Annotated in this window: 58 protein-coding genes (1 of these 58 running past the window's edge); 28 read left to right on the forward strand and 30 right to left on the reverse strand. The window is 69.1% G+C overall.

Annotation, left to right across the window (positions count from 1 at the left end; all coding sequences use genetic code 11):
• Window positions 1-40: 40 nt before the first annotated feature.
• On the reverse strand, window positions 41-1,174 hold the full coding sequence (locus HOV77_RS10060) for a sensor histidine kinase (RefSeq protein ID WP_290860633.1): 1,134 nt from the start codon (window positions 1,172-1,174) through the stop codon (window positions 41-43).
• A 100-nt stretch (window positions 1,175-1,274) separates the two neighbouring features.
• Between HOV77_RS10060 and HOV77_RS10065 the strand changes: the two genes are divergently transcribed.
• Together HOV77_RS10065 and HOV77_RS10070 are read left to right on the forward strand one after the other, a co-directional pair.
• Complete coding sequence (locus HOV77_RS10065; protein ID WP_290860635.1) at window positions 1,275-1,724, forward strand: GNAT family N-acetyltransferase; 450 nt, start codon at window positions 1,275-1,277, stop codon at window positions 1,722-1,724.
• Window positions 1,725-1,769: 45 nt separating this feature from the next.
• On the forward strand, window positions 1,770-2,468 hold the full coding sequence (locus tag HOV77_RS10070; RefSeq protein WP_290860637.1) for a DUF998 domain-containing protein: 699 nt from the start codon (window positions 1,770-1,772) through the stop codon (window positions 2,466-2,468).
• Here HOV77_RS10070 and HOV77_RS10075 read toward each other — a convergent pair.
• From HOV77_RS10075 to HOV77_RS10090, 4 genes are all read right to left on the reverse strand, one after another.
• Complete coding sequence (locus HOV77_RS10075) at window positions 2,422-3,381, reverse strand: serine hydrolase domain-containing protein (protein ID WP_290860639.1); 960 nt, start codon at window positions 3,379-3,381, stop codon at window positions 2,422-2,424. The genes HOV77_RS10070 and HOV77_RS10075 overlap by 47 nt on opposite strands.
• Window positions 3,381-5,903: a DUF4132 domain-containing protein gene (locus HOV77_RS10080; protein WP_290860641.1), complete on the reverse strand. Its 2,523-nt coding sequence runs from the start codon at window positions 5,901-5,903 to the stop codon at window positions 3,381-3,383. The genes HOV77_RS10075 and HOV77_RS10080 overlap by 1 nt, the downstream gene beginning before the upstream one ends.
• Window positions 5,903-6,295, reverse strand: a complete 393-nt coding sequence (locus tag HOV77_RS10085; protein WP_290860643.1) for a hypothetical protein — start codon at window positions 6,293-6,295, stop codon at window positions 5,903-5,905. Before HOV77_RS10085 ends, HOV77_RS10080 begins: the two co-directional genes overlap by 1 nt.
• A gap of 89 nt (window positions 6,296-6,384) precedes the next feature.
• On the reverse strand, window positions 6,385-7,806 hold the full coding sequence (locus HOV77_RS10090) for a glycosyl hydrolase family 18 protein (protein WP_290860645.1): 1,422 nt from the start codon (window positions 7,804-7,806) through the stop codon (window positions 6,385-6,387).
• Window positions 7,807-7,903: 97 nt separating this feature from the next.
• Between HOV77_RS10090 and HOV77_RS10095 the strand changes: the two genes are divergently transcribed.
• Window positions 7,904-8,683 (forward strand): class I SAM-dependent methyltransferase, encoded by a 780-nt coding sequence (locus HOV77_RS10095; protein WP_290860647.1) that lies wholly within the window; start codon window positions 7,904-7,906, stop codon window positions 8,681-8,683.
• 2 nt (window positions 8,684-8,685) lie between these two features.
• Window positions 8,686-9,330, forward strand: coding sequence for a class I SAM-dependent methyltransferase (locus HOV77_RS10100; RefSeq protein WP_290860649.1), 645 nt, complete (start codon window positions 8,686-8,688; stop codon window positions 9,328-9,330).
• Here the strand turns inward: HOV77_RS10100 and HOV77_RS10105 are convergent.
• Complete coding sequence (locus HOV77_RS10105; protein WP_290860651.1) at window positions 9,327-9,857, reverse strand: MarR family transcriptional regulator; 531 nt, start codon at window positions 9,855-9,857, stop codon at window positions 9,327-9,329. The two genes, HOV77_RS10100 and HOV77_RS10105, sit on opposite strands and share 4 nt — an antisense overlap.
• Window positions 9,858-9,951: 94 nt before the next feature.
• Here HOV77_RS10105 and HOV77_RS10110 point away from each other — a divergent pair, with 94 nt between their 5' ends.
• Window positions 9,952-10,803, forward strand: a complete 852-nt coding sequence (locus HOV77_RS10110; RefSeq protein WP_290860653.1) for an NAD-dependent epimerase/dehydratase family protein — start codon at window positions 9,952-9,954, stop codon at window positions 10,801-10,803.
• Between the two features lie 137 nt (window positions 10,804-10,940).
• On the opposite strand, the gene HOV77_RS10115 is transcribed toward HOV77_RS10110, so the two are convergent.
• A complete protein-coding gene (locus HOV77_RS10115) occupies window positions 10,941-12,197 on the reverse strand; it encodes an MFS transporter (RefSeq protein WP_290860655.1) in 1,257 nt (418 codons plus the stop codon).
• Between the two features lie 60 nt (window positions 12,198-12,257).
• Here HOV77_RS10115 and HOV77_RS10120 point away from each other — a divergent pair, with 60 nt between their 5' ends.
• Entirely contained in the window at window positions 12,258-12,803 is a 546-nt protein-coding gene (locus tag HOV77_RS10120; protein ID WP_290860657.1) for a hypothetical protein, read from the forward strand.
• 44 nt (window positions 12,804-12,847) lie between these two features.
• Here the strand turns inward: HOV77_RS10120 and HOV77_RS10125 are convergent, their stop codons facing one another.
• From HOV77_RS10125 to HOV77_RS10135, 3 genes are all read right to left on the reverse strand, one after another.
• Complete coding sequence (locus HOV77_RS10125; RefSeq protein ID WP_290860659.1) at window positions 12,848-13,282, reverse strand: SRPBCC domain-containing protein; 435 nt, start codon at window positions 13,280-13,282, stop codon at window positions 12,848-12,850.
• A gap of 108 nt (window positions 13,283-13,390) precedes the next feature.
• Window positions 13,391-13,720, reverse strand: a complete 330-nt coding sequence (locus tag HOV77_RS10130; protein ID WP_290860661.1) for a metalloregulator ArsR/SmtB family transcription factor — start codon at window positions 13,718-13,720, stop codon at window positions 13,391-13,393.
• On the reverse strand, window positions 13,707-14,141 hold the full coding sequence (locus HOV77_RS10135) for an SRPBCC family protein (protein ID WP_290860663.1): 435 nt from the start codon (window positions 14,139-14,141) through the stop codon (window positions 13,707-13,709). The genes HOV77_RS10130 and HOV77_RS10135 overlap by 14 nt, the downstream gene beginning before the upstream one ends.
• A gap of 226 nt (window positions 14,142-14,367) precedes the next feature.
• Between HOV77_RS10135 and HOV77_RS10140 the strand changes: the two genes are divergently transcribed.
• Window positions 14,368-15,609: a glycosyltransferase gene (locus tag HOV77_RS10140; protein ID WP_290860665.1), complete on the forward strand. Its 1,242-nt coding sequence runs from the start codon at window positions 14,368-14,370 to the stop codon at window positions 15,607-15,609.
• Window positions 15,610-15,625: 16 nt separating this feature from the next.
• On the opposite strand, the gene HOV77_RS10145 is transcribed toward HOV77_RS10140, so the two are convergent.
• Genes HOV77_RS10145 through HOV77_RS10155 form a run of 3 tightly spaced genes read right to left on the reverse strand, consistent with a single transcriptional unit; the run spans window position 15,626 to window position 20,171 of the window.
• Window positions 15,626-17,410: an ABC transporter ATP-binding protein gene (locus tag HOV77_RS10145; protein ID WP_290860667.1), complete on the reverse strand. Its 1,785-nt coding sequence runs from the start codon at window positions 17,408-17,410 to the stop codon at window positions 15,626-15,628.
• Complete coding sequence (locus tag HOV77_RS10150; RefSeq protein ID WP_290860669.1) at window positions 17,407-19,263, reverse strand: ABC transporter ATP-binding protein; 1,857 nt, start codon at window positions 19,261-19,263, stop codon at window positions 17,407-17,409. Before HOV77_RS10150 ends, HOV77_RS10145 begins: the two co-directional genes overlap by 4 nt.
• Window positions 19,260-20,171: a glycosyltransferase gene (locus HOV77_RS10155; protein WP_290860671.1), complete on the reverse strand. Its 912-nt coding sequence runs from the start codon at window positions 20,169-20,171 to the stop codon at window positions 19,260-19,262. The genes HOV77_RS10150 and HOV77_RS10155 overlap by 4 nt, the downstream gene beginning before the upstream one ends.
• A 257-nt stretch (window positions 20,172-20,428) precedes the next feature.
• On the opposite strand from HOV77_RS10155, the gene HOV77_RS10160 reads away from it, so the two are divergent.
• Window positions 20,429-20,677 (forward strand): SCO4226 family nickel-binding protein, encoded by a 249-nt coding sequence (locus HOV77_RS10160; RefSeq protein ID WP_290860673.1) that lies wholly within the window; start codon window positions 20,429-20,431, stop codon window positions 20,675-20,677.
• 119 nt (window positions 20,678-20,796) lie between these two features.
• Window positions 20,797-21,552 carry an SDR family oxidoreductase gene (locus HOV77_RS10165; protein WP_290860675.1) on the forward strand — a complete coding sequence of 252 codons (756 nt, stop codon included), beginning with the start codon at window positions 20,797-20,799 and terminating at the stop codon, window positions 21,550-21,552.
• Here the strand turns inward: HOV77_RS10165 and HOV77_RS10170 are convergent.
• A complete protein-coding gene (locus tag HOV77_RS10170; RefSeq protein ID WP_290860676.1) occupies window positions 21,549-22,178 on the reverse strand; it encodes a TetR/AcrR family transcriptional regulator in 630 nt (209 codons plus the stop codon). The genes HOV77_RS10165 and HOV77_RS10170 overlap by 4 nt on opposite strands.
• A 119-nt stretch (window positions 22,179-22,297) precedes the next feature.
• Between HOV77_RS10170 and HOV77_RS10175 the strand changes: the two genes are divergently transcribed.
• The gene (locus HOV77_RS10175) at window positions 22,298-22,930 is read left to right on the forward strand and encodes an SDR family oxidoreductase (RefSeq protein WP_290860677.1); all 633 of its coding nucleotides are present in this window, start codon (window positions 22,298-22,300) and stop codon (window positions 22,928-22,930) included.
• Between the two features lie 48 nt (window positions 22,931-22,978).
• On the opposite strand, the gene HOV77_RS10180 is transcribed toward HOV77_RS10175, so the two are convergent.
• From HOV77_RS10180 to HOV77_RS10190, 3 genes are read right to left on the reverse strand one after another with little or no spacing between them, the layout of a single operon-like run.
• The gene (locus HOV77_RS10180; RefSeq protein ID WP_290860679.1) at window positions 22,979-24,043 is read right to left on the reverse strand and encodes a hypothetical protein; all 1,065 of its coding nucleotides are present in this window, start codon (window positions 24,041-24,043) and stop codon (window positions 22,979-22,981) included.
• A gap of 51 nt (window positions 24,044-24,094) precedes the next feature.
• Entirely contained in the window at window positions 24,095-24,760 is a 666-nt protein-coding gene (locus HOV77_RS10185; RefSeq protein ID WP_290860681.1) for a lysophospholipid acyltransferase family protein, read from the reverse strand.
• 1 nt (window position 24,761) lies between these two features.
• Window positions 24,762-25,352, reverse strand: coding sequence for a TetR/AcrR family transcriptional regulator (locus HOV77_RS10190; RefSeq protein ID WP_290860683.1), 591 nt, complete (start codon window positions 25,350-25,352; stop codon window positions 24,762-24,764).
• Window positions 25,353-25,501: 149 nt separating this feature from the next.
• On the opposite strand from HOV77_RS10190, the gene HOV77_RS10195 reads away from it, so the two are divergent.
• The 5 genes from HOV77_RS10195 (at window position 25,502) to HOV77_RS10215 (ending at window position 32,063) form a co-directional block, all read left to right on the forward strand.
• Window positions 25,502-26,395 (forward strand): alpha/beta hydrolase, encoded by an 894-nt coding sequence (locus HOV77_RS10195; protein ID WP_290860685.1) that lies wholly within the window; start codon window positions 25,502-25,504, stop codon window positions 26,393-26,395.
• A gap of 381 nt (window positions 26,396-26,776) precedes the next feature.
• Window positions 26,777-27,538 carry an SDR family NAD(P)-dependent oxidoreductase gene (locus tag HOV77_RS10200; RefSeq protein ID WP_290860687.1) on the forward strand — a complete coding sequence of 254 codons (762 nt, stop codon included), beginning with the start codon at window positions 26,777-26,779 and terminating at the stop codon, window positions 27,536-27,538.
• A gap of 204 nt (window positions 27,539-27,742) precedes the next feature.
• Window positions 27,743-28,630 (forward strand): alpha/beta hydrolase, encoded by an 888-nt coding sequence (locus HOV77_RS10205; RefSeq protein ID WP_290860689.1) that lies wholly within the window; start codon window positions 27,743-27,745, stop codon window positions 28,628-28,630.
• 200 nt (window positions 28,631-28,830) lie between these two features.
• Window positions 28,831-29,550: a hypothetical protein gene (locus HOV77_RS10210; protein ID WP_290860691.1), complete on the forward strand. Its 720-nt coding sequence runs from the start codon at window positions 28,831-28,833 to the stop codon at window positions 29,548-29,550.
• On the forward strand, window positions 29,547-32,063 hold the full coding sequence (locus HOV77_RS10215; protein ID WP_290860693.1) for a hypothetical protein: 2,517 nt from the start codon (window positions 29,547-29,549) through the stop codon (window positions 32,061-32,063). The genes HOV77_RS10210 and HOV77_RS10215 overlap by 4 nt, the downstream gene beginning before the upstream one ends.
• Before the next feature lie 21 nt (window positions 32,064-32,084).
• Here HOV77_RS10215 and HOV77_RS10220 read toward each other — a convergent pair whose 3' ends face one another.
• Window positions 32,085-32,402 (reverse strand): DUF6223 family protein, encoded by a 318-nt coding sequence (locus HOV77_RS10220; RefSeq protein ID WP_290860695.1) that lies wholly within the window; start codon window positions 32,400-32,402, stop codon window positions 32,085-32,087.
• A gap of 186 nt (window positions 32,403-32,588) precedes the next feature.
• Here HOV77_RS10220 and HOV77_RS10225 point away from each other — a divergent pair, with 186 nt between their 5' ends.
• A complete protein-coding gene (locus HOV77_RS10225; protein WP_290860697.1) occupies window positions 32,589-33,710 on the forward strand; it encodes a sensor histidine kinase in 1,122 nt (373 codons plus the stop codon).
• A gap of 10 nt (window positions 33,711-33,720) precedes the next feature.
• Window positions 33,721-34,395 carry a response regulator transcription factor gene (locus tag HOV77_RS10230; RefSeq protein WP_290860699.1) on the forward strand — a complete coding sequence of 225 codons (675 nt, stop codon included), beginning with the start codon at window positions 33,721-33,723 and terminating at the stop codon, window positions 34,393-34,395.
• On the opposite strand, the gene HOV77_RS10235 is transcribed toward HOV77_RS10230, so the two are convergent.
• The 3 genes from HOV77_RS10235 to HOV77_RS10245 all read right to left on the reverse strand — a co-directional run bounded on the left by HOV77_RS10235 (window position 34,367) and on the right by HOV77_RS10245 (window position 37,474).
• Entirely contained in the window at window positions 34,367-35,488 is a 1,122-nt protein-coding gene (locus HOV77_RS10235; RefSeq protein ID WP_290860701.1) for a PrsW family glutamic-type intramembrane protease, read from the reverse strand. The two genes, HOV77_RS10230 and HOV77_RS10235, sit on opposite strands and share 29 nt — an antisense overlap.
• Before the next feature lie 73 nt (window positions 35,489-35,561).
• On the reverse strand, window positions 35,562-36,827 hold the full coding sequence (gene eno, locus HOV77_RS10240) for a phosphopyruvate hydratase (RefSeq protein WP_290860703.1): 1,266 nt from the start codon (window positions 36,825-36,827) through the stop codon (window positions 35,562-35,564).
• Between the two features lie 95 nt (window positions 36,828-36,922).
• Window positions 36,923-37,474 carry a helix-turn-helix domain-containing protein gene (locus tag HOV77_RS10245; protein ID WP_290860705.1) on the reverse strand — a complete coding sequence of 184 codons (552 nt, stop codon included), beginning with the start codon at window positions 37,472-37,474 and terminating at the stop codon, window positions 36,923-36,925.
• Between the two features lie 57 nt (window positions 37,475-37,531).
• Between HOV77_RS10245 and HOV77_RS10250 the strand changes: the two genes are divergently transcribed.
• On the forward strand, window positions 37,532-38,782 hold the full coding sequence (locus tag HOV77_RS10250) for an erythromycin esterase family protein (protein WP_290860707.1): 1,251 nt from the start codon (window positions 37,532-37,534) through the stop codon (window positions 38,780-38,782).
• Here the strand turns inward: HOV77_RS10250 and HOV77_RS10255 are convergent.
• Both HOV77_RS10255 and HOV77_RS10260 read right to left on the reverse strand, forming a co-directional pair.
• The gene (locus HOV77_RS10255; RefSeq protein ID WP_290860709.1) at window positions 38,779-40,485 is read right to left on the reverse strand and encodes a sodium:proton antiporter; all 1,707 of its coding nucleotides are present in this window, start codon (window positions 40,483-40,485) and stop codon (window positions 38,779-38,781) included. The two genes, HOV77_RS10250 and HOV77_RS10255, sit on opposite strands and share 4 nt — an antisense overlap.
• 115 nt (window positions 40,486-40,600) lie before the next feature.
• Window positions 40,601-40,897: a hypothetical protein gene (locus HOV77_RS10260; RefSeq protein ID WP_290860711.1), complete on the reverse strand. Its 297-nt coding sequence runs from the start codon at window positions 40,895-40,897 to the stop codon at window positions 40,601-40,603.
• Window positions 40,898-40,988: 91 nt separating this feature from the next.
• Between HOV77_RS10260 and HOV77_RS10265 the strand changes: the two genes are divergently transcribed.
• Window positions 40,989-42,176: a low temperature requirement protein A gene (locus HOV77_RS10265; RefSeq protein WP_363259978.1), complete on the forward strand. Its 1,188-nt coding sequence runs from the start codon at window positions 40,989-40,991 to the stop codon at window positions 42,174-42,176.
• Here the strand turns inward: HOV77_RS10265 and infC are convergent.
• The 3 genes from infC to HOV77_RS10280 all read right to left on the reverse strand — a co-directional run bounded on the left by infC (window position 42,145) and on the right by HOV77_RS10280 (window position 44,764).
• Entirely contained in the window at window positions 42,145-42,666 is a 522-nt protein-coding gene (gene infC, locus HOV77_RS10270; RefSeq protein WP_363259980.1) for a translation initiation factor IF-3, read from the reverse strand. The genes HOV77_RS10265 and infC overlap by 32 nt on opposite strands.
• A gap of 221 nt (window positions 42,667-42,887) precedes the next feature.
• A complete protein-coding gene (locus tag HOV77_RS10275; RefSeq protein ID WP_290860714.1) occupies window positions 42,888-43,685 on the reverse strand; it encodes a family 1 encapsulin nanocompartment shell protein in 798 nt (265 codons plus the stop codon).
• Window positions 43,682-44,764, reverse strand: a complete 1,083-nt coding sequence (locus HOV77_RS10280; RefSeq protein WP_290860716.1) for a Dyp-type peroxidase — start codon at window positions 44,762-44,764, stop codon at window positions 43,682-43,684. Before HOV77_RS10280 ends, HOV77_RS10275 begins: the two co-directional genes overlap by 4 nt.
• Window positions 44,765-44,916: 152 nt before the next feature.
• Between HOV77_RS10280 and HOV77_RS10285 the strand changes: the two genes are divergently transcribed.
• The gene (locus HOV77_RS10285) at window positions 44,917-45,564 is read left to right on the forward strand and encodes a metallophosphoesterase (RefSeq protein ID WP_290860718.1); all 648 of its coding nucleotides are present in this window, start codon (window positions 44,917-44,919) and stop codon (window positions 45,562-45,564) included.
• Window positions 45,565-45,705: 141 nt separating this feature from the next.
• Here HOV77_RS10285 and HOV77_RS10290 read toward each other — a convergent pair whose 3' ends face one another.
• Window positions 45,706-46,020, reverse strand: coding sequence for a hypothetical protein (locus tag HOV77_RS10290; RefSeq protein ID WP_290860720.1), 315 nt, complete (start codon window positions 46,018-46,020; stop codon window positions 45,706-45,708).
• Between the two features lie 167 nt (window positions 46,021-46,187).
• On the opposite strand from HOV77_RS10290, the gene HOV77_RS10295 reads away from it, so the two are divergent.
• Window positions 46,188-47,525 carry a helix-turn-helix domain-containing protein gene (locus HOV77_RS10295; protein ID WP_290860722.1) on the forward strand — a complete coding sequence of 446 codons (1,338 nt, stop codon included), beginning with the start codon at window positions 46,188-46,190 and terminating at the stop codon, window positions 47,523-47,525.
• Complete coding sequence (gene def, locus HOV77_RS10300; RefSeq protein ID WP_290860724.1) at window positions 47,522-48,097, forward strand: peptide deformylase; 576 nt, start codon at window positions 47,522-47,524, stop codon at window positions 48,095-48,097. Before HOV77_RS10295 ends, def begins: the two co-directional genes overlap by 4 nt.
• An 89-nt stretch (window positions 48,098-48,186) precedes the next feature.
• Here def and HOV77_RS10305 read toward each other — a convergent pair whose 3' ends face one another.
• Entirely contained in the window at window positions 48,187-48,717 is a 531-nt protein-coding gene (locus tag HOV77_RS10305) for a heme-binding protein (RefSeq protein ID WP_290860726.1), read from the reverse strand.
• Window positions 48,718-48,857: 140 nt separating this feature from the next.
• Here HOV77_RS10305 and HOV77_RS10310 point away from each other — a divergent pair, with 140 nt between their 5' ends.
• From HOV77_RS10310 to HOV77_RS10320, 3 genes are read left to right on the forward strand one after another with little or no spacing between them, the layout of a single operon-like run.
• Window positions 48,858-49,916, forward strand: coding sequence for a sensor histidine kinase (locus tag HOV77_RS10310; protein WP_290860728.1), 1,059 nt, complete (start codon window positions 48,858-48,860; stop codon window positions 49,914-49,916).
• Complete coding sequence (locus tag HOV77_RS10315) at window positions 49,913-50,545, forward strand: response regulator transcription factor (RefSeq protein WP_290860730.1); 633 nt, start codon at window positions 49,913-49,915, stop codon at window positions 50,543-50,545. The genes HOV77_RS10310 and HOV77_RS10315 overlap by 4 nt, the downstream gene beginning before the upstream one ends.
• Entirely contained in the window at window positions 50,542-51,210 is a 669-nt protein-coding gene (locus tag HOV77_RS10320; protein ID WP_290860732.1) for an ankyrin repeat domain-containing protein, read from the forward strand. Before HOV77_RS10315 ends, HOV77_RS10320 begins: the two co-directional genes overlap by 4 nt.
• Before the next feature lie 4 nt (window positions 51,211-51,214).
• Here the strand turns inward: HOV77_RS10320 and HOV77_RS10325 are convergent, their stop codons facing one another.
• On the reverse strand, window positions 51,215-51,799 hold the full coding sequence (locus HOV77_RS10325; protein WP_290860734.1) for a hypothetical protein: 585 nt from the start codon (window positions 51,797-51,799) through the stop codon (window positions 51,215-51,217).
• Window positions 51,800-51,889: 90 nt separating this feature from the next.
• On the reverse strand, window positions 51,890-52,300 hold the full coding sequence (locus HOV77_RS10330; RefSeq protein ID WP_290860736.1) for a MarR family transcriptional regulator: 411 nt from the start codon (window positions 52,298-52,300) through the stop codon (window positions 51,890-51,892).
• A 78-nt stretch (window positions 52,301-52,378) separates the two neighbouring features.
• Between HOV77_RS10330 and HOV77_RS10335 the strand changes: the two genes are divergently transcribed.
• The 3 genes from HOV77_RS10335 to HOV77_RS10345 all read left to right on the forward strand — a co-directional run.
• Window positions 52,379-52,729 carry a multidrug efflux SMR transporter gene (locus HOV77_RS10335; RefSeq protein WP_290860738.1) on the forward strand — a complete coding sequence of 117 codons (351 nt, stop codon included), beginning with the start codon at window positions 52,379-52,381 and terminating at the stop codon, window positions 52,727-52,729.
• Between the two features lie 14 nt (window positions 52,730-52,743).
• Entirely contained in the window at window positions 52,744-53,064 is a 321-nt protein-coding gene (locus tag HOV77_RS10340) for a multidrug efflux SMR transporter (protein ID WP_290860740.1), read from the forward strand.
• Between the two features lie 67 nt (window positions 53,065-53,131).
• A protein-coding gene (locus HOV77_RS10345) for a hypothetical protein (RefSeq protein WP_290860742.1) crosses the window boundary here: on the forward strand, window positions 53,132-53,432 show its 5' portion. The gene runs 257 nt beyond the window's last position; 301 of the gene's 558 nt are visible here — the first part of the coding sequence; its start codon is at window positions 53,132-53,134; the stop codon falls past the right edge of the window.

Genomic DNA, 53,432 nt, shown 5'->3' on the forward strand with positions numbered 1-53,432 from the left:
CGTACGAGGCCCTCGCGGAGCAGCACGGAGTCCTCGCCGATCACGACTCGCACGGCAACTCCACCTCGATCACGGTCGGGCCGCCGGCCGGGCTGCTCAGTCGCAGAGTGCCGTCGACCGAGCCGACGCGCTGGGCGAGGCCGCGCAGGCCGGTGCCGTGGGCGGGATCGGCCCCGCCCCGACCGTCGTCGGCGATCACCACCGACAGCCGGTCGCCGGCTCGGCCGATCGTGACGGTGATCGAGGACGCGTCGGCGTGCTTGGCCACGTTGGCCAGCGCCTCCGCCACCACGAAGTACGCCACCGCCTCGATCGTCCGGGATGGACGGTTGGGGACGGCGACGGTCAGGCGTACGGGGACGGGGGAGCGCGCGGCGATTCCGGACAGCGCCGCGTCCAGCCCTCGGTCGTCGAGCACTGCGGGATGCAGTCCGCGCACGAGCTGCCGGAGTTCGGTGAGCGCGAGTTTGGCCTCGTCATGGGCGTCGGTGAGGGCCTGGGTCACCCGGGGATCGGCGTCGGTCAGCGTCGCCCGGGCCAGTCCGAGGTTCATCGCCAGCGAGACGAGCCGCTGCTGCGCGCCGTCATGCAAGTCTCGTTCGATCCGGCGTCGTTCCGCGTCGGCGGCGTCGACGACTTCCGCGCGGCTCTCGGCCAGCGCGTCTACGCGTACCGAGAGGGTTTCGGCCCGGCTCGCCTGGAGCATCACCTCGGCCAGCCGGAGTTCCAGCCGGGCGAACTGGCGCGCGACGACGAGTCCGAGAATCAGCAGCAGGCTGGCGGCGACAGCCACCGACGTCGTCACGAACGAGTCGTCGTACTGCAGCCAACCGGTCGAGCCGCGGGGCACGACCCATCCGAAACTCAGCCAGATCGCGCCGAGCATCGCCACCGACCAGCACAGGATCACCGCCGCCGCCGAGATCACCGACAGCGGCGCGACGATCAGCCCGAAGACGATTTGGCGGCGCACTCCTTGGCCCGGCGCGGGCGGCACCAGGCGTACGCCGAGCAGGGCCGCATAGCGCTGCCGATGCCAACTCGCCACCAGCGAGCCGATCGCGCGCGGCCAGAACGCCCCCGCGACCGCGATCACCAGCAGCCCGGCCAGGCTGATCGGGGGCCCGGTGACGGCGAGGACGGCCGACCGCCAAGCCCTCAGGAGTGCGCGCATGCGACCACGGTAGAGATCGGGTGCTTCGGGCGCGATGGCGTAGACCACCGCTCGGGGGGTGAGGACAACCCCACCCCGGTAGCGGCTTAGCGTGACAGCCATGACCGATGTCGAGATCCGGACGGCTCAGGAAGACGACGTGCCTGCCGTGGTGGCGGCCTACGAATGGCTGTTCGCCCCGCCCGGATCGCCGCCGCCGAGCTGGAATCCCGAGATTGCGGCCGACCGCGTACGGCATGCGATCGCTTCGGACGACAGCACCGTCCTGATCGCCGTCGACTCGGAGGTCGTCGGACTCTGCACTGCGTACTTGGACATCCTGTCGGTCCGGTTCGGCCGGCGCTGCTGGGTCGAAGACCTCGCCACGCATCCAGACCGGCGATCGCAGGGGCTGGGGACGCTGTTGCTGGACGCCGCCTGCTCCTTTGCGCGTACTCGTGGGGCGACTCATATCGAGCTGGACTCCGGCGATGCGCGAGTGCGCGCGCATCGTTTCTACGAAGCGCGGACACCGAGTTGGACGGCCCGGAGCTTCGGCTGGGTGCTGTAGTCAACTTTGGTTGACGGTCGAACATGTGTCAACTACGGTTGACACATGACGACGACCCTCACGCTCGTCGGCGCGGCCACCCCGGAACGCCCGCCCGTGCCGCCGAACCGTCTGCTGATCCTCGGCCTGGTCACCGGCCCGCTGTTCATCGTCGCCTTCCTACTCGAAGGCTGGTTCCGCGACGGCTACGACCCGATGCGGCATCCGGTCAGCTCGCTCGCCCTCGGGCCGGGCGGCTGGCAGCAAACCCTTAACTTCCTGATCTGCGGCTTTTTGACGCTGCTGTTCGCGGTCGGTCTGCGGCGCAGCCTCCGCCCGGGTCCCGGTGCGCTCGCCGGCCCACTGCTCGTCGGACTCTGGGGACTCGGGCTGATCGGCGCGGGACTCTTCACGACCGACCCGGTCAGCGGCTACCCCACGGCCGCGAGCCCCCACACCTGGCACGGAACACTCCACGACGTGCTCTCGGTCGCGGCCTTCGCCGGCCTCGCGTTCGCCATGCTCTTCTTCGGGTACGCCTATTGGCGCCGTCGATCCCGTGCGTTGGCCGTCTACTCCGTGCTCAGCGGAGTGGCCTTCATGGTGCTGTTCTTCGTGTCCGGTGCGGGATTCGGGCAAGATCCGTCGCTTGTGGATACCGCCGGGTCGTGGCAGCGGTTGTCGATCGGAGTCGGCTGGCTCTGGGTGTTCCTGCTGGCTAAGCGTTGCTCAGGTATGCGAGCACCTCGTCGCACCACGCGTTGAACGCCGGCCGCGTGTCCCGACGCGGGTGGATCCGGTTGCTGAGGATGACCACCCCATACCCGTACGCGGGCTCGAACCAGATGCGGTGACCGACGAACCCAGAACAGCCGTAGGAGCCGGGGCCCGGGCGCGGTCCGCCGAGTCCCCGCGTCGGGGGCAGCCACCAGCCGAGCCCGAACCGTTCGCCGGCGGCATTCGTCCCCCAGGGGTGGCGGACGGCGTAATGCAGTTCCGGATTCACGACGGCGTCGGCGAACCAGGCCCGGGCGGCTGCCGTCACGAGGTCGATCGTGCCGAAGGCGCCAGCGTGCCCGGCCACCCCGCCCATCGCGTACGCGTTCTCGTCGTGCACTTCGCCCACGATGATCCGCTGCCGCCACGGGCAGTCTTCGGTGGCTACCGCCGGTTCGCCTCCACTGACAGGCCCGAATCGCAGTCCGGATCGGGCGGCCGCCATTGCCGGTAGGTCGGGTCCGAGGGCTGCGCCGAGCAGCAGGAAACCCAGGTCGCTGTAGACCGCCTCCGTCCCAGGTGGACGGTCGAGCGGAGCCGCCAGCGCCTGTGCCACGACGTCGGAGTCGGTGCGGTAGAAGGGAACGGTGGCTGGCAGTCCCGCTGTGTGGCACAGCAATTGGCGTACGCTCGCCGCCCCCACCGGAGAGCCGACCGCCCGCGGCCACACCGACGACAGCGGTGCGTCGAGATCGAAGCGCGCGAGCACCTCCGGCAAGGTGACCAGCGTCTTCGTCAGGCTGGCCAGATCCCACCACGTGTCGGCGGTGACCGGGCGGCCGGTGGTCAGATCGGCCACTCCGCGTACGCGCCGGTAGCGCACGGAATCGGCGTCGAAGACCGTCATCGCCACGGCCGGCATCGGGGCCGCCGCCAGCAGGCGGTCGAGCTGTTCGTCCATCAGCGCAACGCGAGCTGACGAGTGATGGTGGGATCGGTGATCTTGGTGTCCTTGGCGAGCATCAGCGCCTTGCTGAGGATGACCGCGAGCACCCGATCGCCCTCGAACGGCAGGAACACGTCGGTCGGACCGCCCGCCGCCTGTTTCGGCACGATGCAGAGGTACTGATCGTTCGGCGTCATCAGGATGTTTCCGGAACCGAGGTGGATCTTGTAGCTGCGCAGGTCGCCGCGTACCACCAGGAAGCGGCCGTCGACATGGGCGCGGTCGGCGATCGCCAGCCGGGGCACGAGGCGTTCGAGCATGTCTCGGCGGGTCTGCGCGGTGCCACTCAGCTCGCCGAAGCTGTAGGACTCCCAGTACTCCCGGAACCGCCCTTCGGGGCCGCCGTCGGACCAGGTCGGGTCGTTGCCGACGCTCGCGACACCGACGAACAGGTCGACGTCGCGCAACACCTCGCTCAGCACGAGCGGCGGAATGTCAGCCAGCGGCAGCGGCTCGGTCGGCCGCGCGTCCTGATGAACCCACTGTTCGTAGCCGCCGCCACCGGCGTGCGCGTGGTTCGCCGGCGCGCCCGTCGGATAGAACCGCACCTGATCGGTGGCCAGCCGCAAGTACGCGCCCGCCTCGGTGGTGTCGGTCTCCCAGTTCTCCCCGGCGCCCTCGACCCAGAACTCCGCGCGCAGACCCCAGTGCGGCAGCTCGCGACGAGCGGGTTCGTAGGTGTCGTCGACCATCATGCGCAGCTGGTTGCGCCAGCCCCGCGCCGCGGTCAACGCGTGGAACTGGTGCTGCCGCAGGATGTGCGCGGCGAATCGGTTGGAGTAGACCCGCGTGTTCTCCTCAGCCGCGGTCAGCAGATAGACCTCGCGGTGCGCCTGCTTGAACGGCTGGGTCACCCGCCGCGCCTCCAGCCAGGCGCGCCACGCCAGCACCTCGTCCACGTCACGGCCGATCGGATGCCACAGCCGCACCTGCTCACCGGTGGTCACTGTCTTGTCTTCAAGCGTACGCAGAGAGCCGTCCGCGAATCCGCAGGGCACGTCGTCGACCACCCAGATCAGGCGACGGGCCAGCGTTCCGACGAGGGGATGGTCGAGATAACGTTCGCGCCATGCCTCGAACGGCCACACCCGCCGGGCGAGGAACTGACGATCCAGCCGCTCGGCTTGGGCCGACAGCATCTTGTCGACGTCCTTGACGGCCGCCTTGAATTCGGCCAGCTCCTCGGGGTACTCCGCCTTCACGGTGGCCGGCGGGGACTTCACCGGCTTCCCGGCGGCGTTGAGCCAGGTCACCGTGCCGGTGGCAGCGTCCAATGTGGCCGATGCGTCGCCGAACTTCTCGACGCGTACGCCGACGTCGGTGAGGCCGTAGGTCGGCACGGCCAGCTCCTCGACCTCTTCGCGGGTCAGGTTCAACGCCTTGGCGCGGTTGTCCAACGCGGCGTTGAGCTCCTTGAGCGTGCCCTTGTAGGTGACCCGCGACGCCAGCCGGGCGATCTGGGCGAGGGTGGCCTCGGACGGGATGCGGGACAATGCGTACACCGCGGCGTTGGCGACCTTCGGATTACGCGGGCCGATGCCAGGTGCCTTCTTCAACGCCGTCTCGACCAGAGCGGCGAGCACGCGGGCGGTCTCCGCCTCTCCGGCGTCGGCGTCGAGAGCGACGAACCAGATGAGGCCGCGCAGAACGTTCGCGTTGTACGGGTCGAACGCTTCGTTGACGTCGGGATCCCACTGCGAACGGGCGAGCCGGATCGTACGCGCCCGGCCCACCAAGGCCAGCCAGGTCCGCAGCTGCCGACCGGGGTGGTCGAGAGCGCTCAGTAGCTTGTGGGCCGCCGTCTCCCACTTCGCGGAGGGCTTGGCGCTCGTCGCGGCGGCCGCGTGACGGAACAAGGCGTACCAGTGGTCCGCTTCGGCTGCTGGGAGCGCGGCGACGTCGGCCAGTGCCCGGTCGGCCCACGGTTCGCCGACGTTCAACGCCGGGAGCTCGGTGAGCTGCTTCAGGAGGGGAGCCAACTCCTGGGCGGAGTTCCAGTAGCCGTGCACCGTCGAGCGCCGGATGACCGCGAGAGCGTCCGGCGCGAGGGGCCGTCCGGCGGCGAGCACTCGCTCGGCCAGCTCCCGCAGCTCACCGCCGCCGAAATAGGTCAGGTGCTTCGCGCCGAAGCGGAGGGCGATCTCGGCGTCGTCGGGATCGTTGCTGACCGTGTACGGCTTGACCAGCTCGTGGAGAAGCGTGGCGAGGATGCCGCGTTGACCGCCGTCGGACACCTCGACCGACCGATCTAGCAGCGTCATCAACAGAGTCGGCACCTGCTCCGGGGCGAGCCGCCGTAACGACTGCCGGGCGTCGGCTTGGCGCTGTGCCCGGTGCTTGCCTCGGCGGTCGTCGTCGGCCTCGGCGAGGCGCGCCGACCAGGCCATCGTCTCGTCGGCGAGCGCGTCCACGTCGCCTCCGCGGGCCAGTTCCCGCAGCCGCTCTACGTGGGCGACGAGATCAACCACGGCCGACATCAGCCACCGACCAGCGGCACGAGCTTGAGAAAGGTGATCTGCGTGCCCCGCGACAGCTCGACCATCGCGTCCTGGTCCTCGACATGGCGGTCGTCGACCAGAACGACGAAACCGTTGCGGGAGAACGCCTCCAGCGCCTTGGCGGCCTGCTCCTCCGGGTCGACCCGGCGCGGCTGCTTGAGCTTGAAGCCGTTGAGCGTCTGCTCGGCGCCGGTCGGCTGGACGAGGCCTCGGAAGACGTCGCCGCCCTTGGCGTTGTGCTCGGCCACCTCCTGGAACACCCGGCGGCGGATGACTTCGCGCAGCGGCAACCGCTCCTCGAAGATCTCCAGGTGCCACGCCGTGCTGCGGTCGCCCGCGGTCGTCTCGTCGACGAAACTCACCATCGCCATGGGCCCGAAGTGTAGAAGGCCCCACCGACAAAAGGCCGGAGACCCTCCACTTCGGAGGATCCCCGGCTCGTGGATCAGCGGATCAGCAATCAGCGGCCTTGCAGCGACTTCACGTTGTCGCCGAAGGTCCAGCCCTTCGAACCGTCCCAGTTGATAGACCAGGTCATCAGGCCCTTGAGCCCGCTGACGCTGTTCCAGCACTGGGAGACCGAGGACGGCGCCATGTAGCCGCCGCCCGCGCCGGACTGAGCCGGCAGACCTGGCACCTGCTTGTCATAGGGCACCCGAATGGTCGTGCCCTGGATGACGAGGCCGGTGTTGAGGCACTGCGTCTGCACGGTGAAGCCCTGCACGGTCCCGGCCGAGTAGGAGTCGCCGGAGCAGCCGTACATGCTGCCGTTGTAGTACTGCATGTTCAGCCACCACAGGCGGCCGTTGTCGACATACTTCTTGATGATCGGCAGGTACGCCCCCCAGATGGAGCCGTAGGTGACGCTGCCGCCGGTCACGTACGCCGTCTCGGGCGCCATGGTGAGCCCGAAGTTGGCCGGCATCGCGGCCAGTACGCCGTCGATGATGCGGATGAGGTTGGCCTGCGACGTCGACAACGTGGCGATGCTGCCGCTGCCGGTCAGCCCGGTCTCGATGTCGATGTCGATCCCGTCGAAGTTGTACGCCTTGAGGATCGGCACGATCGTCGCGATGAACCGGTCGGCGACCGTGGAGGAGCTGAGATCGATGCCGGCGGCCGCGCCACCGATCGACAGCAGCAGGGTGGCACCGGCGGCCTTGGCGGCGCACATCTCGGCCGGGGTCGACACCTTGACCCCGGCGTCCATGCCGTCCTCCCACAGCGCGGTGCCGTCCGACCGGATCACCGGGAACGCCGCGTTGATGACGTTGTAGCCGTGGGCGGCGATTCGCGAGTCGGTGATGGGAATCCAGCCCATCCCGGGATGTACGCCGTTCGAAGCGCCGTCCCAGTTCTCCCAGTACCCCTGGAGCACCTTGCCTGCGGGGCGGGATTTCACCGCGCACGTCGATCCGGTCGACGACGGCGTGGGGCTGGGGGAGGTGCTCTTCGTCGGCGAAGCGCTGGGCGACGCCGTACGCGAAGGAGAAGCCGATGGAGAAGCCGACGGCGAGGTGGTCCGCGAGGGTGACGCCGAGGCCGACGGGCTGGTGGTCGAACCGGAGCAGGTGCCGAGGTCCTTCCACAGCGACGGAGTCGCCGCCGGGTTCCACCCCGCGCCGACGTACGCCGTGTGCCCGACAAGTGCTTCGTATAGGTGGCCGGAGTAGGTGACCTTGTCACCGGTCTTGTACGTGGTGCCCTCGGCCCACGCGGCGTACCCGGCGCAGGAGACCGAAGTGGTCTCGGCCGCCTGGCCGGTGGGGACGATGACCACTGCGGTGACCAGGGTGGTCGCCAGGGAGATGGCGAGAGCGAGCAACAGCCGCCCCCGGGGGGAGCGCACCGAGCGGCGCGCGGGAAGCGAGTCGTTCCACATCCCGTAATTATTAAGAAAGCTTACTTTAAATGTCTATCTCTTCGAGAGTGCCAATATCGCTGGCGTTCCGAGTGGGCGCTCGGGCAAGCTCTCCGGCATGTCCAAGACAACGGGGATCGTGGACCTGTTCGACCGGTTGGCGGGGGAGTACGACGAGGTCGTGCCGTTCTTCGCCACCTTCGCCGGGCAGCTGCTGGACTGGGTCGGCGTACGCCCCGGTGACCGGGTGCTCGACCTCGGCTGCGGCCGCGGCGCGCTCGCTCTCGAGGCCCAGCGCCGGGGAGCCGAGGTCATGGCGGTCGACGCCGCTCCGGGCATGGTGCGAGAGCTGACCACCCGCCACCCGGAGATCGACGCCCAGGTGATGGACGCGCATCGGCTGGACTTCGCCGACGCCTCGTTCGATCTGGTCGTGAGTGGATTCGTGGTGCACCTGCTCGCCGACTCCGTGGCCGCGGCGGCCGAGGTCCACCGGGTGCTGGCCCCGGGCGGCCGGTTCGCCTTCTCGTGGCCGGGCCCGTCGTCGGGCGACGACCGCTGGGCGTTCGCCCGCGACCTGAATCGCGAGTACACCGCCTATGCCCAGCGGGAACGGAACAACGGCAACGACGACGAAGCCGAGGACATCCTGGCCGGCTTCGTCGAGGTCAGCTCGACGACGGCCGAGGTGAGCCTGCCGATCCCGGATGCCGACACCTACTGGGCGTGGGCCTGCTCGCACGGATCACGGGCCTTCATCGACGCCCTGCCCGAAGACCGGCGGGCCGAATACCGCGCGCGGCTGTCGGCCGGGGTCGCGCGGCTCGATCCGATGACGATCGACCGTGGCGCGGAGTTCTGGCAGGCACGGAAGCCGTCGCCGCCGCTAGCGCCTTGATCATGGAGACGCAGACCTGGCTGGCCGACACCCGCACTTCCTACGACACGGTCGCGGAGAGCTACTACGACTTCGTCCGGGATTCGCTGACGGACAAGCCCTTTCTGCAGGGTGCGCTGACGCTCTTCGCCGACCTCGTACGCACCACCGACGGCGGACCCGTCGCGGATGTCGGCTGCGGTCCGGGGCACGTGACGGCGTACCTGCGAGGTTTGGGGCTGGACGCGTTCGGGGTGGACCTTTCCCCGGGGATGATCGAGGTTGCCCGGCGAGAACACCCGGGACTGCGGTTCGACGTCGGCTCGATGACGGACCTGCCGCTCGCCGACGACTCCGTGGCCGGGCTGCTCGCGTTCTGGTCGGTGATCCACGTTCCGGATGACCAGATTCCGACGGTGTTCGCGCAGTTCCGGCGGGTGCTGCGGCCGGGCGGCCCGGTTTTGGTCGGCTTCCATGTGGGTCAGGGAGACCGGCTGAAGACCGAGGGATACGGCGGGCACCCGATGAACGTGCACGTCTACCGCCGCCAGCCCGACCAAGTGGCGGAATGGTTGCGGGAGGCCGGATTCACCGTCGAGGCGAGCCTGACGGTGAGCCCGTACGCCGAGGTCCCCGGCGGCCTCGTGTACGCCCGCCGGGCGGACTAAGGAACGTCGCCGAACGCGACGAGAAGCTTGCGCAGCATGGCTTCCAGCTCGGCGCGCTCCGCCGGGCCGAGTGCGGCGAGCATCCGTTCCTCGTTCGCCATGTGCCCGCCGAGGATCGTGTCGACCGTCTTGCGGCCCTCCGAGGTGAGCCGGATCAGCACCGTACGCCGATCGCCCGGATCGCTGCGGCGCTCGACCAGCCCTCGGGCTTCCAGGCGGTCGATGCGGTTCGTCATCGCCCCCGACGTCACGAGCGCCATCTTGAGCAGCGCACCCGCGCTCAACTCGTACGGCTTACCGGATCGGCGCAGGGTCGCCAGCACGTCGAACTCCCACCGCTCGAGGTCGTAGCCGGCGAAGTGCGTCTTCAGGGCCCGTTCGAAATGACGCGACAGCCGGGAGATGCGACCGACGATCTTCATCGGCGAGACGTCGACCTCGGGACGTTCGGCGGCCCACTGGCCGATGACGGCGTCGACCGCATCGACGGCTTCCGGCTCGCGGGCCGGTTTATTCCGGGTGCTCACATGACGAGTATCTCAACGTTGAACTACTTGACGTCAAGGGACTGCCGCTGTTCGATTATCTCAACGTTGAGATTCTCAAGAAAGAGGAATCACGATGAAGGTATTGGTGATCGGCGCGACCGGGTACATCGGCTCCGCCGCCGCTCGCAAGCTGCGCGAACGAGGCCACGAGGTGGTGGCGCTGGCCCGCGAGGCGGCTGCCGGCAGTGCGTACGAGGTGCGGATCGGCGACCTGACGAAGCCGGCCACGGTGGCCGCCGCCATCGGTGACGACATCGAAGCGGTGGTCAACCTCGCGACGCTCAGCGGCGACCAGGCCGTCGATCAGGCGGCCACCGCTGCGCTGGTCGACGCGCTGGCCGGGCGCGTACTGGTGCAGACGAGCGGGATCTGGGTGCTGGGCCGGACCGGCCGGGAAGCGGTGGACGAGAGCGCGCCGACCGACGCGCTGCCGATCGTCTCCTACCGGCCGCTGATCGAGCAGCAGGTGCTGGCCGCAGCCGAGCGAGGCGTGCGATCTGTCGTGATCCGGCCGGGCATCGTCTACGGCAACGGCGGCGGCATTCCGGCGATGCTGCTGGACCTCGCCCGCAAGCACGGCGTCGGGCGCTACTTCGGCGGCGTCGAGACGCGCTGGCCCATGGTCCACGTCGACGACCTGGCCGAGCTGTACGCGCTCGCGGTCGAATCCGCGCCGGCGGGAACGCTCCTGCATGGCGTAGACGAGCCTGCCGTGTCGCTCGTCGCGATGGCGGCCGCGACCGACCTGGCCGCGGGCGGCACCGGGCGTGCCGAGCCCTGGCTGAACCCGGAGGCGACGGCCGCGTTCGGCGACCCCTTCGCCGAGGCGCTCGCCCTGGACCAGGCGGTGAGCGGACAGCGGGCGCGCGACCTGCTCGGCTGGCAGCCCGCCGACCGGAATGCGGTACGCGACCTGCACCGCTGACGAAGAGCTAGCCACGCGGGCTAGCCCGCTCCGAGCGGCCGTCACGCTAGCCGCTGGATCAGGGATCTCGGTCGTATTCCGGCCAAGATTCGACCCAGAACCCTGATCCAGCGCCAGAACCAGCGCCAGAACCAGCGCTACGCGGAGACCGTCTCTAGTGGACGGTCGGCGGCCGGCTCCTCGTCGTGTGCGATCTGGGTGAGCTGCCGCCACAGCGCCACGACGAACACCGCCGAGCCCGCGAAGGCGAACCAGAACGGCGCGGTCACCCCGAATCTCGTCGCGAGCAGACCGCCGATCGCGGAACCGACGACCAGGCCGCCGTACACGCAGATCGTGTAGACGCCGCCCACGCGTCCTTGCAGCTCACGGGGGACGGCGCGCTGGCGTACCGTGATCGAGGTCGTGCCCCAGATGAAGGCGTGCGCGCCGAACAGGAAGAAGATCCCCGCGGCCACCCAGGGTGAACGGGTCAGCGCCAGGCCCAGGTGGGTCAAGGTCTCGATGATCAGGCCCACGCGCATGATGCCGCCGAGGCTCACCCGCCGCGTGATCCAGCCGTACAGGCCCGTCCCGGCCAAGCCGCCGACCGCGCCGACCGTGGTCATCAGGCCGAAACCCACCGCGCCCAGGCCGAGGCGATCTTGCGCGTACAGCACCAGCACGGACCAGGCCGCGCCGAAGGTCACGTTGAAGATCAAAATCGTCAAGCCAAGGGTACGCACAGCGGCGTGGGACAGCGTCCACCGGAACCCGGCCGCCAGGTCCTTGCGCAGATCCCGGGTTTCCTTTCCCTCCGCCTCCTGCCCGTGTGGTGGCAGAACCACCCGGGAGACGAGGAGCGTACCGGCGATGACGAGGAGCGTCTGGCCGAGGAAGGGCCAGGCCATACCGGCGGCGAACAGTGTCGCACCGAGCGGGGGACCGGCCAGCTGGTTGAGGGTGATGAACCCGGTCTGAATCCGGGAGTTGGCGATCGCCAGGTCGTCCCGGGAGACGAGCATCGGCGTCAACGTGCCGGTCGTGTTGTCGGCGAACACCTCCGCCGTCGCCAGCAGACCCAACCCGGCCAGCGCCACGGCGACCGTCGCGGTCTCGGTGGCGATCGTCGTCACCAGCACCGCCAGGATCAGCACGCGTACGGCGTTGGCGATCAGCACGATCCGCCGGCGGTTGTGCCGATCCGAGAGCACTCCGGCGTACAAGCTGAACACCAGCGGGGGCGCCCAGCCCAGCAACGCGGCGACGGAGATGAGGAACGGCTCGTCGGTCAGCGAGGCGACCAGCAGCGGCCCGGCCGCCATCGCGATGCCGTCACCGAAGTTGGTCGTCCACGACGACGCCAGCAGCCAGCGGAAATTTGTCCCCAGCCGGGCTGGCACGAGCTTTTCCATCACAAGATCCGAACCTACGTGCGGCGACCCTGCCGGGCCAAACCGTTTACCCTTCTGATCATGCACCGGAACAGATGGCTGATGTCGGCGCTGGTCGCGCTCGGGCTCGTCGCGCTCTTCGGCGTCTTCATCGCCGTCCGGGACGACACGGCGCTGATCAGCGCGTTGTCGGCGGCGGGGACGGTGGCTGCGGGCGTGTTCGCGGCGGTGGCCGCGTTCGGTTCACTGCGCGCGGCGGCCGCCAGCAACGCATCCGCCGAGCGGGCTCGGGAAGCGATGGTCCGCTCGGTACGCCCGAACGTCGAACCGTCGGTGTCGGCCGTCGACACCACCCTGATCGGCACGCTCACCTGCACCGGGTACGCCGCGATCGACATCACCGTCGTCTGGACGCTGACCGACGGTGAGGTCATCACGGAGACTGTGGCGCGGCTGGCCCCGGGCGAGGATCCGCTGACCTCGACCCTGCCGCAGCCGGTCGAGATGGTCTGGCTCTCGTTCACCGACGAGGGCCGGGTCGGCAAGTGGCAGGACACCTGGCAGATGGGGCAGGAGCCGCACAATCTCGGTCGGCTGACGCTGATCGAGTCGCGCCTCGCCGACTGAACCGCCCCGCAGGGCCGAAGCCATGCGGGGCTCGATTCAGGCGGTCAGTGCCAGTTGCTGATCTGGACGTCGTGCGGCGCAGGCTCGCCCTTGCCGGTCTCGACGAACCGCTTCATGCTCATCAGGAACGTCGCCCACTTGGTGCTGCAGTGGTACATGAACTCCACCGGCTCGGCCCAGCCCTCATGGCGGAAGAGCACGATGGTGAAGTCGTCCTCCTGCTTCAGGTCGAACCGGACGTGCGTGCCGAGCCATTCCTCGGGTCCTTCGACGACCTCCCAGAGGACGAGCGCATCCGGGCGCACGTCGACGACCTTCATGTCGAACCCGCCGGGGATGAACCGGAACTTCAGTACGCCGTCCGCGTCGGCCGTGGTGTCCTCGGTCCACCAGGCGGCCAGTCCGTCGACCGTGGTCAGGGCGGAGTAGACCGCGCTGGGCGAGGCGATGACGCCGACTCGGTGCAGAATGTCAACCATTTCTCATTCTCCTTAGCTGGGCTTTCTGGGCGCGCGGCCGTATTCGGGCGCGCGGCATCGGCGTCCCGGCGAGGACGCTGAGCCGTGCGATTACTGGATGGGAAAAGTTCAGTCGAGCTGGCGTTGCAGGGCAGCCAGCGGCCCGTCCCAATCGCGGGCGAGTGCCCCGAGGAACTGCTGCGCGATCTTCATCGGCGCGGAGTCCAGCCGATAGCGGACGCGACGCCGTTCACCGGGTTCGGCGACGACCAGGCCGGCCTCGGCGAGGAGCGCGAGGTGCTTGGCGATCGCCTGCCGGGTGATCGGCAGGCGGGCCGCCAGGTCGGTCGCGGTGGCCGGACCGCTGGCCGCGAGCGTGGCGAGGATGCTGCGCCGGCTCGGGTCGGCCAGGGCGGTGAAGACCTCTTGCGCCACCGCCTCCAGGTCAGAGAGTTCCATCGAGGTACGCGACGAGCTCGCCGAGTTCGCTCGTCCACCCCTCGTTGTTGGCCGAGTACGCCTTGGCGTATTCGCCGTCGGGAAGCTGCGCGAATCCGGTCTCCACCATGGTGAGCGTAGTGCCGGTCGCGCTCGGCTCCAAGGTGAACTCGACGTAGGTGCGGCGCGGGTCGTCGGCCGGCAGACCGTAGATCATCCAGGTGTAGCCGAAGACGTGGGGCGGCTCGACCCGCTCGATGGTGAGCGTGGCGACGTCGCCGCTGTCCCAGGTGAGCTTGGCCTGGCCGCCGACCCGGAGGTCGACCTCGGCCTGCTGGCCGAACCAGGTGCCGAGCCCCTCGGCGGTGGTCAACGCCTGCCAGACCCGCTCCGGCGAGTGCTTGATCTCAAGGGTGCGTTCGATGCGGTCGGGGAATGCCATGACGATCTACCTCCACGAGAAGCATATATAGCAACTACTCAGTTGCTACTTACGTTATAGCAACTGAACGGTTGCGTCAACCTGGTCGGGGAACTGAAAACTTTCGGTACGTGACTCAGCACTTTCGATACCGTTTTCCGTAACCCGAGCGGGAGATACTGTGGCGCATCGACAAATATGCGCGCGAGGACAACGGCGTCCTTGGCCACCTGACGAGGGGCTAGCCATGATCGACGCTATCGGAACGCCGAAGGTGTCCGTCGTCATCCCGACCTACAACCGGGCCGCGCTGATGCGCCTCATGCTGGCGCAACTGGCCCGGCAGACGTTGCCGCCGTCGGACTTCGAGGTCGTCGTCGCCGACGACGGATCGTCCGACGAGACCGCCCAGGTCGTGGCCGAGTTCGCCGACCGGCTCCGGCTCAAGTACTTCTTCCAGGAGGACGTCGGCGACCGGGTCAGCCGGGCGCGGAACGAAGGCGCCCGGCTGGCCGAAGCGGAGGTGCTGATCTTCCTCGACTCGGGCGTGATGATCTCCCCCGAGCTGGTGGAGCGGCATCTGGCGTGGCACGAGGACGGCAAGCCGCTGTTCGTGTGCGGGTACGCCTGGGGCTACGATCCGCGGTTCCCGCCGATCGAGGATCTGCATACGATGCTGGCCGCCGAGCCGCCCGAAGCCGTGCTGGACCGGTTCCGCGACGATCCGGCGTTTCGCGACGTACGCCATGAGGCCCTCGTGACCTGGGACTTCGACATGAATGCCATGCCGTTGCCGTGGCAGCTCGTGTTCGGGCTCAACATCTCGATGTCGGCCGAGGTGTTCCACCGCGTCGGCGGCTTCAACGAGGACATGACCGAGTGGGGCTGCGAAGACCTGGAGATCGGATTCAAGGCGCAGCGCGCCGGGGTTCCGTTCCAGTTCGCGATGGACGCCTGGGTCATCGAATGGCCGCACGAGCGAGACATGTCCACCCGCTGGCCGCAGATGGTGGCCAACATGGCGAAGTTCCTGGTGGCGTACCCGGAACCGGTGATCGAGATCGGTTATGTCCTGTGCGCTGCGAACGAGTATTGGCGCTGGGAGGAGACCTGGCTCGAACTCGGGCGCTGGACTCGGCAGGCGGCGACGATCGACGTCGCGGACGAGGTCGCCCGAGCGCTGGAAACCGTCGGCCCGGACGATCGGGTGGCGGTCTTCGGCGCGGGTGGCACGTTGCCGCACGGCCTGCGCCGGGCGGTCGTGGTGGACTTCGACGCCGACCTGTTGCAGCAGGCCACCCGGGGTACGCCGCACATCGCTTCGCACGCCGTCGGCGTGCGTACGGTGTTGCCGGATCAGTCGGTCGACACGGTTCTGGTGACATCCCGGCTGACCGGGTTGTGGCCGACCTGGCAGACGCACATCCTCGCCGAGGCCAACCGGATCGGCCGCCGGGTCGAGGTGCTGCTGAACCCGGCGGCCGGTTGACGACTGGCCGGCTCGCTCAGCTGTACGCCCTCGCCTGGAGGTCGAACAGCTCGGCGTAGAGACCCCGGTTCGCCATGAGCGTGGCGTGGTCGCCGACCTCGGCGATCACGCCGTCGTTCAGGACGACGATCAGGTCGGCCATGCGTACGGTGGAGAAGCGGTGCGACACGAACACCGTGATCGCCCCCGACTCCCGCGCGACCCGGCCGGCCTGATCGGCGTACCGCTCGAACAGGGCGTGCTCGGCCGCCGGGTCCAGCGCCGACGCCGGCTCGTCGAGCACCAGCAGCAACGGTTGCCGGCGCATCATCGCCCGGCCCAGCGCCAGCCGTTGCCACTGACCTCCGGACAGTTCGGCGCCGTCGGTCCAGCTGCGGCCGAGTTGCGAACCGAGGCCGTCGGGCAGGTGGTCGATCACCGGAATCGCCTGCGCCCGGTCCAGCGCGTCCAGGACGTGCTCGTCGGAGGCGAGGTTCGGCAGGTCGCCGACGCCGACGGTATGCCGCGCGTCGAACTCGTACCGTGCGAAGTCCTGGAAGCCGACGGAGATGCGTTGCCGCCACGTCTGGACCGGAACTCCGGCGAGATCGACGTCGTCGACCAGGATCTGCCCGGACGACAGGGGATAGAACCCGCACAGCAGCTTGACCAGCGTCGTCTTGCCCGCGCCGTTCTCGCCGACGATCGCCACCCGGGAACCGGCCGGGAGGGTCAGTGTGACGTCCCGGAGCGCCGCCCGTTTCGCGCCGGGATATCGGAACGACACGTCGCGCAGGGTGATGCCGCGGCCGAACCGCGGCGGCGGATCGTGCCGCGGCCCGGTGAGCGCGGGCGGCGTGACCTGCTCACGTAGCGTCCGGAGCCGCTGGTACGCGCTGCCCATCCGTTGCAGCGTCTCCATGAGGCTGACGGCCAGCGTCACCTGCTGATTGACCTGCACGGCGAGGACGATCACCAGGACGACGTCGCCGATCGCGCCGTGGCCCGCGATCGCCTGACGGACCACGAGGAGGACGGCGGCGACGTAGGAGAGCGCGAACACCAGTTGCCCGGCCGTATGCACCATCGTGGCGAGGAAATGCCCGCGTGCCAGCCCTTTCGTGGCCGCCGCCCAGTTCCGGCGATGCCGATCCAGGAGCTCCCGGCCGAGCCGGAAGACGCGCAGCTCCCCGGCGACGGTGACCGAAGTGGACAGATGGACCAGGTTCAACGCCACCCGGGTCGGCTCGGCGGTGCGCGTACGCGCCCGGTCCCGGAACCGTTCAGCCCGGCGTCCGGCGATCAGGGGCGGCAACGCCGCGACCGGAAGCAGGAGCAGCAACGGATCGACCCGGGCGAGCAGCACCGCCGTGATGGCCATGGCGACCACCAGTCCGACCCCGTTCATCAGGGCGTCCATGGCGTTCTCGAACTGGCGGCCCTCCTGGCGCAGGATGGTGATCGCGTCGGCCTGCTCGGGCTGCTCGTGGTGCTCGATGCCCGGCGTGCCGTTGGACACCTCCATGAGCTGGGCGTCGAAGTCTTCCTCGGCCATCTCCGCCAGCTCGAAGTAGGCGATGTGGGCGAAGTGCGAGAAGGTAAGCATCGCGATCGCCAGCGCGCCTGCGATGCCACCCGCGACTGCGGCCGCAGTGCCGTCGCGGTCGGCCAAGGCGTCGGTCATCCGGCCGAGGGCGTACGCCATCAGCGGCGCGGCCGCCGCTCCGCCGAGCATCAGCGCGACCGCGGCGGCGGCACGCCGGCGGTCCAACCGCCAGGCGGTCACCAGGATGCGCCAGGAAGCCGCCAACGCCTCGATCATGCGGTCACCTCGGTTTCGGTCAGGGCTTCGGGGCCGTCGACGAAGCGGTCCGCCTGCAAGGAGAACAGCTCGGCGTACCGGCCGTCGTGAGCCATCAATTCGTCGTGCGCGCCTCGTTCCAGCACGGAACCGGCTTCGAGCACGACGATCTGATCGGCTCGCCGGACGGTGGAGAAACGATGCGAGATGAGCAGCGTGGTCGCACCCCGGGTCAGGGCGGCGAACTCGTCGAAGAACTGCGCCTCGGCGCGTACGTCGAGGCTGGCGGTGGGTTCGTCGAGGATCACGACGGCCGTCCCGTGACGCAGGGCGAACAGCGCCCGCGCCAGCGCGATGCGTTGCCACTGCCCGCCGGACAGGTCCACCCCGCCCGACAGGTGCCGGGCCAGCGGAGTGTCGAGTCCTTTCGGGAGCGAGTCGATCAGCGGGCTCAGCCCGATGGCGTCGGCCGCCTGGCGTACGCCGGCCCGATCGTGCTTGGCGGCGACCGCCCCGAACGCGATGTTGTCCGCGACCGACGCCTCGAACCGGGCGAAGTCCTGGAAGATGACGCCGAGCCGGGCCCGCCACTCCTCCGGGTGATACGCGCGGATGTCGATTCCGTCGGCGAGGATCGCACCGCTAGTCGGCTCGTACAGCCGGGTGAGCAGCTTGACGACGGTCGTCTTGCCGGCTCCGTTGAGCCCGACGAGCGCCGTGCACTGTCCAATGGGGATGGTGAGCGACAGCCCGTCCAGAACCGGGGAGGCTTGGCCCGGATAGCGGAACGTGACGTTCTCGAAGCGGATCTCGGCGACAGGCGCGGGGGCGGCTCCCGAGGCCGCCGGTCCCGGCTCGTCGATCCGGTCGGTGAACCGGCGGAGCGCCTCGTAGCCGTACATGCCCACGCAGGTCTGCGAGTCGGCCTCCGCGTAATACTCCGACAGCCGCAGCGCACCGAGGATCGACTGCACGACCAGGACGAACTCGGTGAGCGAGAGACCGGCCACCGCCGTCGTCCCGAAGGCCGCGAAAACCGCGACGGTCACCGCCAGACCCCACAGCGAGGCCCAGATGAACGGCCACAGGTAGACGCGCCGCCGCGCGGTGCGCACGTCTCGCAACAGCAACTCGTACGCCTCTCGCAGCTGTTGCCGCAGCCACAGGAGTAGTCCGAAGACCCGGATTTCCTTGCCCGCGTCGCTGTCTACGGCGAGCCCGCGGACGTAATCGAGTTTGCGGTGCGCGCCGACGGTGTCGAACCGCACCTTGACGTATTTGCGCAGCCCACCGCGTTGGCAGTAGCGGAAGACCAGCACCGCGGCCACCAATGCGACGGCGGCGAGCCAGGAGAACACCGTCCCGACTACGGCCGCGAACCCGGTCAGCGCCGTGTACCGGGCGACGAGGGCGAACAGACCGGGCACCGCCTGGCCCGGGCTCTGGAAGCCGAACTCCAGCTGCCGGGCGGCGTTGCGGAGATCGTCGAGAGTGGACTGATCTTCGAGTATGCCGATGCCGGGACTGCGTAGCGATGCCTCCATCAGATCCTCGAGGAGCAGTCCGTCGACCCGGCGCGCGGTCAGCTCCCGGAGCAACGTGACGACGGGGGCGAGTAGTTGCTGCAGAACGAAAGCGACTGCGCCCAAGAGGAACACCCGAAGCAAGCCGGTCCACTCGGCGGACGGCAACCCGGCTTCGACGGCCGCGGGCACCCGGCCGATGACGACACCGGTCGCGACGACGAACGCCACCGGCAGTATGCCGAGCAGCACGTTGATCAGCAGGAGGCCGGTGACCAGCCCCGGCCCGGCCCGTCCGGCGAGACGGACGATCTTCCAGCGTTCGGCGACTCGCTGCCGGAACCAGTTCATCGCGCCGCGACCCGCCCCTCGAACTCGTCGCAGCTCGGCAGCCCACGCTCGCGGATGACGTCGTTGATGTTGAACGGGTGGACGTCCAGGCTTTCGAACTCGCGCAGTAGCGCGGTGATCGGCGTGCCGTACTTGGCGGCCAGGTACTCGTAGTTGGAACCTTCGCCCTGCTTGGACTCCCGTTCGTGCGGAACGTGCAGGGCGGCGGCAGCCCGATTCACCGCGAAGTACGCACCCGCCCGATACAGGCGGTAACCGACGTCCAGATCCTCGCCGCCCCAAGTGCGCAGGGACTCGTCGAACATCCCGATTTCTCGCAACAGCGCCGTCGGAGCCGAGACGTTGCAGGTCCAGTAGATCGCCCAGGGTGCGGGCTGCCGCCCGAAGTCTTCGCCGTACTTCGCGTAGTACTGGTCGCGGATGTCCGGCCAGCGCCCGTTCGCCCGCAGCAGGCCGATCGAGCGGTCGACGTCGTCGAAGTCGAGCGTCGCGTTCATCTCGGCCGCGCCCTCGGGATCAGGGTTGATCATGAGGCAGTAGACGTAGCCGATCAGCGCCAACGGCCCGGTCGCACTCGCATGACTGTCCACATGCGCCTGCAGCAGGCCCGAATGCGGGAGTACGCCGCAGTCCAGCAGGACGCAGGTTTCCCCGCGAGCCGCCCGGATGCCGAGGTTCCGGGCGGACGAGGCTCCGAAGCCTTCCCGCTTCTCCTGGTGGAAGTACCGGATGGGCAGCCTGCCGGCGAACTCGTCGACGACCGTACGCGTCTCGTCGGTCGACCCGTCGTCGCAGACCAGCACCTCGAACTCGGCGGCCGGGAGGGTCTGCCGGGCCAGCGCCTGCAACGTGAAGCGCAGCAGACGGTCGCGGTTGTAGGTCGGAATGACGACGCTGCATCTCAGCATGGCGACTCCTGCTTCTCGGGCGGTGCCGCCCCCGTGGGGGAGGATCGGCGGCGGCAACGAGCGCGGAGCCCGGCGCGGCCCCGCTATAGCTGAGTCGAAGCAGCGGTGGGTGTTTTCGACATCCGGCGACCGCAATCTGCCGAACCGCCGGGTTGATTGTGTGGAAAGGCGAGTTCAGACCCCTCGGCCGAGCGCATGCTGAAGGCGTACGCGGTAACCGACGGCAGCCGCCGCCACAATCACGAAGGGGGAGACGGATGCCCACGTTCATGGACGTGCATACCGGGTTCGTCAACGCCACCGCGGACGACCTGCGCAAGGCACACGAGGCCGACCTCGCGATCGAGGCCGACGAGATGGTCCACTTCGAGAAGGCCTGGCTGGATCCGGTCTCCGGCAAGGCGTTCTGCCTGTCGACCGGCCCGGACAAGGCGGCGGTGATGCGGGTGCACGAGAAGGCCGGGCACCCCACCTCCGAGGTCTACGAAATCCCGATCGAAGTCTGAACTCGCACACTGATCGGCGGACCGGCTCCCGGAAAAGAATTCCGGGGGCCGGTCACATTCTCGTTCCGCGGCTCGTCAGAAGGATGAACGACGCGATGAGAATGAGACAGGAGCCGATCATGACGACGATTCTGGTCACCGGGGGCACGGGGACGCTGGGCCGCCAGGTGGTGCCGTTGCTGCGCGAGACGGGCGCGAAGGTGCGCGTGCTCAGCCGGCAGGCGCGTACGGGGGACGAGGGTGTGGAGTATGCCGTCGCCGACCTGCTCACCGGCGAAGGAGTGGAAGCGGCGGTCGACGGGGCGGAGATCGTCGTCCACCTGGCGGGCGGGCAGAAGGGCGACGATGTCGCCACGCGTACGCTGGCCGCGGCCGCCCGCAAGTTCGGCGTACGCCATCTCGTCTACATCTCGGTGATCGGCGTCGGCCGCGTTCCGCTGGGCTGGCTGCGGATGAAGGAGGCGGCCGAGCAGGCGATCGAGGACTCGGGCGTGCCGTGGACGACGTTGCGCGCCGCGCAGTTCCACGACCTGGTCCTCAAGACGCTCCAGGGGATGACGAAGTCGCCGGTCGTGCCGGTGCCGGGTGGTATGCGCTTCCAGCCCGTGGACACCCACGACGTCGCGGTCCGCCTCGTGGAACTGGCCCTCGGCGAGCCGGCCGGACTCGTGCCCGACCTGGCCGGGCCGCAGGTCTACGAGATGCGCGACCTGATCACGGGCTATCTCCGGGCGACCGGCAAGCGGCGTCTGCTGCTGCCGATCCGGGTGCCCGGCGCGGCGGGGAAGGCGTATCGGGACGGGGCGAACCTGACCGTCACCGGAGCCGATCTCGGTACGCGTACCTGGGAGCAGTTCGCGGCGACCGCGGCTTAGAGCGTCAATGCCGGCAGGAGCGCGCGCACATACCGTTCCGCGGCTCGTTCGGAGGCTGACTGCACTCCTGGCGGCTCACGCAAGCGTTCCCCGGTGCGCTCGATCGCACCACCTTGGTAGTGGCGGAGGAACGCGTGCTGGAAGCAGCAGCCCATCAGCAGGTCGGCCAGCGCGGCGGCGTCGGCGTCGGCGCGTACGCGGCCGGCCTGCTGCTCGCGCTGGAGGTAACCCGCGACGGCCTGATTGACCTTGTGGGGACCGGCGCCCTTCTGAGTCAGCCGCGTCCGGTGCGTCTCGAAGACTCGCCGCTCAGCGAAGATCGAGCCCAGGAGCGGGAAGTTCTCGTGGTAGAACGCCATTGCGGCGGTCGCGATCGCCACCAAGTTGCCCTCGACGGTTCCCGCGCCGGGTGCCACCGCCAGCGCGGCCTGCAACGGCGGAAAGCCTGGCGAGCGTTCCTGCAGGACGCCGAGGAAGATCTCCTCCTTGTCCGCGAAGTGCTTGTAGAGCGCCGCCTCCGAGAACCCGGCCTCCTGGGCGATCGCCTTGGTGGTGGCCTTGCCGAGGCCTCGCTCGCGGATCACGGTGAGCGCCGCGTCGAGGATCACGTCCCGGGTCTGGGCCACGAAGCGCCTCCAGTTCTCGGTTGACGGTGCGTCAAACCTTGCGGGTTGACAGGTGAGTGTTCACTAACCATCATAGTGGTTAGTAAGCACTCACTAACCAGGGGCTTGGGGGAAGAACCATGAAGATCACCGTTCTCGGGGCGACCGGGCGGATCGGCCAGGAGCTCGTGAAACGGGCGCTGGCCGAAGGGCACGACGTGACCGCGATCGTCCGGCAGCCGAGCCGGCTGCCGATTCGGGCCGATCGCCTGGACGTCGTGGTGGCCGACGTCTTCGACGGCGAGGCGATCGCACCTGCGGTCAAGGGGCGCGACGCCGTTCTCTCGGCCGTCGGCCCCCGTCCGGACGGGCCCACCACGGTGTGCAGCGACACCGCGGCTGCCCTGCGCTGGGCGATGCGGGAGACGGGCGTACGCCGACTGCTGGTGGTTTCGGCCTCGGGGCCCTATGTGGACAGTGGCGACGATCCGCTGACCAGGTACGCCGTCAAGCCGATCCTGCGCCGGGTGCTGCGCGAGGGCTGGGCCGATCTGCAGCGTGCCGAAGAGATCGTGCGGGCGAGCGGGCTGGACTGGACGATTCTGCGGCCGTCCCGGCTGACCGACCAGCCCGCCACCGGCCGCGTACGCCGCCGCCTGGATCGCAATCTGCCGTTGGGCATGTTCACCCCACGGGCCGAGGTCGCCGTCGAGATGCTCCGGGTGCTCCGGGATCCCACCACGTTCGGGCACTCGATCGCGCTCGCCCGCTAAGCGGGGGGTGCGCGCACGGCCCAGGCTGCCGTGCGCGCACGAACCCGGTCAGAGGATCGAGCTGGCGCTCACGAGGAAGCCGTTGCTGGACGGCGCACCGGCCGAGGTGAAGCAGATGACGTCGCGGACGACGGTGTCCGGTCCGGCCCCGAAGTTCGCCCAGAACGTGTTCAGCCCGCAGAAGTCCGGGCTCGGCCCGTACGCCGTCACCTGCACGGTGTTCTGCGGGAACCCGATGCGGGGGAAGGTCACCAGGGACAGGCCGGCTCCGGCCGGTGCGATCGTGTTCACACCCAGGCCGCCGACCGAGTTGAAGTTGGTCGTCGGCGGGCCGATCGGCGGTCCGTTCAGGATGTAACCGAAGTACTTCGGCGGATATGACGAGCCGTAGAGCGACACCTTGTACTGGTAGGTCACGGTGAACGCGGTGTTCATGAACGCGCCGGCAGAGTTGAAGCAGTAGACGAGCACGTCCTGACCGGCCGCGGTCGACGACCACTTGGCGATCTTGCAGCGGGCCCCGGTTCCCGAGTTGACCGCCGTCGCCTGCAGGCTGCCGTCGAGCGGACCGCCCGTGACCAGGCCGGAGAACTTGACGAGGTATTGCCCGACGGGTCCCGGAGTCACGGTGTTGGCTGCCCCGGACGAGTTGTACTGATTGAGTACCGCGCCCGCTGCACTGCTGTAGGCGTACCCGTATGGTCCGAAGGCCCCGAGCCCCGAGGAGCTGGTGAAGAACGCGCTGAAGCTGGTGGGATCGAGGATCCCGCCGAGTTTGTAGCAGCGCAGGATGACGATTTCATCGGCCACCGAGATGCCCCAGGCCTCGACCTGGCACCAATGCGGCGACGCGTTGATCGCCGTGACGTGGACGACGCCGCCGGGCGCGGCCTGGCCGGGGAAGCGGACCTGGTAGCGGCCCGCGGGCGCGAGGGGCGTGACGGTCGTGGCGGCCGGCCAGGTGCCGAACGCGACGGTGCTCGCGCCGGGGGCGTTATAGAGCACCCAGCCCTTGCGATCGGGGACCGCGGCCTGGCTGGGCGCGGTGCTGACGGTGACGAGTGCGAGCGTGGCGAGCAGGGTGGCTGCCAGCCGTGACAGTGTGCGCTTCATGAAAGCACATCTATATAACGAACAGATGTCCGTCAATGTTAATGTCGCGATTCAGTCTGTCGGCAGATCGGCGTAGGTCGACGCCCGCTCCTGCTGGGACAGCTTCGCGATCGTGTCCATGATGTCGTCGGTGACGACGCGGCGAGCCTGGTTCGGGGTCTTGCCCTCGGAACCGTCGAAGTACAACGGGTGTCCGAATCGGACGGTGACCCGGCCGAAGCGGGGCAGCTTCGCGCCGACGGGCAGGATGCGATCGGTGCCGAGGACGGCGACGGGGACCACAGGCGACCCGGATTCCAGCGCGAGCCAGGCCACTCCCGTACGCCCGCGGTAGAGGCGGCCGTCGCGGGACCGGCTGCCCTCGGGATGGATGCCGAACGCGCCGCCCTTGGCGAGCAGTGCGCGGGCCGCGTCGAGCGAGCCCAGCGCGGCTCGGGACTGCGTGCGGCTGACCGGGATCGCGTCGATGCCGTGCATGACGGTACGCAGGATCTTGCCGCCCAAGCCCTTGCGCTCGTAGTACTCGCTTTTCGCGAGGAACGCGACCCGGCGCGGTGACAACGGGGAGATCAGGAAACTGTCCAGTGCAGAGATGTGGTTCACGGCGAAGATCACGGGGCCGCGGCGCGGCACGTTCTCGCGGCCCTCGACGATCGGCCAGAACGCCGCTCTCAGCAGGGCGGTGGCCAGCGGGCGTACGGCGGATTGCAGCAGCACGTCAGGCTCCCAGCTCGCTCAGGTTCTTCGCTGAATCCGTCACGCCGACGTGGGCGTGGATCGCGATTCGCAGGAGGCTGTCGACGTCGTCGGAGCCCGCTGCCAGCTCCAAGCTGTCCCAAAGATGCAGCTGGGCGATGCCCTGGAGGTTGGCCCAGAGCGCCGCCGCTCGTTGGCGGGCCGGTTTCGCGCCCGCTCGCTCGGTGAGGCGTACGAGGACGTCGAAGAGGGCCAGGCTGTCCTGCCGCAGTCCGATCTCGTTGCCCCGCAGCAGATCGTGCCGGAACATCAGCTCGAACATGCCGCGGTCGGACTCGGCGAAGGCCACGTAAGCCCGGCCGATCTGGAAGAGCTGCTCCGCCGGATCTCCACCGGCCGACGCGACCACGCTGATCCGGCGATCCATCTCCCGGTAGCCCTCCCGGGCGATGGCGCCCAGCAGCCGCTGATGGGTCGGGAAGTAGCGGCGCGGGGCGCCATGGGAGACGCCGGCCCGCCGGGCGATCTCCCGCAACGACAGCGCTGCCACGCCTTCCTGACGCAGCAGGTCGACGCCGGCCTGGACGAGGCGATCCGGCAGGTTGTCATGCATAGACACTGTCTACCACGAGTCGGTAGACAGTGTCTACTCGGGGGTCGGCTCGATGGTGGCGTCCCTCGTTCGTGGACGGTGACACATTAGGTGCCTTCTAGGGGTGATCCCGCGCCCCGTCAGGGGTGCTCGGGGCATACCTTGGACGCATGGACACACTGGCAGACGCGGAGGGACGGATCGCCGTCGCCTGCGGTGTGAGCCCCGTCGCGTACGCCGTCGAGATTCCCGATGTGAGTCTGCGGGCTCGGGTGCTGGAGTGCGGTTCCGGGCCTGCCATCGTCTTGCTGCCTGACCTGGGAATGGCGGCCTCGACGTGGCTGCCGCTCATGGCCGAGCTCGACGGTCACCGGGTGATCGCTGTCGATCTGCCCGGCTTCGGGCAGGCCGGGCCCATGGACTATCGCACCGTATCCGACCTGCGCGAATTCGCCGTCGCTTACGTCCACGGCCTGCTGTCGGTGTTGGGCCTCGACACTGTCACGCTTGCCGGGAACGGGGTCGGCGGGCTGTGGGCCCTGTGGACCGCCGCCGACCGGGCCGAGCGCGTACGCACCGTCGCACTGCTCGGCGCGCCAGCGTGCACGGCTGGCACTTCGGTCTCGAAACTCCGTCGGGTCGGCTGGCAGGGCCATCTTTGGCCCCGGCTCGGCCACCCGACCGTGCCCGGCGGCTGGGCTGAACTCGCCCACGCCGTGCAGGCTCAGCCCGGGTATACGACTGCGTTCCGGACCCTGGCGCGGGCGGTCGCAGCCAGTGGCGGCTTCGGCGCGACCGACCTCGGCCGGTTGGCGCAACCGGTCTGCCTGCTTCTGGGCGAACGCGATCCGCTGGCTCGGCTCGACACACTCGGCACCATCGCCGACGTCATCGGCGGGCCCGCGATCTTCGCCGGCTCCACCGGGCATCTTCCCTGGCTGGACAACGCTTCCGCTACTGCTGAGGTGCTTCGCGCGTACGCCGTTACCTCCCCGCCTATTCCGGCGCCTCGGTCCGGTGCGCGCTCCGCTGACTCTGCGGGGACGCCTCGGCCTCCCGGGTGACGGCTCGGGAGTTTCGCGTTTGGTTGGCGCTTGGGGGGTGGGCGGGCGTTCGGCGCTTCGCGTTCGCTTGGCGCTTGGGGGGCGGGTGGGCGTTCGGCGCTTCGCGTTATCCCGGGATATCGCGGCTATTTCTGCGCGGAAGGCCGCGTTATGCCGGATAACGCGATGGGCCCGCGGGCGGCCGCGGATGCAGATAGGGGCGGCGGGCAGCACGGGGTGGTGCAGTTGCCACGTGGTCGTCGTGGGGCGGTGCGTTATCCCGGGACATCGCGGCTATTCGCGCGAGATAAGCAGCGTTATGCCGGATAACGCGCGCACCGGGCCCGTATCGGGGCGCGCGTACGGTCCGCATCCGGTAGAACCGAGGGCGGAGGTGGTGACATGTATGAGGACCTTCGCGGCCGCGTCGTCCTGATCACGGGCAGCTCCCGGGGCATCGGGGCGGCCATGGCGGTCGCGTTCGCCGGGGTGGGCGCGCGAGTCGTGGTGCATGGGCGCGACCAGGCCGCGCTGGAGAGTTCGCGAAAGCGCGTCGAGCAGGCGGGAGCCGAGGTGCTGGCGGTGACCGGTGACGTCACTCGGTCGGCCGACTTGGCTGCGATGCGCGAACGGATCAACGCCGAGTTCGGCCCGGTCGACGTGCTCGTGACGAGCGCGGGGAGCAGCAAGAGCCGGCCGATGCCGATCGAAGAGATCGACGAGGAAGACTGGCGAGCCGACGTCGAACGCAACTTGACCTCTACATTCCTGACCGTCAAATGCTTCCTCCCCGACATGAAGAGCCGAGGATCGGGCGTCGTCCTCACGCTCTCGTCCGCCGCCGGACGCCGGGCGAGCGCGCGCACGCTGGTGGCGTACGGGGCGGCGAAGGCGGGCGTGCAGATCTTCACGCAGGATCTGGCCGCCCAGGTCGGACCGGCCGGCGTACGGGCGAACTGCATCGCGCCGGAGACGATTCTCACCGAGACCAACGAGAAGTGGATTCAGGGCGAGCAGCGGCAGATGCTGATCGACATGCACCCGATCCGCCGTCTCGGCACGGTCGATGACGTCGCGCGGGCTGCATTGTTCCTCTCCTCCGAGGAGTCCGGCTGGATCAGCGGGGTGGTGCTCGACATCGCGGGCGGAGCGACCCTCGTCTGACGCGTTCCGGCGGTCAGGGTCCAGACGGTGAAAGGGACGTCAAGATCCAGTGCCCCTGGTATGCCGATCCGCGGCCGGGTTCTTGGTCAAGTTCCCGTCGTATGCGCTGATCGGCCGCTGAGCGCATACCACTGGAACTCGATCTTGAAATCAGGCGTCCGGGCGCAGACCCAGGGAACGTGATCATGACGAGGGGAGATCGCAATGGCGGAGACGATGGTGGCGGTCGGGGACGTGCAGTTGTGCGCCGAGGAGTTCGGCGACTCGGCGTACCCGTCGATCCTGCTGATCGGCGGCGCGTCGGGGTCGATGGATTGGTGGGACGCGGAGTTCTGCCGCCGTCTCGCGGAAACGCCCGACGGCCTGGGCGGACGGCACGTCATCCGCTACGACCACCGGGACACCGGCCGGTCGGCGGCTTGTCCGCCCGGCAAGCCGGACTACTCCTCGCGAGATCTGCTGGAAGACGCGACCGCGTTGATCGATCGCCTGGCGGCGGGTCGGGCGCACGTGGTCGGTGTGTCGATGGGTGCCGGGCTCGCCCAGGATCTGGTGCTGCGTCATCCCGAGCGGGTCGCCTCGCTGACGCTGATCTCCACCAGCCCGATCGCCCGGCGTGATCCGAGCGCCCCGTTGCCGCCCATGGCCGAGCGGCTCAGCCGGTTCGAGGTCGCCGATCCGGAATGGTCCGACCGCGAATCCGTGGTGCGGTACTTCCTCGCGCTGGAAGAGGCGTACGCCGGACCGGAGTCGTTCGACGCCGAGTTCACCCGCCGGGTCGCCGAACGGGCGTTCGACCGGTCCATCGACGTCGAGTCCAGCGTGAAGAACCACTGGATCGTGATCGCTGCGGACGACGAGGACGTGCCGGGTGACCTCGGGACGGTGACCGTGCCGACAATGGTCGTCCACGGCAGCGCCGATCCGATGTTTCCTCTCGCCCACGGCGAGGCGCTGGCCGCCGAGATTCCCGGTGCGCGGCTGCTTGTCCTCGCCGGTGGTGGGCATCAGTATCCGCCGCCGGCCACTTGGGACATCGTCGTGCCGGCAATTCGCAGGCACACCGGCACACCCGGAGCACCTACCGCCTGACGGTGGCCACCGGACCGGTTGGACTGCGGATTTCCCGGCTTCCTAGGGACACAGTCCCGTGCGTTCGGGATACCGCCGGGATGACCATGGGAGTGGGTACCACGCCGACTGAAAGTCGACAGCTGTCGACTCTCGGATGTTGTCGGGTATCTATATTACCTGGTTGCCTAGGTTGTCGAGGCGGAATCATCATGGCTCATATGACCGATCCGCAATCCATGGCGGCGCAGCGCGCCAAGTGGCGGAAGTACTTCGAGCAGATCATCACCGGTCCGGACGGCGAGGTCGAGGCGGCTGCAGACGGAGCCATGGAGGCCATCGCCCGGCGAGCCGATCAAGCCGGAGTGATCGCCGCCGGCCGGGCTGCGGCTGCCGAGTACCGGGCCAACGGCGGGCGGCGCAAGCCGTCGATGCCGCCGCCTGCGGCGCAGCCCCGGCCGGCCGCTGCCGCACCGCCATCCCGACCGCAGGCGGGCCCGGCTTACGCGTACGCCCAGCCCGCGGCGGCACCCACGGCCCGACCGGCCGCCGCGCCGAACGCCCGCTCGGTGGGCAACGGGCGCAGCGGGGTCGTGACCGGGCTCCAGCAGCGCCAGGAGATGGCCGGTCGGACGTACTTCCAGGTCTGGAACTTCCGCCTGGAGCGCCGGGACGCCCAGGGCGGTCCGCTGCCTCCGGTGCCGGTCGAGATGCGAGCCCGGTCGTTCCGGGGTCAGATCGCCAACGGCGACGTGGTCGAGATCCCCTCGTCGAGCCGCCCGATGCGGCTGAAGAATCTGACGACGGGTGCGACGGTGAAGGCGCGTGGACGCCCGCACCCGTTCCTGCGTGGTGTCGGCCTGACGTTGTTCCTGATCCTCTTCGTGTGCGTCGCGATCTTCATCGTCGCGAACATCATCGAGATCCAGGGCTCGCGATGACCGACCCGTTCGGCGGGATGCCGCCACCCATGCCACCGCCGGAGCCGCATCATCCGGATCCGCCGCCCCCGCCGTCACCGGATCCGGGCATGGTGCCGCCGCCGATGCCGCCCGACCCGGGCCATCACGATCCCGGTTTCTTCGACCCGGGGTTCCACGATCCCGGCTACAACCCGGCGTTCGATCCGAACACGATGACGCCGCAATACATGCCTGATCCCAACATCGGCTACGCGCCGCTCGACCCACCCGCATACTTCCCCGATCCGCCTGCGTACGCGCCTGATCCGCCCGGTTACTTCCCGGATCCGCCTGCGTACGCGCCCGATCCGCCGGCGTACTTCCCGGACCCGCCACCGGTCGACAATGGGCTGGCCGGACTCGGCGACCCGTACGCACCACCGGAGCCGCCGGGCTTCGAGCCGTATATCCCGCCCGAGCCGCCGGGGTTCGCGGACTACGTCCCGCCCGAGCCGCCAGGGTTCGCGGAGTACATCCCGCCCGAACCGCCGGGGTTCGCGGACTACATCCCGCCCGAACCGCCGGGCTTCGAGCCTTACACACCTCCCGAGCCACCCGGGTTCGCGGACTACGCTCCGCCGGAGCCACCCGGGTTAGACATCGAGTCAGGGGACGCTCGGGACGCGTTCGCGCCGACGGCTGCGGCCGGTGGTGGGCAGGCTTCGCCGATCCTGAACTTCGGCATTCCGGAACATCACGCCGAGGAGACGATCACGTCCGTGAGCTATCAAGCTTCGGACTTCCAGCCGCAGCGCGACGGCTCCCCGACGACCAGGATCGTCGAGATCAACGACGGCCCGAACCACTACACGGCGTACATCACGTCGTCGCTGGACCCGACGGGACAGGTCATGACGATCTCGATCACCATGGGTGGCGAGGCCGCCACGGTCGTGATCCCGGCGGCAGCCGCTCACGACGTCACCATCACCGTCGAGCATTCCCACGATCAGGGGAAGGCGGCCGACGTCATGGTGTCGGCTCCGTTCCCGGTGGCGATGGACGTCCACAGCAGCAAGGATGTGACGGTCATCCCGAACATGCCGTCGGGTCCACCCGCGCCACCAGATCATCAGCCGGCCGGGCCACCGGCCGATCATCACGACAGTCACCACGGTGGTCAACACCACGGAGCCGCCGAGCCGAAGCCGGACGACCATCAGCCCGAGAAACCGGCTGAACCCAAACTGACGCCGCAGCCCGAGCAGCCGCCGGCCCAGCCGAATCAGCCGCCGCAGCCAGAGCAGCCGCCGCATCCGGCGAACCCGCCGCAGCCAGAGCAGCCGCCGCAGCCGGCGAACCCGCCGCAGCCCGAGCAGCCGCCGCAGCCCGGGAGTCCGACACAACCGACGCAGCCCGCGCCGGACCAGCCCGGGATCGACCCGAGCCTGCTGCCGCCGATGCCGCACCCGGCCGACCCGAACATGCCGAGCCTGTCGGACCTGTTGCGGCCCGACCCGCCCAAGACCGGTTTCGAGGGTCAGCTGGCTCAGGGCCACCCGTTCGAGGTGCCGGTCCGCGTACACTCCGATGTGGACGTAAGTCGGATCACCTGGCTCAATCACGCGCCTGCGGACCTGCACCGTACGCGGTTCGAAGTGGTCGGAGATCCATCGGCGCACGTCACCGCGGACGAGCCGACCTATCGGCTGACGGTAGATCCCGCCGCGATCATGCCGGTACGCGATCCGCAGACCAAGGAGCTGTTGGGCTATCGGATGCGACGCGGCGACACGATGTTCTCGTTCGATCGCAACGGCCGGCTGACCAACGCCGGGAACCGTGAGTCGCCGCTCATGGCGCCCAAGGCGGACCCGATCGACGTCATGATGATCGCCGTCGACCTCGGCCCGATCGCTGCGAAGGGGTTGGCCGCGAGTGCCGAGGCCATCGCCGCCACGTTCGCCAAGCAGGCTCCGAAGGTCGCCGGTGAGTTCGTGCGAGGCCCGACGATCGCCCGCTTCGGCGCGGATGAGGTCGAACTGCTCAGCGAGTACTGGGAGGGCCGGCTGGCCAAGGAGACCGATGCCGACCTGCGCCATCAAGCGGAGCAGGCGCTCAAGGCCCTCAACGAACGTGGCCGCGTACGCGACTGGAGTCAGTCGGAGCAGGAGGTCGCGCACATCTACCAGCAGATCGGCGGCAAGGGTGAGAGCGCCGAGATGTACCAGGCGGCGGATGGAACCTGGAAGGTCACCAAACCCGACTTCTCCGGGCCCAACGTCCGAGGGGAGGTCAAGAACTGGGAGACGGTCCACATCAAGTCCGAAGACAGCGCGAACAAGCTGATCGACCGGCTCGCTGCGCAGGTCAAGGCACGCAACAATCTGCCGGGACCGGCGAACATCCCCGGGCGTACACAGCAGACAGTGGTGCTCGACCTGCGTGGTCAGGCACTGTCCGAGGACAACCTGCAGACGATCGGGCACGTGCTGGCCGAGCGTACCGGGCTCCCGGTGGAGAACATCCAGCTCATCGTGTGGGACAAGTAGCCCGGCCGGCACGCGTGTCCGTCATGCGTTCCGGGCGCGGGCCAAGGCCAGCCCGCCGGTCACCGTCGCGATCAGGCCGATCGCGAGCGCGGCCCAGCCGCCGACCACGCCATATCCCGTGCCGGGCCCGCCCTTGGCCAGCCCGACCACGAACCCGCCGACGATCAGCCCCAGAATTCCCGTGGCCAGGGCTGTCGTCGCGCGGCGCCGGGCCGGTCGACGCAAGGCGAGAACGCCCAGCACCGCGCCTGCCAGCGCCAGGAGCGCGGCTGCCGTGCCGAAGAGTCGTCCAGTCGTCAACGTGTACGCCGCGACGGCGGTCGTCATATGTGTGTTCATGACCTGAGCATCCCGTCGTCGGAGGGTCACGTCGTCCGGCGTACGCAGACTGTTGGCACTGCGGCATCGGCGTCAGCCGACTGCTGCGTACGCGGTATGCCGTCGTCGGGCTACTGCGTACGCAGCAGGCCGAAGGTCCGTCCCATGGAGGGTTCCGCAGCCGTGGCTCCCGGCTACAGTTCCGCCATGGGTACCCGACGCTCTCGCATTCCAGCCGGTGTCACCGACTGGGCGATCGCGGTCGGAGTCGCGGTGACGTTGCTGATCGCGGCCAGGTCGATTGAGCATCCGGCCGGTGTACTCGGCAATGTTCTGCTGGCGGTGAGCGGCCTGGCTCTCGCCGTACGCCGTCGTCAGCCGATCGCCGTGCTCGTGGTGACCGGGCTCTGTGCCCTCGGGTATCAAGCTCTCGGGGTCGACGTCGCGGCGATCGCGTTCCTCTTCGCCGTGTACGCCGCCGTCCGGGCCGGCCACCGGCTCGTCACGATCGTGGCGGCCGTCCTGATGCTGGTGACCCTGCCGATCGCCGTCCTGCTGACCGCGCCCGATCTGCGCGTGAGCGACGCGTTGGCCCAATCGCGGGGTGCGCTAGAGATCGCCTGGCTGATCGCGGCCGGAGCCGCCGGGGAGGCGCTGCGTCAGGCGGAGGCCCGCGCGGACGAAGCCGAGCGTACGCGGGAGGAAGCCGCACTGCGCCGGGCGAACTCCGAACGGCTGCACATAGCGCGTGAACTGCACGATTCGCTCACACATCAGATCTCGGTCGTCACCGTGCAGGCCACCGTCGCAGTCCACCTCGCTCGGAAGCGGGGCGAGCCGGTGCCCGACGCCCTGGTCGCGATCGAACAGGCCGGCCGGGAGGCGGCCCGGGAACTACGGGCGACACTGGAGGCGTTGCGAGACGACGGCAAGGTGACGGCCCACGGTCTTGATCAGGTGCCCGAGCTGGTGGAACGCGCTCGGACGACGGGCTTGGCCGCGACGCTGACCGTCGAAGGACAGCCCCGGAGCCTGCCCGTCGCGGTGGACCGCACGGCGTACCGGATCGTGCAGGAGTCGCTGACGAACGTCGCCCGGCACGCCGGAGCCGCCACCGCCTCGGTACGCATCGGCTACCGGCCGGGCGCCCTCGCGATCCAGGTCGACGACGACGGCAAGGCGATGCCGTCCGCGCCGCCGACTCCGGGCGTGGGCCTGCTCGGGATGCGCGAACGGGTCAGCGCGCTCGGTGGGCGGTTACGAGCGGAACCTCGCGGCGAAGGCGGGTTCACCGTCGAGGCCGAATTGCCCGTCGACCATGCCACGTGAGGGAGCCGGCATGACGGTACGCGTCCTCCTCGCCGACGATCAGCCGCTGATCCGCAGTGGCTTCCGGGCGTTGCTGGAGGCCGAAGACGACATCGTCGTGGTGGCCGAAGCGGCGGACGGCGCGGAGGCGCTGGCGTTGGTGCGGGACTGCCGTCCCGACATAGCGCTGGTCGACGTGCAGATGCCCGGCATGGACGGCATCGAGGTGACCCGGCGGATCGCGGCCGACCCGGAGCTGGCCGGAGTGCACGTGGTCATCCTGACGAACTACGGCCGCGACGAGTACGTCTTCGACGCGTTGCGAGCCGGTGCGGCGGGCTTCCTCGTCAAGGACATCGAACCCGAGGACTTCCTGCACTCGATCCGGGTCGCGGCCCGAGGTGACGCGCTGCTGGCCCCGTCGATCACGCGCCGCCTCATCGACCGATACGTCACCGAGCCACCCCGTCGAGAGGCTGACGCGACGTTGAAATGGCTGACCAACCGGGAACGCGAGGCAGTCCTCTTCGTCGCGAAGGGACTGTCGAACGACGAGATCGCCGATCGCATGGTGATCAGTCCGGTGACCGCGAAGACTCACGTCAACCGGGCGATGACGAAACTGCACGCCCGCGACCGCGCACAGCTCGTGATCATCGCGTACGAGACGGGCTTGGTCACTCCGCGTACGGTCGGTTTCGAGTAGGGAGACGGTGTGGGGTCCAGCCCCGGCTGACGCGTCCGACCAGTTGCGGGGGAGTCGACTTGCGCGCCATCGCCCGGAACAGCAGGTACATCGCGATGAAGAGAATCCAGCGTCCCAGCTGAAGCAGCAGCGTCACGCTCGGCTTTCCACAGCCGAGGGTGGCGGACGTGTCGTTCAGCGAATGGATGACCATCACCATGGCGATCGCTGCGATGCCGCCCCAGAGTCCCTTGCGGCCGATGCCCTTCTGGTCGGCGTACAAGTGCCAAAGCCGCCAGGCGATTGCCGCCGCGATGCCGGTCCAGAACCAGTGCAGCGGTGAGACGGTGAAGATGCGCGTGATCTGGGCGGCGACGACGGAGTTCACGGTGGGCGTCGCGGTGTCGTCGCCACAGAAGTCCGGACCGGACGCGTTCGCCGTCGCGAAGGCGTACTGCGTGGTCTCCGCGATGGCGAAGCCGAACCCGGCGGCGAGGCCGATGGCTATGCCCGCTCGCGGATCGCGGTATTTGCCGAGCGCGAAGAGCGCGAGCGGGACGAGCAGCTTGGTGCCCTCTTCCACGAAGCCGACGGTCTTCGTGGCGAGGCCGGTGCCGGCGGCGTCGATGAGCCAGCTGTTGATGTTGGCGGCGAGCACGAGCGTCGCGCCGCCGACCGCCGCCGCCACGGCGGCGACCTGGCCGAGGCCGATGACGTCGTCGAGCGCGAGCTGGCGGGCGACGAAGCGGTAGAACGCCCAGCACACGCCGGTCATCGCGAGGAAGCTGACGACCGCGATGACGCCGGTCGACTCCGACGCCCGGTACGCGACCACGCCGAGCCCGAGCACGACCAGGGCGGCGAGCGCGATCCAGGCCCATCGTCCCCAGAATCGGCCGCGGAACCAGCGTCCCCGATCGGCGGCGACGTCACCCGGTTGCGTCTGCGCGGTCCAGGCGCGCTCGTCCCACCTGCGCGATCGAGCCTTCGCGTACGCCGGGTCGGGGAACCATCCGGCGGGCGGCGTTCCCGGCCGATCGGGTGCGATCCGGTACGCCACCAGCAGTCCTACCGCCAGCAGCAGGAGGCCGAACGCGTCGACGAGGTACGCCATGCGTTGATCATCGCGTCAGGCAGGCCGATTCGGGTGGCGAAATGCCGGAATTGGCGTACGCCCGACGCGCTGATCAACGACGGGAGGTCGGGTAGCGGGCGGCGTCGCCCAGCTCCTCCTCGATCCGGATCAGCTGGTTGAACTTGCTCGTCCGGTCGCTGCGCGACAGCGATCCGGTCTTGATCTGCCCACAGGACAGGCCGACGGCCAGATCGGCGATGGTGGTGTCCTCGGTCTCGCCCGAGCGGTGCGACATCACGACGCCGTAGCCCGCCTCCTGGGCGATGCGTACGGCCGACACCGTCTCGGTCAGCGTGCCGATCTGGTTCACCTTCACGAGGACGGCGTTGGCGATGCCGTCGGCGATGCCCTGGCGTAGCAGCGCGGGGTTGGTGCAGAAGACGTCGTCGCCGATCAGCTGGCAGTGGTCGCCGAGGGTACGGGTCAGCTCGGTCCAGCCCGCGAAGTCATCCTGCGCGACACCGTCCTCGATGGACACGATCGGGTACGCCCCGGCCAGTTCAACCAGGTACGCGACGTGCTCCTCCACCGTGCGTACGCGATTCTCCCCGGCGTACGCGTATACGCCGTCGCGGTAGAACTCGGAGGCGGCCGGGTCGAGGGCGATCGCGATGTCGACGCCGGGTTTGTAGCCGGTGTCGGCGATCGCCTGCGTGACGAAGGTCAGCGCTTCTTCCGCCGTACGCAGATCGGGGGCGAAGCCGCCCTCGTCGCCGACGTTGGTGTTCTGGCCGGCCTTCTTGAGCGCGCCGCGCAGAGTGTGGAAGACCTCCGACCCCATGCGTACGGCGTCGAAGAAGGACTCCGCGCCGATCGGGGCGATCATGAATTCCTGGAAGTCGAGCGGGTTGTCGGCGTGCGCTCCGCCGTTGACGATGTTCATCAGCGGCAACGGCAGCAGCGTCGCGTCGGCGTCGAGATACCGGTAGAGCGGCTGCCGCCTGCTCGCCGCAGCGGCTTTGACGACTGCGAGGGATACGCCGAGAGTGGCGTTCGCACCGAGACGGGCCTTCGTCGGAGTGCCGTCGAGTTCGATGAGGATCCGGTCCACCTCAGCCTGGTCGAGCGCGTCCACTCCGCGTACGGCAGCGAGGATCTCGCCGTTCACCGCTTCGACCGCCCGGCGTACGCCCTTGCCGTGGAAGCGGTCCGCTTCGCCGTCGCGCAGTTCGACGGCTTCCCGCGTACCAGTGGATGCTCCGGAAGGGACCGCGGCCCGGCCGAACGATTCGTCGTCGAGCCGGACGTCGACCTCGACGGTGGGGTTGCCGCGGCTGTCGAGGACCTCGCGGGCGTGGACGGTGCTGATCGTGGGCATGCGTCTCCTCCAGAAACCGGATCGCGAACCGGATGGCAGACGTGGTCGACCGCGTTGTCGGTCACGAAGAGTCAGTTCCCGAGGGGAACCTATGATCATTCGCCGGCCGGCTCGGCGGGCGGCTCTGCGGTCGGGAACTGCACGAGGCTGATGAGCCGGGGGTGACGGCCTGGACCCGGTTCGTGCTGGGCCAACGGCGCGATGACGGTCTGCAGCTGCGTCGTGAGCGCGCTGAACTCCTCGTCGGTGAGCCAGAAGATGCCCTGGCGATAGCCCACGCGATCGGCGTACGGGTCGGCTCCGGGGCGGTCGAGGTAGGCGTTGAACTCCGCATGGACGGCTGCCATCCCGGCGGCGAAACCCTGCCGGTGGTCGTCCAGCGTCATCGACTTACCGCTGTCGGCGCTAAGCCTCGGCCGATCCCGGCGCAGGCGGTAATAGCGTTCGACCGCGCCGCGTACGCGGTGTTCGTCGGCCACTTCGACGACGCCGCCTTCGATCAGGTGCGCCACGTGCCGGTAGACCGACGCCTTCGGCACGTCCGGCACGCTCTCGCAGAGCTCAGCGGTCGTGCGTACGCGATCACCCGACAGCGCGTACACGAGGCGCAGCCGCACCGGGTGGAGCAGCAGGTCCAGGGTGTCCATAGCGTCAACGATCTCATATCTGCTACCGTTAGCAAAATTGCGAAAGGTAGGTGTCTCATGCGGTCTCTGGACGACCTGGGCTGGCTGGACGACGTGATCGGCTCCGCCCGGGTGGTGGCCATCGGGGAGAGCGCGCACTACAACGCCGAGTCCTACGAGCTGCGGCATCGAGTGCTGCGCCATCTCGTCGAACACCACGGCTTCACCGCGTACGCGATGGAGTCGGGCTTCCCCGAGGGCTGGCGAGTCGACGACTGGGTACGCGGAGGGCCCGGCGAAGTCGGTGAAGTGCTCGCGACGGGCACGACGTCTTTGATGGGCCTGTGGCAACCGATGCGCGCCCAGCTGGAGTGGATGCGGGCGCACAATGCGACGGCGCAGCGCCCGGTCGGCTTCTACGGAATCGACCTCGGCGGATCGAACGCGTCGCTGGTGCCGGGGCTGGACGCTGTAACGGCGTACTTGGCGGTGGCGGATCCCGGATACGAAGTCGATCCGAAGCTGCGGGAGACCGCGGCCGCCTTCGGAGCCGCGTCGCCGTTCTCCATGATGCAAGCGGTCGGAGCGCTGCTCAGCCTGCCTCAGGAGATCCGCGACGCGATGACGGCCAACCTGGCCGAGCTGACCGGCCGCGTGGTCGGCCGCCGGCTCGTCTACGTCGAGCGGACCGGCGTCGAGGCGTACGAGCGAGTGCTCCACACGCTGCGGCTCACCGCGGCGCTCGACGTCGCCGCCCGCGGTCTGGCCCGAGGCGACCAGCAGTCGGTGATGTACGCACGCGAAGCCGCGCAGGCCGACACGGTCGAATGGATCCTGCGCCGGGAGGATCGCGTCGTACTGGCTGCCCACAATGGACACGTGCAGCGCGCGTCGATGGTGATGCCGGGCTTGCCGCCGACGACATCGCTCGGGCTTCAGCTGGCCGACCGCCTCGGCGACGACTATCGAGTCATCGCGATGACGACTGGAGTCGGGCAGACGCTCAACACCGAGCCCGACTTCTACGCCGGAAAGCTCTTCGTCGAGCAGGGTCCGGCCGAGCCCGGCAGCCTAGACGCCGTCCTGGACGCACGCGCGGACGTCGCGTACGCGGTCGACCTGCGACGTATGTCCACTGAGGAGGATGCAGTGCTCCGGGGCGTGACCCGGCAGCGCTTCGGCTCCTTCTACGAAGAACTGGACCCGCTGACGGCGTACGACGTGATCGTGCACCTGCCGAAGGTGACGGCTGCGATCCCCGACGCCGACGCAGTGGCCGCCTCACCTGAGGATGTCCGGGCGGCGTACGCGGCCTGGGCTCGGTATTAGTTCTCCTCGACGAACCGGGTGACCCGGGCCTCCTCGGTGTCGATCGCCTCCTGTGCCCGGTTCAGGACGCGGGAACTGTACGCGCCGAGGGTCCGGGCCTCCAGCAGCTCCTGCCGTTCGGCGCGGAGGATCTCCGTCCGCAGCTGGACGTACTGTTCCCGCAGTCCGACCAGATTCGCCGCAGCCGGGCGGGTCTGGCGTACGGAGAGTTCTTCGCGGGCCCGGTCGAGGATCTCCGGCGAGTACGCCGTCCCGTCCGGCATACGCAGATCGGGGTCGTCGACGTGCTCCAGGGCCGCCGAGGACAGGCGAGTCAGCAGGTCGCCGAACTCCGCCCGATCGGCCGCCGGATCGTCGCCGGGCACCTTCGTCGTGCGGATCACCCAAGGCAGGGTCAGGCCTTGGAGCAGCAACGTCGTGATGGCCACGACGAACGCGATGAGCTGCAACTGGGGGCGGTAAGGCGTACCGGACGGAAGGGTCTGCGCGGCGGCGACGGTGACTGCGCCGCGCATACCCGACCAGGCGAGCACCACGCCACCACGCCAGCCGAAGCTCTCCGCGACCTTGAAGCGCAGATCGCTCTTGCGCTGAGTGAACCGGACGGTGAAGCGCCGCTTCTGTCCCTCGGAGAGTTCGTCGTTCTGGATCATCTCGTCGAGCCGGGCCTGCACGGCCTCCACCCGTGGTCGCGCCGCTTCGGCCCGGCTGGCGTCCCGGCGCTGCGAGGCGACCAGGGGAACGACGTAGAGCATCCGCGCGGCGATCGCGAGCAGCGCGGCGAGCAGGCCGATCCCGATCGTCGTCGCGACGGACGGACCCGAGGCGTGCGCGCCGTCCAGGACCGTCTTCAATTGCAGGCCCATGAGCAGGAACAGGCCGCTCTCCAGGAGGAACGACACGGTGCTCCAGTTGATCGCCTCGGTGACCCGATCGGCCGCCCGCACATAGCGGGGACTCTGGTGACCGGTGACGACGCCGGTCACGACCACGGCCAGGACGCCTGAGGCATGGATCGCCTCGGCCGGGATGTATGCGACGAAGGGCAGCACGAAGGAGATCGCCGTGTTGAGGACCGAGTCCTTCAGGCCGGCGCGGACGCGTACGTTGAGCTGGCCGATCAGTATGCCGACGACGGTCGCCGCGGCTACGGCGTACAGGAAATCGAGGCCGATCGCCCAGAAACTGACCGCCGCCGTCGTAGCCGAGATCGCCGAACCGAGCAGGACCAGCGAAGACGCGTCGTTGACCAGGCCCTCGCCTTCGAGGATCGTCAGCAGCCGGGAGGGCAGCCCGAGCCGACGGCCCACCGACGTCGCCGCGACCGCGTCGGTCGGGCTGATGATCGCGCCCAGCGCGAAGGCGTACGCGAGACCGAGCCCCGGAAGCATCGCGTTGAAGAGGAAACCCGCGCCCACCGTCGTCAGCACGACGAGAACGACGGCGAGCCCGGCGATCGACTTGAAGTCGCGTCGGAAGTCGTGAGCGGGCATCCGCACCGCGGCGGCGTACAACAGCGGAGGCAGGACCCCGGCGAGCACGAGCTCCGGCTCGATCACGACGTGCGGGACACCCGGCAGGAAGCCCAACGCCGTGCCCACGACGACCTGGCTCAGCGGCGCGGCGACGCCGATCTGCCGGGAGAACGCCGCGACGACGACGATGCTGACGATCCCGGCGACGGCGACCAGGGTGAGTTCCATCGGTCCTGATTGTCCGGCTGATCCGGGTCGGCGGTCGGGCGCGACACACGGCTCTCGGCTTTCAGCGGCTCCTTGGCGGGTCGCGCGTTCAGTGGCTCTTCGGCGGGTCGCGCTTTCAGTGGTGACCTGCGGCGAGCTTGCAGACGGTGGCCGCGTCGGCGGGGGAGAGGTCGAGGTGGCGGGCGAGCCACGCGGGCGAATGGCCGTCGCAGGCCATCGTCCAGGCGACGAACGCCGTGGAGGCGGGCAGATGGGCGAGCTGATCACGGGCACTGGGCGGCAGGCGCTCGCGGAGATCGTCCGATGCCGGATCCGCCTCGAGCGGCCGGCGGGGCGGGGGAATGCGCGCGCCCGGTGAGGCGAACACAAGCGGGTACCTGTGCAGCGTGTACGTGTGCCAGAGGGCGACCACGATCTGAGCGTAGGGCCGCGGAGCGCCGAAGGCGACCAGCGACGCCGGCCTGAGCGGTTGTCGCAGGCCGGCCGGTCGGCATACTTGCTCGGTGACGAGCAACACGACGCCGCTGCGCGAGCGTACGCACGAACAGGATCGGGTGACGTTCACCGAGCTGTTCTTCGACCTGGTCTACGTCTTCGCCGTGACGCAGCTGTCGCATCTGCTGCTCAGCAACCTGACCTGGGCCGGCGCTCTCCAGACCGCCATGCTGCTCGTGGCGGTCTGGTGGGCTTGGCAGTACACGACGTGGTTCACGAACTTCTTCCACCCCGACCGCCGACCGGTACGCCTAGTCCTGTTCGGCGTGATGCTGGCCGGACTGGTCATGGCGGCGATGCTGCCGAACGCGTTCGGCGAGCACGGCGCGGACCGGGGACTCGCCTTCGCGGTCGCGTACGCGGTGATCCAGGTCGGCCGGACTGGGGCGGCGGTGTACTTCTTCCGCGGAATGCCGGTGCAGCACGCGAACTTCATCCGCATCCTCTTCTGGAACGCGCTGGCCGCGTCGGTGTGGATCGTCGGCGGCTTCGCCCACGGCAACGCCCGGTACGCACTCTGGCTGGTCGCGATCGTCCTCGACCTCGCCGGGCCGCCGCTGCTGTTCCCGACGCCGATCCTCGGCCGGTCGAGGACGGCCGAGTGGGACATCTCCGGTACGCATTTCGCCGAACGCTGCCAGCTGTTCCTGATCATCGCGCTGGGCGAGTCCATTCTGGTCACCGGGGCCACCTTCAGCGCGCTGCCGTTCACCTGGGATCGCCTGGCCGCGCTGGTGATCGCGTTCGGCGGCGCGGTCGCCTTCTGGTGGGTCTACTTCGACCGCAACGCCGAACTGGGCAGCGCCGTGATCTCGCATTCGACTGACCCGGGAGCGTTGGGCCGCAACGCGTTCACCTACTTCCACCTGCCGATCGTGGCGGGCGTCATCGTGAGCGCGGTCGGCGACGAGCTCGTCATCGCGCATCCCGCCGGACATCCGACCTGGCCGGCGATCGCGACCATCCTCGGTGGCGCAGCGCTGTTCCTCGGCGGGCACGCGCTCTACAAGTGGGCGCTGTCGCGCCGGGTCTCGCGTACGCGGCTGGTGGCCTGCGGCGTACTCGTCGCACTCGTGCCGGCTGGCCCGTATCTGCCGCCGATTCTGCTGACCGCGCTGGCCACGGCGATCGTCGCCGCCGTGGCCGTACGCGACAAGCTGACTGTCAGCGGGTTCGGTGGGGCGCCAGGATCATGACCATGTTGCGGCCGTCCTGGCGGGGTTCGGCTTCGACGACTCCGTCGTCGGCGACCTCCCCGGCCAGCCGGGTGAGCACCTTCAGCCCGAGTTCGGGCCGGAACCGCTCGCGTCCGCGGAACCAGATGGTCACGCGGACTTTGCTGCCGCCGCGGAGGAACCGCTGGACGTGGCCCTTCTTCGTCTCGAAGTCGTGCGGGTCGATCTTCGGCCGGAAGTTCATCGCCTTGACGGTGGTCTGCTGCTGATTGCGGCGAGCTTCGCGCGCTTTGACGCCGGCGTCGTACTTGTACTTGCCGTAGTCGACGAGCCTGCACACGGGCGGCTGGGCCTGCGGCGCGACTTCGACCAGGTCGAGGCCGACCTCGGTGGCCACTTCCAGAGCCCTGGCCAGCGCGACGACGCCGATCTGCTCACCCTCCGGCCCGACGAGGCGTACCTCGGGCGACCGGATCTGGTCGTTGACACGTGGTTCGGCGACGGCATTCATCCGGCGTCGGTCGTCGGTCTTCCCAAAACGGGAACGATCCAAGGGAAAACTCCTTCTCGCTCACGGGTACGGGTGCCCGGGCGAGAAGCGCTGGATCACACCTGCGACATCTGATCGGAGGCGGCGCCCGGGCGAATCTGATCGCGACTCACGGCGTCACCTCCTCTCTCTGGTCGAGTCACCGGCAACGCTAAACCGGCGCGCTCGGAGCTGTCCACCGGTTAACGAACGGACACGCTCGCTTCCGCGGTGAGCGCCAGGAAGGTCAGCGATTCCTGGAGATACAGCTCGATCACGTTGGCGTCGTGCGCGAGATACCCGATGGCCAGATCCTGACCGAGGTGCAGCTCATAGTCACCGCCGCGAGTGGACACCAGCAACGCGCCTTCGAGCGCGGGAGCCCAGATGATCTCGCCGTCCTTCAGCAGCCGGGCCAAGTGCTGGTGAATGGGGTACCCATGATCGGTGGTCTCGGCGACCGCCGTGTACGCCTCAGCCGACAGCAGCAGGCTGTAGGGACCGGCGACCCCGGCCAACCGCAGCGCACTCATCGCCCGGGCCACGGTGTCGGGGAACTCACGGACGTCCTCGGGCATCGGCAGCGGTGCGTTCGAGCTGAACGGTCCGATGCCGACGATCCCGGCCGCATCCGATCCGTCGAAGATGGTCCGGTCCTCGGCGAATCCGATGCGCTTCGCGGCATCCTTGACGGGCTGCCAGTCGGAGTCCTTCGCGCCTCGTTCGACGTCGTCCACGGCCTGGCGAGTGACGGTGAACGGGACGCGCAGCTCGACGACGGGCTGGTTCAGCCGCTGCCGGACGCGTACGCCCTCCACGTGCGCGTCGAGCTCGCGAAGGTGGCCGGTTCCCACGGCGGACAACGTCACACCGGACGGCCCGACGACGTCGACCACCCGGCGTCCGCCGACGTTCCGGGTGAAGGTGCGACGCGCCTCGTCCTCGATCTCCGCCCACGCTGCCTCGGAGATCGGAGCGAGTTCCCGATGCAGGTTGTTCATGGTTGTCCGCTCCCTTTCAGGCTCCCGATCGCGAGCGATCCCGCGGCCGATCCTGTTGCCGGCGCCGCGACCGAGGCGGCTGATCCCGTTGCCGGTGCACCGATCGAGGCGGCCGGATCCGCGACGCCTTCGGCGATCGTGGTTCGCAGAGCCAGGCGAGCGGGTGGATCCTCGAGGAACTCGGCAGTGGGGACAAAAAACAGGTTCCCGGTGACCGCGGTCGAGAAGTCGAGGATGCGGTCGTGGTTGCCGGGCGGGTCACCGATGAACATGTTCCGCAACATCTGCTCGATCACGTCCGGCGTGGCGGCGTACCCGATGAAGTAGGTGCCGAACTCGCCCTTGCCGACCGAGCCGAACGGCATGTTGTCCCGGACGATCTGCCGCTCGGTCCCGTCGGGATCGGTGATCGTGTTCAGGGCGACGTGTGAGTTCGCCGGTTTCACCGCGTCGGGCAGCTCGATGTCGCTCAGCTTCCGGCGGCCGATCACGCGTTCCTGCTCCTCGACCGGCAGACGCTCCCAGGTCGCCAAGTCGTGCAGGTACTTCTGCACGACGACATAGCTGCCTCCGGCGTACTCGGGGTCCTCGTCGCCGATCGTCACGGCGGCGACCGCCGCCGATCCGACGGGGTTCTCGGTGCCGTCGACGAATCCGAGGAGGTCGCGCTCGTCGAAGTAGCGGAAACCGTGGACCTCGTCCACGACGTCGGCGTACGCGGCGAGGCGGAGCATGATCTGCCGGGCCAGCTCGAAACACAGGTCCAAGTGCCGGGCCCGCAGGTGGAACAGCAGGTCGCCCGGGGTCGACACGGCGGTATGCACGCTGCCGGTCAGCGCGGGGAACGGATGCAGCCCGACCGGCCGGGTCAGCCCGTACGCACGGTCCCAGAAGTCCGCGCCCACCCCGACGACGCAGCTCAACCCGTCGTCCGGTACGCGAAACCCGACCGCGCGGGTCAGCCCGGCGACGTCGGCGAGCACATCGCGTACTTCGTCTTCGGCCCCGGCTCGCACGGTGACGACGAGGAAGACGGCCGCCTTCGCCGGCGGCGCCAGGACGTTCTGCGGCTCCAGCATCTGATCACCCTCGGCCAGCCTATCGGCGCTCGGCCGGTTCAGCGGGCGAATGCCGGACGACACCGGTCCCTGAGGAACGGGCAGGTCGAACGAGTCCACCGGATAGCGATTGGCGCCTGCCCGGGGTGGACGCTGCGCCGTACGGTGGAATCATGATCTTCGCGCACGTCGGCGACACCCATTTCGACGGCGGCGAACGGGCCCGGCTGCGCGCCCGGCGCGTGATGACCTGGCTGCGGCCGATGCCGCTGGACGCGATCGTGGTCAGCGGAGACATCGCCGATCACGGGGCGATCGAGGAGTACGAGGAGGCCCGCGCGGAACTCGTCGCGCCGGTTCCGGTGCTGATGCTGCCCGGCAACCACGACGTACGCGCGGCGTACCGCAAAGTGCTGGGCGAGGACTCGGGCGACGGGCCGATCAACAGCGTGCACCGCGTGGGCGGGGTTCTGTTCGCGCTGTGCGATTCGAGCATTCCGGGTCGTCACGACGGCTTGCTCGCCCCGGGCGTCGTCTCGACGACCCGCTTGCCATGGACCACGCCGGAGGAGCTGACCCGCGGCGGCGTTGATCATGGCGGTATGGGATTGATCAGGGTGGTGTGGACTCGACACGCCGATCGATCACGCCCGATAGTTCATGATCACGCGGAAAGGGCGGGGGCCGCGCGGAAAGGGCGCGGAAAGGGCGGGGGCCGCGCGGAAAGGGCGCGGAAAGGGCGGGGGCCGCGCGGAAAGGGCGGGGGCCGGGCGCCCGTTCGTAGGGCGCCCGGGCGAGTCAGCCTCAGGCCGGCATCGTGAACCTCCTCTTGCTGCGGCGGACGGCCGGATGCCGTCCCGCGAGGCCAACGAGCCCGGCGAGCAGGGGAGACATGGTCCACGATGGAGATCACCCGCACGCGCCGCGTGACGCGGCCCATGATCGGGCGATCGGGTGACGCGTCAGGCCTCCGGATTCGGGTGACCACGCGGCCGCCGCATCCGGCGCGTCGCGGGCTTGCTGACGGCGCCCGAGCGGGCGAGATGGTCGTAGATGGCGTCCCGGTACGCGACGACGGCCACGACCAGGTCGGAGGCGAGTTCCAGATCCGCCTTCGTCAGTTCGCCGCCTTCGCTGGCGGCGAACGGGGTGAGCATGATCTCGGTCAGCCCGGAGCGGATCCACAGCATCGGGGGGCCGCCGTCCTCGGTGTCGGTCCGGATGATCGCTTCTGAGCCGAGGCGGAGCACCACCTCCAGGGCTGATGGCTCACGCACGGTGCCCTCCGCTGAAGCTGTCGTTCCCAATGAAGCCGGTGTCACGGTGACCAGCCAACCAGGTACGCCGCTCCACCGACACGGTGACAACGTCGCAGAAAGGTGGCATCGGCGTTGCACGGGCTGTCCTGATCTGCGTAAATATGCAAGACGGTTGGGGGTGGACGGTGAAGCGCCGGGCGCTGGCGGAGCGACGCAAGACGATGGGGTTCAGTCAGGAGGACCTGGCGGCCGAACTCGGCGTCGACCGCACCACCGTCATCCGCTGGGAATCCGGCGAGACCGAGCCCCAGCCGTGGCACCGTCCCCGGCTGGCGAAAGCGTTGCGGCTGCCCGTCGAAGACCTCGCCGACCTGCTCAGCGGCCCGGGGTCGGCGTACGCCCCGGCTCCGCCGGCCGGCCCGGCTCTGTCCTGGGAGGACGGTCCGGCACGGGAACTCTACCGGCGCGGATACGGCCTGCTCGGGCACGACGACCGGCAGGGGATCGAGGCCGCCGCGGCCCTGCTCGAACGGGCGGTCGACCACGATCCCACGTTCGCGGGTGCGATCGCCGCCCGCGGCTACACCCGGTGGCGCAAGTACTTCGCGGGCTGGCCGGACTCCGGTGAGGCGCTGCAACGGGCGTTGCGCGACGTGGAAGCGGCGCTCGAAGCCGATCCCGGTTCGGTGATCGCGCACGTCACCTTCATCCGGGCCTGCTGGGACATGGGCTGGCACGAGCACGCGCTGCGCGCCGGTCGCTCGGTCTACTTGCGTCACCCGGACAGCCTCGACGCCTCGGCCGCGTTCGCCCGCGCGCTGACCAACGCCGGGCTCGCCGACGTCGCCCTGCCGCTCGTCGAGGCGGTGCTGGCGACCGACCCCACCGATCTGGCCGCGCAGAAACTGCGGATCTGGTGCCTGATGCTGCTCGGCCGCCACGAAACCGCGGTGCGGACCGCCGGGGCGTACCTGATCAGTCATCCCACCGACGCGAACACGCGCTGGGCGGTCGCGCTGGCGGCGTACCACATGGAAGATCGCGGCCTCGCGGCGCGCGTGGCCCGCGAGGCCGTCACGGCCGATCCCGAAGACATGACAGTGTGGACACTCCTCGGCTATCTGGACCCCGGGACCTGGGGCGAGGCGCTGGATCGGCTGAGCGCGAGCGAGCCGAACAGCCGGACCGCCGCCTGGCTCGCGAACATCCACGCGGCGGCCGGGCAGGTGGAGACGGCCCGGCGGCTGGCGGACGAGCTCCGCGCCGCGCATCCGGCCAACGGCTACATCACCTATCGATTGGCCCACGTGTACGCACAACTGGGGCAGTCCGAGCTCGCATTGGGGTGTCTGCGCACCGCGATCGAGCTGGGTTTCCTGTCGGCGCAGTTGTTGCGGCGGGAACAGGATTTCGGCCTCGCCTCGCTGCGTGGACTGAGCGGCTATGAGACGCTTCTCCAGCAGCTCGACGACAATGTGGAGCGATGCCGGCGCTTGTATGTTCCGTGGGGAGCCGCGAGATGAGCTTGGCCAAGAGCGACCGCGGCTGGATGTCCGGCATCGCCGGCGAAGGCCTGGTCACGATCGGCGACCCTCGGCTGAAGGCGCCCGTCGCGCTGATCGATCCCGTCTCGGCGGCGGAGAATCTGCTGGACGCGATGGTCGCGCGACTGCGTTCGCTCAACGGCGCCGGGCTGGCCGCGCCGCAGGTCGGGGTGTCCGCCCGGGTCGTGGTCATCGAGGTACGCAAGACCGACGTGTTCCCCGATCGGCCCGAGACGCCGCTCGTCGAGATGGTCAACCCCGTGATCGTCCAGCGCACCCCGGCCGACGTGCTGGGCTGGGAGGGGTGTTTCAGCGTACCGGGGATCATGGGGGTCGTTCCCCGCTCGTTCTCCGTCGTCGTCACTTTCGCCGGGCGTGCCGGCACGGTCGTGAACCAGGAGTTCACCGGGTACGCCGCCCGCGTCGTCCAGCATGAGGTCGACCACCTCGACGGCTTCGAGTTCGTCGACCGGATGGAGTCGATGGCGAGCCTGACGACGGTGCAGAACTACCTCGACCATCGGCGGGACGACCCCTCCTGGGTCTCCTGACGCTTCTCCTTTGGGCGCTGGATCAGGGTTCTGGGTCGAATCTTGGGAGAAGATTCGACCCAGAACCCTGATCCAGCGCCTTACAAGGGTCAGCGGAGTGCGGCCGCACCGGCGGCGGCGTACTTCTCGTCCAGGTCGCCGCTAGGAGCGCCGCCCACGCCTATGCCGGCGATCGGCGCACCGTCGACGACGACGGGAACCCCGCCACCCAGGAACAGCGTGCCCGGGATGTCGCGGATGGACGGTCCGTCGCCACCGGCCCGGGCGGCGAGCGCCGAGGTGGCCTGGCCGAAGGAGACGGCGGTGAACGCCTTCTGCTCGGCCGACTCGTCGGTCTGCGGGCCGGCCCCGGTGCTGTGCAGGGCGATGCGGACGACGCCCGACCGGTCCATCACCACGACGGACACCTTCTGGCCGTCCTTGGTGGCGGCGGCGAGTGCGGCCTGCGCGGCGCGCATGACGGCGTCGTCGGTCAGCGTACGCACCTCGACGGTGGAGCGGACGGACACGGCGGGAGTGGCGGTGACGGCGGCGGCAGTCGTCGCGGGCAGCGCGATCCCCAGGGCACCCGCAGCGGTCAGGGCGCCTGCTCCGACGGTGAGGGCGAGACGGCGGCTCATCTGCATGATCTCTTTCCTTTCAAGCGGCTGATGGAATCGAGTCTTGCCGGGAAAACAGGCCCTCACTTGGTGCGGGAGATCGACGGCGGCATCCATCGAATGGTTGATGGCGGCGCTCCCGGCGGCCTTAGGGTTGGATCATGCGCGTTTGGATGCATGCCGGGTTCTACCTGCTGCTCGCCTCGTCGGCGGCCAGGTATGTGGCCCGGCATGGCTGGAACGCGCCGGTGCTCGGGCTCGCCGCCCTCCTGGCGATCGCGTACGCCCTGACGATGGTGTGGCAGCCGCGCCGGATGGGGCTGATCCTCGTCGCCGTCGTATGGCTGGCCATCGTCCTGATCGCGCCCAGCTTCGCCCTGTGCGCTGTGCCACTCGTCTTCGTCGCGCTGGATGACTACTCCCCGCGTACGGCGATCACGATCATCGCCGTGCTCACCGCGGTGGTGGTGCTCTCCTTCGTCCGGCTCAACGGGTGGCATCCCGATCTCGGGCTGGTCGCCGGTCCGGCCGGGGTGGCGATCATCACCACGGCGGCGTACCTGCAGCTCGCCCGGACCAGCCAGGCGCTCGCCGAGAGCCGCCGTCGCGCGGGGGCCCTGGAGGAACGGGCCCGGCTCGCCCGGGACCTGCACGACACCGTCGCCCAGGGCATGTCCAGCGTGAACCTGCTGCTCCAGGCGGCCGACCGGGCGTGGCCGGCCGATGCCGCCCAGGCGAACCTCCGGCAGGCGATGACGGTCAACCGCGAGACCCTCGGCGACATCCGTACCGTCGTCATGGATCTCAATTCGTTGCAGGGGCGCAGCCTGGAGCAGGCGATCGCCGACGTATGCGCATCGACGCCGACGCCGCAGGTCCGGTTCGCCGTGGACGGCGAGCGCTATCCGCTCCCCGAGACGACGACGATGACGCTGCTGCGGATCGCCCAGGGTGCGCTCGCCAACGTGACCGAGCATGCCCAGGCGCAGGCAGCCGCGGTCACCTTGAGTTACCTGCCCGATGAAGTTCGGCTCGATGTGGTGGATGACGGGATCGGCTTCGATCCGACTCAGCCCGCCGCCGGTCCGGGCCGAGGCTTCGGCCTGGAGGCGATCGCCCGGCGGGCCGAACTGGCCGGTGGCCGGGTCACCGTCGAGTCCGAACCGGGCCGGGGCACGGCGATCGCGGTGGCGATCCCGACGGAGGGAGTCTCCTCATGAGGCTGATGCTGGTCGACGATCACGTGGTCGTCCGGGCGGGACTCCGCGCGCTGCTGGAGTCCCAGCCGGGCGTCGAGGTGGTCGCCGAGACGGGCACCGGCGAACAGGCGGTGTCGCTGGCCGCCGCGTTGCAACCCGAGGTCGTCCTCATGGACCTCCAGCTCGGGTCGGGCATCGACGGCGTCGAAGCGACCCGGCGACTGCTGGAGCTCGACCCGTCTCCGCGCGTGCTTGTACTGACCACTTACGACAGTGACGCGGACGTGGTCCGTGCGATGGCGGCCGGTGCGGTCGGCTACATCCTGAAGGACATCGCGCCGGACGCCTTGTTCCGCGCGATCGAGGACGCGGCCGCGGGGCGTACCGCGCTGTCGGCTGCGGTCGCGGGACGGCTCGCTCGTCAGGTGCACCAGCCGGGCGTCGCGCTGTCGGCCCGGGAGACCGAGATCGTCACCCTGCTCGCCGAGGGGCTGACCAATCAGCAGATCGCCCGCCGCCTGCTGATCAGCGAGGCCACCGTCAAGACCCACCTCGTGCACATCTTCGGCAAGCTCGGCGTCGATTCGCGTACCGCGGCGGTCACGGAAGCGGTCAACCGCCGCCTGATCACCCTGCGAGGTCGTCCATGAAGCGCCGTCTCATCGTGCTGTTCGCGGTCCTCGCGGCCGTGCTGTCCATCACCGTCGTCGCCTTGCAGAAAGAGAAGCCCGCCATGCCCTCCGCCGAAACCTTGCTGTCCGCGGCTTCTTCCGGTGACACCGCGACGGTACGCCGAGAGCTGGCGGCCGGCGTGCCGGTCGACGTACGCGACGGCAACCGGCGTACGCCGTTGCTGCTGGCGGCGCTCAACGATCACGTCGACACCGCGAAGGTGCTACTGGCGGCGGGGGCCGACGTCGACGCGCAAGACGACCGGGACGACAGCCCATGGCTGGTCACCGGCGTCACGGGCAGCGTGGCCATGCTGGAGGCGCTGCTTCCGGCCGAGCCCGACCTGAACCTGCGCAACCGGTTCGGCGGCATCTCGGTGATCCCGGCCAGCGAACGCGGTCACGTCGACTACGTACGCCGAGTGGTGCAGACCGGCATCAACGTGAACCACGTGAACGACCTGGGCTGGACCGCCATGCTGGAGGCGATCATCCTCGGCGACGGCACCCAGCCGTACGTGGACATCGTCCAGATCCTCCTGAACGCCGGGGCAGACCCGGGCATCGGCGACAAGAACGGCGTCACTCCGGTGCAGCACGCCAAGGAGCGCGGCTACACCGAGATCGCGGCGTTGCTCGCCTAGGAGATCAACTACGGGCCAGCGCTTTGCCGATCTCGGTCAGCGAGGCGTTGAGCGCCTCGTACTCCCGATCGCCGACGGCACCTTCGCGGTGGAAGCTGCGGAGGTGCCGGGACGCGTCGCTCAGGTTGCCCCATGCTCGCCGGGAGTTGCCGTCGGCGACGTCACGAGCAAGGTCCCGCAGATCCTCCGTCAGCGTTGCGGCGGCATCGCCCTTGATCCGCCCGGCGCGTACGTAGGAGTCCAGCAGCGCACGGGCGGACGCGACGAGCTGGGTAGCGGACTTCCGCGTCGGAGTCGGTGACGGCTTGCGAGTCGGCGACGGGGACGCCGTCGTCGCCTCCGGGGTCGGTTCGAGCGTCTCCTCGGCCGTCGGCTCGGCAGTTGCAGTCGGACCGGCAGCAGTGGACTGCTTCGGCTTGGAACCGCCGCCGGAAAACAGCAGACCGGCGAGGATGCCGAGCACGATCGCCAGCACGGCGCCGCCGCCGATCACCCCGAAGAGCCACCGGTTGGGCGAGACCGGCGCGGCGTGCCGTCCCGGCTGGGTGGTCGGCAGCATCTGCGTCGGCGGATCCTGGTCGTACGCCATCGGCAGATCATGCCTGGTGAGGCCGGATCGTGGCGTCCCGTGACACGGGGCCGTCCACACGAGTCGTCCACCCGGCCGGGCAGGTATGCGTCAGCGGCTCACTCGTAGCGCGCGCAGGAACGGGGCGGAGTCCTCGGCGGTGTCGAGCGCTTCGGTCAGTGTCTCGGCGTAGTCCGGGCGGGCCTTCGTCTGCTTCGCCCGCCCGGCCGCCGTGATCACGGCGTACGCACCGCGCTTGTCTTCGGGGCAGGTGTCGCGATCGGCGTATCCGGCGGCGATCAGGCGGCCGAGCAGTCGCGTCATTGTGCTCTGCGTCAGACCGAGCAGATCGGCGAGCTCGGTCATCCGCAGCTCGCCGCCGTCGGCCCCGGCGAGGTGACTGAGCGCACGGTATTCGGACAGCCCCAATCCGTGCCGGCGTTGGAGCATCGCCCCCAACCGGTTCTCGACGTGCGAATACATCCCCAGTACGCCCGCCCACAGCTGTTCGTCGTGATCCACGCCGCCGTCCTCTCGTCTTGACAAGAGCTTACTTGTACATACAAGCTTTGTCCCGGCAAGTACTTGTACATACAAGCAATGCGGAGGCGCGTCATGGCCTGGATCTACCTGCTCATCGCCTCGGTCTTCGAGGTCGTCTTCGCGTTGGCGACCAACGCCACCGAGGGCTTCACCCGGCTGGGACCGTCGCTGCTCACCATCGTCGCCGCGGCGGCGGGAATCTTCTTCCTCAGCCTCGCCTTGCGAACGCTCGACGTCAGTGTCGGCTACACCGTGTGGACCGGGATCGGCTCGGTCGGCACGGTCGTGCTCGGCACGCTGATCTTCGAGGAGTCGCTCAACGCCGGGAAGATCATCGCGTTCTTCCTGATCATCGGCGGCGTCCTCGGCCTCAAGCTGGCCGACCGGCCCGCTGCATCCACCCATTGATCGCGGAGGAAGTCATGTCCTGGATCTATCTCGCCGTCGCGGTCGTCTTCGAGATCGCGTTCGCCTTGGGAACCAATGCCACCAAGGGTTTCACTCGACTGTGGCCGTCGGTCTTCACCCTGCTGGCCGCGGCCGGCGGCGTCTTCTCGCTGAGTCTCGCGCTACGCACCATCGAGGTCGGGGTCGGGTACACGATCTGGACCGGCATGGGGTCGATCGGCACGGTCGTGTTCGCCTCATTGGTCTATCGGGAGAAGCTCACCCTGCCCAAGCTGCTCAGCTTCCTCTCCATCATCGCGGGAGCCGTCACGCTCCGGCTGTCGTCCGGGGCCTGAGGGGGAGCGTCGCCTTGTCGGGTTAGTCCCGTTGTGCCGGGCGACGCTCCCGCCCTACCGTTCATTCATGGAGAAAACGCCGCTATCCCCCAAATTGGATGCCGCTTTCGACCAGATCGACACCGCGCGCCGGGGCACGATCGACCGGGCCGCGATTCTGCAGCAGGCCGGGCGCGTACTGGGCGCCTTCGGGCAGGAGACCTCCACCGCGCGCGGCCGGGAGACGGTCAGCCTCTACGGGTGGTACTGGGACTGCCTCTGCTCCCAGGCCGGAGTCTCCCGCGACGGACGCATGACGCGAGAGGAGTTCGGCGCGGCCTTCCAGGGCGCGTTCATCGACGGCGAGAAGTTCGCCGCCGTCTACACGC

The organism is Hamadaea sp. (assembly GCF_013362815.1).
Lineage (GTDB): Bacteria > Actinomycetota > Actinomycetes > Mycobacteriales > Micromonosporaceae > Hamadaea.

What these genes read in the sequence shown, in the direction of transcription:
- HOV77_RS10060 (WP_290860633.1), bottom strand. Translation starts at nt 1,174, where the DNA reads ATGCGCGCACTCCTGAGGGCTTGGCGGTCGGCCGTCCTCGCCGTCACC.
- HOV77_RS10065 (WP_290860635.1), top strand. Translation starts at nt 1,275, where the DNA reads ATGACCGATGTCGAGATCCGGACGGCTCAGGAAGACGACGTGCCTGCC.
- HOV77_RS10070 (WP_290860637.1), top strand. Translation starts at nt 1,770, where the DNA reads ATGACGACGACCCTCACGCTCGTCGGCGCGGCCACCCCGGAACGCCCG.
- HOV77_RS10075 (WP_290860639.1), bottom strand. Translation starts at nt 3,381, where the DNA reads ATGGACGAACAGCTCGACCGCCTGCTGGCGGCGGCCCCGATGCCGGCC.
- HOV77_RS10080 (WP_290860641.1), bottom strand. Translation starts at nt 5,903, where the DNA reads ATGTCGGCCGTGGTTGATCTCGTCGCCCACGTAGAGCGGCTGCGGGAA.
- HOV77_RS10085 (WP_290860643.1), bottom strand. Translation starts at nt 6,295, where the DNA reads ATGGCGATGGTGAGTTTCGTCGACGAGACGACCGCGGGCGACCGCAGC.
- HOV77_RS10090 (WP_290860645.1), bottom strand. Translation starts at nt 7,806, where the DNA reads ATGTGGAACGACTCGCTTCCCGCGCGCCGCTCGGTGCGCTCCCCCCGG.
- HOV77_RS10095 (WP_290860647.1), top strand. Translation starts at nt 7,904, where the DNA reads ATGTCCAAGACAACGGGGATCGTGGACCTGTTCGACCGGTTGGCGGGG.
- HOV77_RS10100 (WP_290860649.1), top strand. Translation starts at nt 8,686, where the DNA reads ATGGAGACGCAGACCTGGCTGGCCGACACCCGCACTTCCTACGACACG.
- HOV77_RS10110 (WP_290860653.1), top strand. Translation starts at nt 9,952, where the DNA reads ATGAAGGTATTGGTGATCGGCGCGACCGGGTACATCGGCTCCGCCGCC.
- HOV77_RS10115 (WP_290860655.1), bottom strand. Translation starts at nt 12,197, where the DNA reads ATGGAAAAGCTCGTGCCAGCCCGGCTGGGGACAAATTTCCGCTGGCTG.
- HOV77_RS10120 (WP_290860657.1), top strand. Translation starts at nt 12,258, where the DNA reads ATGCACCGGAACAGATGGCTGATGTCGGCGCTGGTCGCGCTCGGGCTC.
- HOV77_RS10125 (WP_290860659.1), bottom strand. Translation starts at nt 13,282, where the DNA reads ATGGTTGACATTCTGCACCGAGTCGGCGTCATCGCCTCGCCCAGCGCG.
- HOV77_RS10130 (WP_290860661.1), bottom strand. Translation starts at nt 13,720, where the DNA reads ATGGAACTCTCTGACCTGGAGGCGGTGGCGCAAGAGGTCTTCACCGCC.
- HOV77_RS10135 (WP_290860663.1), bottom strand. Translation starts at nt 14,141, where the DNA reads ATGGCATTCCCCGACCGCATCGAACGCACCCTTGAGATCAAGCACTCG.
- HOV77_RS10140 (WP_290860665.1), top strand. Translation starts at nt 14,368, where the DNA reads ATGATCGACGCTATCGGAACGCCGAAGGTGTCCGTCGTCATCCCGACC.
- HOV77_RS10145 (WP_290860667.1), bottom strand. Translation starts at nt 17,410, where the DNA reads ATGATCGAGGCGTTGGCGGCTTCCTGGCGCATCCTGGTGACCGCCTGG.
- HOV77_RS10150 (WP_290860669.1), bottom strand. Translation starts at nt 19,263, where the DNA reads ATGAACTGGTTCCGGCAGCGAGTCGCCGAACGCTGGAAGATCGTCCGT.
- HOV77_RS10155 (WP_290860671.1), bottom strand. Translation starts at nt 20,171, where the DNA reads ATGCTGAGATGCAGCGTCGTCATTCCGACCTACAACCGCGACCGTCTG.
- HOV77_RS10160 (WP_290860673.1), top strand. Translation starts at nt 20,429, where the DNA reads ATGCCCACGTTCATGGACGTGCATACCGGGTTCGTCAACGCCACCGCG.
- HOV77_RS10165 (WP_290860675.1), top strand. Translation starts at nt 20,797, where the DNA reads ATGACGACGATTCTGGTCACCGGGGGCACGGGGACGCTGGGCCGCCAG.
- HOV77_RS10175 (WP_290860677.1), top strand. Translation starts at nt 22,298, where the DNA reads ATGAAGATCACCGTTCTCGGGGCGACCGGGCGGATCGGCCAGGAGCTC.
- HOV77_RS10180 (WP_290860679.1), bottom strand. Translation starts at nt 24,043, where the DNA reads ATGAAGCGCACACTGTCACGGCTGGCAGCCACCCTGCTCGCCACGCTC.
- HOV77_RS10190 (WP_290860683.1), bottom strand. Translation starts at nt 25,352, where the DNA reads ATGCATGACAACCTGCCGGATCGCCTCGTCCAGGCCGGCGTCGACCTG.
- HOV77_RS10195 (WP_290860685.1), top strand. Translation starts at nt 25,502, where the DNA reads ATGGACACACTGGCAGACGCGGAGGGACGGATCGCCGTCGCCTGCGGT.
- HOV77_RS10200 (WP_290860687.1), top strand. Translation starts at nt 26,777, where the DNA reads ATGTATGAGGACCTTCGCGGCCGCGTCGTCCTGATCACGGGCAGCTCC.
- HOV77_RS10205 (WP_290860689.1), top strand. Translation starts at nt 27,743, where the DNA reads ATGGCGGAGACGATGGTGGCGGTCGGGGACGTGCAGTTGTGCGCCGAG.
- HOV77_RS10210 (WP_290860691.1), top strand. Translation starts at nt 28,831, where the DNA reads ATGACCGATCCGCAATCCATGGCGGCGCAGCGCGCCAAGTGGCGGAAG.
- HOV77_RS10215 (WP_290860693.1), top strand. Translation starts at nt 29,547, where the DNA reads ATGACCGACCCGTTCGGCGGGATGCCGCCACCCATGCCACCGCCGGAG.
- HOV77_RS10220 (WP_290860695.1), bottom strand. Translation starts at nt 32,402, where the DNA reads ATGAACACACATATGACGACCGCCGTCGCGGCGTACACGTTGACGACT.
- HOV77_RS10225 (WP_290860697.1), top strand. Translation starts at nt 32,589, where the DNA reads ATGGGTACCCGACGCTCTCGCATTCCAGCCGGTGTCACCGACTGGGCG.
- HOV77_RS10230 (WP_290860699.1), top strand. Translation starts at nt 33,721, where the DNA reads ATGACGGTACGCGTCCTCCTCGCCGACGATCAGCCGCTGATCCGCAGT.
- HOV77_RS10235 (WP_290860701.1), bottom strand. Translation starts at nt 35,488, where the DNA reads ATGGCGTACCTCGTCGACGCGTTCGGCCTCCTGCTGCTGGCGGTAGGA.
- eno (WP_290860703.1), bottom strand. Translation starts at nt 36,827, where the DNA reads ATGCCCACGATCAGCACCGTCCACGCCCGCGAGGTCCTCGACAGCCGC.
- HOV77_RS10245 (WP_290860705.1), bottom strand. Translation starts at nt 37,474, where the DNA reads ATGGACACCCTGGACCTGCTGCTCCACCCGGTGCGGCTGCGCCTCGTG.
- HOV77_RS10250 (WP_290860707.1), top strand. Translation starts at nt 37,532, where the DNA reads ATGCGGTCTCTGGACGACCTGGGCTGGCTGGACGACGTGATCGGCTCC.
- HOV77_RS10255 (WP_290860709.1), bottom strand. Translation starts at nt 40,485, where the DNA reads ATGGAACTCACCCTGGTCGCCGTCGCCGGGATCGTCAGCATCGTCGTC.
- infC (WP_363259980.1), bottom strand. Translation starts at nt 42,666, where the DNA reads ATGAATGCCGTCGCCGAACCACGTGTCAACGACCAGATCCGGTCGCCC.
- HOV77_RS10275 (WP_290860714.1), bottom strand. Translation starts at nt 43,685, where the DNA reads ATGAACAACCTGCATCGGGAACTCGCTCCGATCTCCGAGGCAGCGTGG.
- HOV77_RS10280 (WP_290860716.1), bottom strand. Translation starts at nt 44,764, where the DNA reads ATGCTGGAGCCGCAGAACGTCCTGGCGCCGCCGGCGAAGGCGGCCGTC.
- HOV77_RS10285 (WP_290860718.1), top strand. Translation starts at nt 44,917, where the DNA reads ATGATCTTCGCGCACGTCGGCGACACCCATTTCGACGGCGGCGAACGG.
- def (WP_290860724.1), top strand. Translation starts at nt 47,522, where the DNA reads ATGAGCTTGGCCAAGAGCGACCGCGGCTGGATGTCCGGCATCGCCGGC.
- HOV77_RS10305 (WP_290860726.1), bottom strand. Translation starts at nt 48,717, where the DNA reads ATGAGCCGCCGTCTCGCCCTCACCGTCGGAGCAGGCGCCCTGACCGCT.
- HOV77_RS10310 (WP_290860728.1), top strand. Translation starts at nt 48,858, where the DNA reads ATGCGCGTTTGGATGCATGCCGGGTTCTACCTGCTGCTCGCCTCGTCG.
- HOV77_RS10315 (WP_290860730.1), top strand. Translation starts at nt 49,913, where the DNA reads ATGAGGCTGATGCTGGTCGACGATCACGTGGTCGTCCGGGCGGGACTC.
- HOV77_RS10320 (WP_290860732.1), top strand. Translation starts at nt 50,542, where the DNA reads ATGAAGCGCCGTCTCATCGTGCTGTTCGCGGTCCTCGCGGCCGTGCTG.
- HOV77_RS10325 (WP_290860734.1), bottom strand. Translation starts at nt 51,799, where the DNA reads ATGGCGTACGACCAGGATCCGCCGACGCAGATGCTGCCGACCACCCAG.
- HOV77_RS10335 (WP_290860738.1), top strand. Translation starts at nt 52,379, where the DNA reads ATGCGGAGGCGCGTCATGGCCTGGATCTACCTGCTCATCGCCTCGGTC.
- HOV77_RS10340 (WP_290860740.1), top strand. Translation starts at nt 52,744, where the DNA reads ATGTCCTGGATCTATCTCGCCGTCGCGGTCGTCTTCGAGATCGCGTTC.